The organism is Sulfurimonas sp., from assembly GCF_041583195.1.
Taxonomy (GTDB): domain Bacteria; phylum Campylobacterota; class Campylobacteria; order Campylobacterales; family Sulfurimonadaceae; genus Sulfurimonas.
In genome coordinates this window covers 288,358-345,355 of record NZ_JBFHGL010000001.1, presented here as the reverse complement: position 1 = coordinate 345,355, position 56,998 = coordinate 288,358, and the positions used below count along the sequence as shown (strand labels likewise).

Annotated in this window: 67 protein-coding genes, 1 pseudogene and 1 riboswitch (1 of these 69 cut by a window edge); of the genes and pseudogenes, 44 read left to right on the top strand and 24 right to left on the bottom strand. The window is 34.4% G+C overall.

What is annotated here, in order from left to right; all coding sequences use genetic code 11:
- Positions 1-54: 54 nt before the first annotated feature.
- The 5 genes from rplJ (at position 55) to ABZA65_RS01745 (ending at position 10,159) form a co-directional block, all read left to right on the top strand.
- Complete coding sequence (gene rplJ / locus ABZA65_RS01765; protein ID WP_373069954.1) at positions 55-540, top strand: 50S ribosomal protein L10; 486 nt, start codon at positions 55-57, stop codon at positions 538-540.
- A gap of 46 nt (positions 541-586) precedes the next feature.
- Positions 587-958: a 50S ribosomal protein L7/L12 gene (gene rplL, locus ABZA65_RS01760; RefSeq protein WP_373069952.1), complete on the top strand. Its 372-nt coding sequence runs from the start codon at positions 587-589 to the stop codon at positions 956-958.
- A gap of 191 nt (positions 959-1,149) precedes the next feature.
- Positions 1,150-5,295, top strand: coding sequence for a DNA-directed RNA polymerase subunit beta (gene rpoB / locus ABZA65_RS01755; RefSeq protein ID WP_373069950.1), 4,146 nt, complete (start codon positions 1,150-1,152; stop codon positions 5,293-5,295).
- Positions 5,288-9,805, top strand: a complete 4,518-nt coding sequence (gene rpoC, locus ABZA65_RS01750; RefSeq protein ID WP_373069948.1) for a DNA-directed RNA polymerase subunit beta' — start codon at positions 5,288-5,290, stop codon at positions 9,803-9,805. The genes rpoB and rpoC overlap by 8 nt, the downstream gene beginning before the upstream one ends.
- Positions 9,806-9,889: 84 nt before the next feature.
- Positions 9,890-10,159 (top strand): acylphosphatase, encoded by a 270-nt coding sequence (locus tag ABZA65_RS01745; protein ID WP_373069946.1) that lies wholly within the window; start codon positions 9,890-9,892, stop codon positions 10,157-10,159.
- Here ABZA65_RS01745 and ABZA65_RS01740 read toward each other — a convergent pair.
- Together ABZA65_RS01740 and ABZA65_RS01735 are read right to left on the bottom strand one after the other, a co-directional pair.
- Positions 10,156-10,899, bottom strand: a complete 744-nt coding sequence (locus tag ABZA65_RS01740) for an exonuclease domain-containing protein (RefSeq protein WP_373069944.1) — start codon at positions 10,897-10,899, stop codon at positions 10,156-10,158. The two genes, ABZA65_RS01745 and ABZA65_RS01740, sit on opposite strands and share 4 nt — an antisense overlap.
- A 26-nt stretch (positions 10,900-10,925) precedes the next feature.
- Entirely contained in the window at positions 10,926-11,300 is a 375-nt protein-coding gene (locus ABZA65_RS01735; protein WP_373069942.1) for a hypothetical protein, read from the bottom strand.
- A gap of 62 nt (positions 11,301-11,362) precedes the next feature.
- Between ABZA65_RS01735 and ABZA65_RS01730 the strand changes: the two genes are divergently transcribed.
- From ABZA65_RS01730 to ABZA65_RS01720, 3 genes are read left to right on the top strand one after another with little or no spacing between them, the layout of a single operon-like run.
- Positions 11,363-12,013 (top strand): N-acetylmuramoyl-L-alanine amidase, encoded by a 651-nt coding sequence (locus ABZA65_RS01730; protein WP_373069940.1) that lies wholly within the window; start codon positions 11,363-11,365, stop codon positions 12,011-12,013.
- Positions 12,003-13,133 (top strand): DUF819 domain-containing protein, encoded by a 1,131-nt coding sequence (locus tag ABZA65_RS01725; protein WP_373069938.1) that lies wholly within the window; start codon positions 12,003-12,005, stop codon positions 13,131-13,133. Before ABZA65_RS01730 ends, ABZA65_RS01725 begins: the two co-directional genes overlap by 11 nt.
- Positions 13,130-14,074 (top strand): dipeptide epimerase, encoded by a 945-nt coding sequence (locus ABZA65_RS01720; protein WP_373069936.1) that lies wholly within the window; start codon positions 13,130-13,132, stop codon positions 14,072-14,074. Before ABZA65_RS01725 ends, ABZA65_RS01720 begins: the two co-directional genes overlap by 4 nt.
- Here ABZA65_RS01720 and ABZA65_RS01715 read toward each other — a convergent pair.
- The 6 genes and pseudogenes from ABZA65_RS01715 to nhaA form a co-directional block, all read right to left on the bottom strand.
- Positions 14,071-14,664: a hypothetical protein gene (locus ABZA65_RS01715; protein WP_373069934.1), complete on the bottom strand. Its 594-nt coding sequence runs from the start codon at positions 14,662-14,664 to the stop codon at positions 14,071-14,073. The two genes, ABZA65_RS01720 and ABZA65_RS01715, sit on opposite strands and share 4 nt — an antisense overlap.
- A gap of 78 nt (positions 14,665-14,742) precedes the next feature.
- Positions 14,743-14,824: riboswitch (cyclic di-GMP riboswitch) on the bottom strand.
- Positions 14,825-14,904: 80 nt separating this feature from the next.
- Positions 14,905-15,981: a multiheme c-type cytochrome gene (locus ABZA65_RS01710; RefSeq protein ID WP_373069932.1), complete on the bottom strand. Its 1,077-nt coding sequence runs from the start codon at positions 15,979-15,981 to the stop codon at positions 14,905-14,907.
- Positions 15,982-16,054: 73 nt separating this feature from the next.
- A complete protein-coding gene (locus tag ABZA65_RS01705) occupies positions 16,055-16,420 on the bottom strand; it encodes a CZB domain-containing protein (RefSeq protein ID WP_373069962.1) in 366 nt (121 codons plus the stop codon).
- A gap of 102 nt (positions 16,421-16,522) precedes the next feature.
- Positions 16,523-16,840, bottom strand: a pseudogene (locus ABZA65_RS01700) (methyl-accepting chemotaxis protein); the annotation flags it as partial.
- A 619-nt stretch (positions 16,841-17,459) separates the two neighbouring features.
- Positions 17,460-17,957: a PAS domain-containing protein gene (locus tag ABZA65_RS01695; protein ID WP_373069930.1), complete on the bottom strand. Its 498-nt coding sequence runs from the start codon at positions 17,955-17,957 to the stop codon at positions 17,460-17,462.
- 65 nt (positions 17,958-18,022) lie between these two features.
- On the bottom strand, positions 18,023-19,351 hold the full coding sequence (nhaA, locus tag ABZA65_RS01690; RefSeq protein ID WP_373069928.1) for a Na+/H+ antiporter NhaA: 1,329 nt from the start codon (positions 19,349-19,351) through the stop codon (positions 18,023-18,025).
- A gap of 154 nt (positions 19,352-19,505) precedes the next feature.
- Here nhaA and ABZA65_RS01685 point away from each other — a divergent pair, with 154 nt between their 5' ends.
- The gene (locus ABZA65_RS01685) at positions 19,506-20,762 is read left to right on the top strand and encodes an ATP-dependent RecD-like DNA helicase (protein ID WP_373069926.1); all 1,257 of its coding nucleotides are present in this window, start codon (positions 19,506-19,508) and stop codon (positions 20,760-20,762) included.
- Positions 20,763-20,816: 54 nt separating this feature from the next.
- Here the strand turns inward: ABZA65_RS01685 and ABZA65_RS01680 are convergent, their stop codons facing one another.
- Entirely contained in the window at positions 20,817-21,413 is a 597-nt protein-coding gene (locus tag ABZA65_RS01680; RefSeq protein ID WP_373069924.1) for a peroxiredoxin, read from the bottom strand.
- 215 nt (positions 21,414-21,628) lie between these two features.
- On the opposite strand from ABZA65_RS01680, the gene ABZA65_RS01675 reads away from it, so the two are divergent.
- The 12 genes from ABZA65_RS01675 (at position 21,629) to ABZA65_RS01620 (ending at position 32,213) form a co-directional block, all read left to right on the top strand.
- The gene (locus ABZA65_RS01675) at positions 21,629-22,447 is read left to right on the top strand and encodes an HAD-IIB family hydrolase (protein ID WP_373069922.1); all 819 of its coding nucleotides are present in this window, start codon (positions 21,629-21,631) and stop codon (positions 22,445-22,447) included.
- Positions 22,437-23,717, top strand: coding sequence for a glycerate kinase (locus tag ABZA65_RS01670; protein ID WP_373069920.1), 1,281 nt, complete (start codon positions 22,437-22,439; stop codon positions 23,715-23,717). Before ABZA65_RS01675 ends, ABZA65_RS01670 begins: the two co-directional genes overlap by 11 nt.
- Positions 23,710-24,927, top strand: a complete 1,218-nt coding sequence (locus ABZA65_RS01665) for a glycosyl transferase (RefSeq protein ID WP_373069918.1) — start codon at positions 23,710-23,712, stop codon at positions 24,925-24,927. Before ABZA65_RS01670 ends, ABZA65_RS01665 begins: the two co-directional genes overlap by 8 nt.
- Entirely contained in the window at positions 24,927-26,636 is a 1,710-nt protein-coding gene (locus tag ABZA65_RS01660) for a sugar phosphorylase (RefSeq protein ID WP_373069916.1), read from the top strand. The genes ABZA65_RS01665 and ABZA65_RS01660 overlap by 1 nt, the downstream gene beginning before the upstream one ends.
- 12 nt (positions 26,637-26,648) lie before the next feature.
- Positions 26,649-27,485, top strand: coding sequence for a UTP--glucose-1-phosphate uridylyltransferase GalU (galU, locus tag ABZA65_RS01655; RefSeq protein ID WP_373069914.1), 837 nt, complete (start codon positions 26,649-26,651; stop codon positions 27,483-27,485).
- Between the two features lie 81 nt (positions 27,486-27,566).
- Positions 27,567-28,721: a methionine adenosyltransferase gene (metK, locus tag ABZA65_RS01650; RefSeq protein ID WP_373069912.1), complete on the top strand. Its 1,155-nt coding sequence runs from the start codon at positions 27,567-27,569 to the stop codon at positions 28,719-28,721.
- 119 nt (positions 28,722-28,840) lie between these two features.
- Complete coding sequence (locus tag ABZA65_RS01645) at positions 28,841-29,125, top strand: 4Fe-4S dicluster domain-containing protein (protein ID WP_373069910.1); 285 nt, start codon at positions 28,841-28,843, stop codon at positions 29,123-29,125.
- A 128-nt stretch (positions 29,126-29,253) separates the two neighbouring features.
- Entirely contained in the window at positions 29,254-29,667 is a 414-nt protein-coding gene (ndk, locus tag ABZA65_RS01640) for a nucleoside-diphosphate kinase (RefSeq protein WP_373069908.1), read from the top strand.
- An 8-nt stretch (positions 29,668-29,675) separates the two neighbouring features.
- Positions 29,676-30,026, top strand: coding sequence for a hypothetical protein (locus ABZA65_RS01635; protein WP_373069906.1), 351 nt, complete (start codon positions 29,676-29,678; stop codon positions 30,024-30,026).
- Between the two features lie 22 nt (positions 30,027-30,048).
- A complete protein-coding gene (gene rpmF, locus ABZA65_RS01630) occupies positions 30,049-30,198 on the top strand; it encodes a 50S ribosomal protein L32 (RefSeq protein WP_152307975.1) in 150 nt (49 codons plus the stop codon).
- A 3-nt stretch (positions 30,199-30,201) separates the two neighbouring features.
- A complete protein-coding gene (plsX, locus tag ABZA65_RS01625; RefSeq protein ID WP_373069903.1) occupies positions 30,202-31,203 on the top strand; it encodes a phosphate acyltransferase PlsX in 1,002 nt (333 codons plus the stop codon).
- A gap of 11 nt (positions 31,204-31,214) precedes the next feature.
- Positions 31,215-32,213: a beta-ketoacyl-ACP synthase III gene (locus tag ABZA65_RS01620; RefSeq protein ID WP_373069901.1), complete on the top strand. Its 999-nt coding sequence runs from the start codon at positions 31,215-31,217 to the stop codon at positions 32,211-32,213.
- A 19-nt stretch (positions 32,214-32,232) separates the two neighbouring features.
- Here ABZA65_RS01620 and ABZA65_RS01615 read toward each other — a convergent pair whose 3' ends face one another.
- Positions 32,233-32,655, bottom strand: a complete 423-nt coding sequence (locus tag ABZA65_RS01615) for an HIT domain-containing protein (RefSeq protein WP_373069899.1) — start codon at positions 32,653-32,655, stop codon at positions 32,233-32,235.
- Positions 32,656-32,769: 114 nt separating this feature from the next.
- On the bottom strand, positions 32,770-34,317 hold the full coding sequence (locus tag ABZA65_RS01610; protein ID WP_373069897.1) for a DEAD/DEAH box helicase: 1,548 nt from the start codon (positions 34,315-34,317) through the stop codon (positions 32,770-32,772).
- A gap of 233 nt (positions 34,318-34,550) precedes the next feature.
- Here ABZA65_RS01610 and ABZA65_RS01605 point away from each other — a divergent pair, with 233 nt between their 5' ends.
- Positions 34,551-35,741 (top strand): DNA recombination protein RmuC, encoded by a 1,191-nt coding sequence (locus ABZA65_RS01605; RefSeq protein ID WP_373069895.1) that lies wholly within the window; start codon positions 34,551-34,553, stop codon positions 35,739-35,741.
- On the top strand, positions 35,734-37,608 hold the full coding sequence (locus tag ABZA65_RS01600) for a cache domain-containing protein (RefSeq protein WP_373069893.1): 1,875 nt from the start codon (positions 35,734-35,736) through the stop codon (positions 37,606-37,608). Before ABZA65_RS01605 ends, ABZA65_RS01600 begins: the two co-directional genes overlap by 8 nt.
- On the opposite strand, the gene ABZA65_RS01595 is transcribed toward ABZA65_RS01600, so the two are convergent.
- From ABZA65_RS01595 to ABZA65_RS01545, 11 genes are read right to left on the bottom strand one after another with little or no spacing between them, the layout of a single operon-like run.
- The gene (locus tag ABZA65_RS01595) at positions 37,605-38,291 is read right to left on the bottom strand and encodes a response regulator transcription factor (protein WP_373069891.1); all 687 of its coding nucleotides are present in this window, start codon (positions 38,289-38,291) and stop codon (positions 37,605-37,607) included. The genes ABZA65_RS01600 and ABZA65_RS01595 overlap by 4 nt on opposite strands.
- Positions 38,292-38,333: 42 nt before the next feature.
- Positions 38,334-39,410 (bottom strand): tyrosine-type recombinase/integrase, encoded by a 1,077-nt coding sequence (locus ABZA65_RS01590; protein WP_373069889.1) that lies wholly within the window; start codon positions 39,408-39,410, stop codon positions 38,334-38,336.
- Complete coding sequence (locus ABZA65_RS01585) at positions 39,391-39,687, bottom strand: hypothetical protein (protein WP_373069887.1); 297 nt, start codon at positions 39,685-39,687, stop codon at positions 39,391-39,393. The genes ABZA65_RS01590 and ABZA65_RS01585 overlap by 20 nt, the downstream gene beginning before the upstream one ends.
- A 15-nt stretch (positions 39,688-39,702) precedes the next feature.
- A complete protein-coding gene (locus ABZA65_RS01580; RefSeq protein WP_373069885.1) occupies positions 39,703-39,972 on the bottom strand; it encodes a hypothetical protein in 270 nt (89 codons plus the stop codon).
- A gap of 29 nt (positions 39,973-40,001) precedes the next feature.
- Positions 40,002-40,403, bottom strand: coding sequence for a hypothetical protein (locus tag ABZA65_RS01575; protein WP_373069883.1), 402 nt, complete (start codon positions 40,401-40,403; stop codon positions 40,002-40,004).
- Complete coding sequence (locus ABZA65_RS01570; RefSeq protein ID WP_373069881.1) at positions 40,400-41,092, bottom strand: hypothetical protein; 693 nt, start codon at positions 41,090-41,092, stop codon at positions 40,400-40,402. Before ABZA65_RS01570 ends, ABZA65_RS01575 begins: the two co-directional genes overlap by 4 nt.
- The gene (locus tag ABZA65_RS01565; protein ID WP_373069879.1) at positions 41,089-41,217 is read right to left on the bottom strand and encodes a hypothetical protein; all 129 of its coding nucleotides are present in this window, start codon (positions 41,215-41,217) and stop codon (positions 41,089-41,091) included. Before ABZA65_RS01565 ends, ABZA65_RS01570 begins: the two co-directional genes overlap by 4 nt.
- The gene (locus ABZA65_RS01560) at positions 41,217-41,570 is read right to left on the bottom strand and encodes a hypothetical protein (RefSeq protein ID WP_373069877.1); all 354 of its coding nucleotides are present in this window, start codon (positions 41,568-41,570) and stop codon (positions 41,217-41,219) included. The genes ABZA65_RS01565 and ABZA65_RS01560 overlap by 1 nt, the downstream gene beginning before the upstream one ends.
- A 37-nt stretch (positions 41,571-41,607) precedes the next feature.
- A complete protein-coding gene (locus ABZA65_RS01555) occupies positions 41,608-42,477 on the bottom strand; it encodes a recombinase RecT (protein WP_373069875.1) in 870 nt (289 codons plus the stop codon).
- Positions 42,477-43,283: a PD-(D/E)XK nuclease-like domain-containing protein gene (locus tag ABZA65_RS01550; protein WP_373069873.1), complete on the bottom strand. Its 807-nt coding sequence runs from the start codon at positions 43,281-43,283 to the stop codon at positions 42,477-42,479. The genes ABZA65_RS01555 and ABZA65_RS01550 overlap by 1 nt, the downstream gene beginning before the upstream one ends.
- Complete coding sequence (locus ABZA65_RS01545; protein WP_373069871.1) at positions 43,280-43,447, bottom strand: hypothetical protein; 168 nt, start codon at positions 43,445-43,447, stop codon at positions 43,280-43,282. The genes ABZA65_RS01550 and ABZA65_RS01545 overlap by 4 nt, the downstream gene beginning before the upstream one ends.
- 450 nt (positions 43,448-43,897) lie before the next feature.
- On the opposite strand from ABZA65_RS01545, the gene ABZA65_RS01540 reads away from it, so the two are divergent.
- Entirely contained in the window at positions 43,898-44,221 is a 324-nt protein-coding gene (locus ABZA65_RS01540) for a hypothetical protein (protein ID WP_373069869.1), read from the top strand.
- Position 44,222: 1 nt separating this feature from the next.
- On the opposite strand, the gene ABZA65_RS01535 is transcribed toward ABZA65_RS01540, so the two are convergent.
- Together ABZA65_RS01535 and ABZA65_RS01530 are read right to left on the bottom strand one after the other, a co-directional pair.
- Positions 44,223-44,492, bottom strand: a complete 270-nt coding sequence (locus ABZA65_RS01535; RefSeq protein ID WP_373069867.1) for a hypothetical protein — start codon at positions 44,490-44,492, stop codon at positions 44,223-44,225.
- A 1-nt stretch (position 44,493) separates the two neighbouring features.
- Positions 44,494-45,141 (bottom strand): LexA family protein, encoded by a 648-nt coding sequence (locus ABZA65_RS01530; RefSeq protein WP_373069866.1) that lies wholly within the window; start codon positions 45,139-45,141, stop codon positions 44,494-44,496.
- 98 nt (positions 45,142-45,239) lie between these two features.
- Between ABZA65_RS01530 and ABZA65_RS01525 the strand changes: the two genes are divergently transcribed.
- From ABZA65_RS01525 to ABZA65_RS01430, 20 genes are all read left to right on the top strand, one after another.
- Positions 45,240-45,467 carry a hypothetical protein gene (locus tag ABZA65_RS01525; RefSeq protein ID WP_373069864.1) on the top strand — a complete coding sequence of 76 codons (228 nt, stop codon included), beginning with the start codon at positions 45,240-45,242 and terminating at the stop codon, positions 45,465-45,467.
- A 3-nt stretch (positions 45,468-45,470) separates the two neighbouring features.
- The gene (locus ABZA65_RS01520) at positions 45,471-45,695 is read left to right on the top strand and encodes a hypothetical protein (protein ID WP_373069862.1); all 225 of its coding nucleotides are present in this window, start codon (positions 45,471-45,473) and stop codon (positions 45,693-45,695) included.
- Positions 45,696-45,877: 182 nt separating this feature from the next.
- Positions 45,878-46,147, top strand: a complete 270-nt coding sequence (locus tag ABZA65_RS01515) for a winged helix-turn-helix transcriptional regulator (protein ID WP_373069860.1) — start codon at positions 45,878-45,880, stop codon at positions 46,145-46,147.
- On the top strand, positions 46,147-46,569 hold the full coding sequence (locus tag ABZA65_RS01510) for a hypothetical protein (protein WP_373069858.1): 423 nt from the start codon (positions 46,147-46,149) through the stop codon (positions 46,567-46,569). The genes ABZA65_RS01515 and ABZA65_RS01510 overlap by 1 nt, the downstream gene beginning before the upstream one ends.
- A gap of 3 nt (positions 46,570-46,572) precedes the next feature.
- On the top strand, positions 46,573-47,460 hold the full coding sequence (locus ABZA65_RS01505; protein WP_373069856.1) for a hypothetical protein: 888 nt from the start codon (positions 46,573-46,575) through the stop codon (positions 47,458-47,460).
- A complete protein-coding gene (locus ABZA65_RS01500) occupies positions 47,457-47,960 on the top strand; it encodes a hypothetical protein (RefSeq protein ID WP_373069854.1) in 504 nt (167 codons plus the stop codon). Before ABZA65_RS01505 ends, ABZA65_RS01500 begins: the two co-directional genes overlap by 4 nt.
- The gene (locus ABZA65_RS01495) at positions 47,957-48,757 is read left to right on the top strand and encodes a site-specific DNA-methyltransferase (protein WP_373069852.1); all 801 of its coding nucleotides are present in this window, start codon (positions 47,957-47,959) and stop codon (positions 48,755-48,757) included. Before ABZA65_RS01500 ends, ABZA65_RS01495 begins: the two co-directional genes overlap by 4 nt.
- A 203-nt stretch (positions 48,758-48,960) precedes the next feature.
- A complete protein-coding gene (locus ABZA65_RS01490) occupies positions 48,961-49,149 on the top strand; it encodes a hypothetical protein (RefSeq protein WP_373069850.1) in 189 nt (62 codons plus the stop codon).
- Positions 49,146-49,301, top strand: coding sequence for a hypothetical protein (locus ABZA65_RS01485; protein ID WP_373069848.1), 156 nt, complete (start codon positions 49,146-49,148; stop codon positions 49,299-49,301). Before ABZA65_RS01490 ends, ABZA65_RS01485 begins: the two co-directional genes overlap by 4 nt.
- 11 nt (positions 49,302-49,312) lie before the next feature.
- Positions 49,313-49,471: a hypothetical protein gene (locus ABZA65_RS01480; protein ID WP_373069846.1), complete on the top strand. Its 159-nt coding sequence runs from the start codon at positions 49,313-49,315 to the stop codon at positions 49,469-49,471.
- Positions 49,449-49,622 carry a hypothetical protein gene (locus ABZA65_RS01475; protein ID WP_373069844.1) on the top strand — a complete coding sequence of 58 codons (174 nt, stop codon included), beginning with the start codon at positions 49,449-49,451 and terminating at the stop codon, positions 49,620-49,622. The genes ABZA65_RS01480 and ABZA65_RS01475 overlap by 23 nt, the downstream gene beginning before the upstream one ends.
- Before the next feature lie 49 nt (positions 49,623-49,671).
- Entirely contained in the window at positions 49,672-50,184 is a 513-nt protein-coding gene (locus ABZA65_RS01470) for a terminase small subunit (RefSeq protein WP_373069842.1), read from the top strand.
- Complete coding sequence (locus ABZA65_RS01465; RefSeq protein WP_373069840.1) at positions 50,177-51,547, top strand: hypothetical protein; 1,371 nt, start codon at positions 50,177-50,179, stop codon at positions 51,545-51,547. The genes ABZA65_RS01470 and ABZA65_RS01465 overlap by 8 nt, the downstream gene beginning before the upstream one ends.
- 9 nt (positions 51,548-51,556) lie before the next feature.
- Positions 51,557-53,377 (top strand): hypothetical protein, encoded by a 1,821-nt coding sequence (locus ABZA65_RS01460; protein ID WP_373069838.1) that lies wholly within the window; start codon positions 51,557-51,559, stop codon positions 53,375-53,377.
- Between the two features lie 13 nt (positions 53,378-53,390).
- Positions 53,391-53,753: a hypothetical protein gene (locus ABZA65_RS01455; protein WP_373069836.1), complete on the top strand. Its 363-nt coding sequence runs from the start codon at positions 53,391-53,393 to the stop codon at positions 53,751-53,753.
- Positions 53,746-54,846, top strand: a complete 1,101-nt coding sequence (locus ABZA65_RS01450; RefSeq protein WP_373069834.1) for a hypothetical protein — start codon at positions 53,746-53,748, stop codon at positions 54,844-54,846. The genes ABZA65_RS01455 and ABZA65_RS01450 overlap by 8 nt, the downstream gene beginning before the upstream one ends.
- Before the next feature lie 15 nt (positions 54,847-54,861).
- Complete coding sequence (locus ABZA65_RS01445; protein WP_373069832.1) at positions 54,862-55,824, top strand: N4-gp56 family major capsid protein; 963 nt, start codon at positions 54,862-54,864, stop codon at positions 55,822-55,824.
- 85 nt (positions 55,825-55,909) lie between these two features.
- A complete protein-coding gene (locus tag ABZA65_RS01440) occupies positions 55,910-56,281 on the top strand; it encodes a hypothetical protein (RefSeq protein WP_373069830.1) in 372 nt (123 codons plus the stop codon).
- 10 nt (positions 56,282-56,291) lie between these two features.
- Positions 56,292-56,819 carry a DUF6682 family protein gene (locus ABZA65_RS01435; RefSeq protein ID WP_373069828.1) on the top strand — a complete coding sequence of 176 codons (528 nt, stop codon included), beginning with the start codon at positions 56,292-56,294 and terminating at the stop codon, positions 56,817-56,819.
- Positions 56,820-56,829: 10 nt separating this feature from the next.
- Positions 56,830-56,998, top strand: the 5' portion of a protein-coding gene (locus ABZA65_RS01430) for a hypothetical protein (protein ID WP_373069826.1). 2,744 nt of this gene lie beyond the right edge of the window; the window shows 169 of its 2,913 coding nt (coding positions 1-169); the start codon lies at positions 56,830-56,832; its stop codon lies beyond the right edge, outside the window.

Sequence of the window (56,998 nt, the reverse complement as noted above, 5' to 3'; positions counted from 1 at the left end):
CTATTGAAGTGAAGTGAATTTATTCACTTAGATGTCTGGAAAGGAGAAAATTCTATGACAAAAACACAAAAAGCTGAAATTATTGAAGTACTTTCAAATGAATTCAAAGATGCTCAGTCTGTAATCTTCTGTGATTACAAAGGTCTAAGCGTTGGTGAACTTGAAGGTTTAAGAAAACTTGCTCGCGAAAAAGAAGCAAAAGTTCAAGTTGTTAAAAATACACTTGCATCAATTGCTCTTAAAAACGCTGAGTTAGAAGGTATTGAATTACAAGATACAAATATTCTTGTATGGGGTGAAGATTCAGTTGCAACTTCTAAAGTTGTTTCTAACTTTGCTAAAGATAATGAAAAATTTGTAATTAAGTCTGCTTACATTGACCGTGAAGCTGCAGATGCTGCTAAAGTTGAAGCATTCGCTAAACTTCCTGGACGTGAAGAACTTCTTGGTATGCTTGCTGCTACTTGGATGGCTCCACTTACATGTATTGGATTTGGTCTTAACGCTCTTAAAGAGAAAAAAGAACAAGAAGCTGCATAATTAGCAGTTAAATTTAAATAAAAAAATAAAATAAAAGGAGCCTAAAATGGCTGTAACTAAAGAAGACGTATTAGAGTTTATCTCAGGACTTTCTGTATTAGAACTTTCTGAGCTTGTAAAAGAGTTTGAAGAAAAATTTGGTGTATCTGCACAACCTGTTGCTGTAGCTGGTGGAGCTGCTGCTGGTGGTGAAGCTGCTGAAGAAAAAACTGAGTTTGATGTTGTATTAACTGACGCTGGTGCTAAGAAAATCGGTGTTATTAAAGTAGTTCGTGGTCTTACTGGTCTTGGACTAAAAGAAGCTAAAGAAGCATGTGAAGCTACTCCATCTGTAATCAAAGAAGGTGTAGATAAAGAAACTGCTGAAGCTGCTAAAGCTGAGCTTGAAGAAGCTGGTGCTACAGTAGAAGTTAAATAATTATTTAACAATTTATTATGAGGGCTTTTTGCCCTCAACTTTCGGGCGCTTTAGCTAAGAGATAAGAGTCTCCTAGCTAAAGTGCCCTTATGTCGTTTATAAGCACTATACTTGTTTTATCTAAGGACGCTTAGATAAATTTCGCTTAAGCCATGAGCTTGAGTTCCAATTACAACTTACAGAGGTAGCCTATGTTAAACACTTTATATTCTGGAAATCGTCTTCGTGTAGACTTTGCCAAAACTCCTCAACAGATTGAAGTTCCAAACTTACTTCAACTTCAACAAAGTTCTTATGATAACTTTTTAATGATCGATGCTAAAGATAGAAGCACATCAGGAATTGAAAAAGTTTTCCAATCAGTATTCCCTATTCATGATGCTCAAAACAGATTAACTATTGAGTATATCGGTAGTGAAGTTGCTAAACCTAAATACACTGTTCGTGAGTGTATGGAGCGTGGACTTACTTATTCAGTATCATTAAGAATGAAAACTCGTCTTGTATTATGGGACAGAGATGAAAACACTAAAGAAAAACTTGGTGTTAAAGATATTAAAGAGCAATCTATATTTGTTCGTGATATTCCACTAATGACTGACAGAACTTCTTTCATCATCAATGGTGTTGAAAGAGTTGTTGTTAATCAACTTCACCGTTCACCTGGTGTTATCTTCAAAGAAGAAGAAGCTACTACTGTTGGAAATAAACTAATATATACTGGTCAAATTATTCCGGATCGTGGTTCATGGTTATATTTTGAATATGATCCAAAAGATATTCTTTATATGAGAATCAATAAACGTCGTAAAGTTCCTGTAACTATTATGTTCCGTGCACTTGGTTACTCTAAACAAGATATTTTAAAACTTTTCTATCCTATTCAGACTGTTAACATGGCTGATAATAAATTCTCTGTAGAATTTAATCCGTCTGATTATAATGGCCGTTTAGGTTATGACTTAGTTGATACTAATGATAAAGTTTTAGTTGCAGCTGGTAAAAGACTGTCAGTTAAAAAAGCTCAAAAGTTTGTAGAAGACGGTTTAAAAGAAGTTCAGTATCCACTAGAAGTTTTACTTGATCGTTATTTAGCTGAGGCTATAATTGATCCTGAAACAGGTGAAGTTCTTTTTGATACTATGACTCACATAGATGAGACTAAACTAAAAAAATTAGCTGAAATCGGTGTAACTGAATTTAAAATTGCTAACGATTTAGCTGAGGGTGTTGATAGCTCAATTATCAATGCATTCAACGCTGATGCAGATTCACTAAAACTTCTTAAACAAACTGAAGATATTGAAGATGAAAATGATTTAGCTGCTATCCGTATCTACAAAGTTATGCGTCCTGGTGAGCCAGTTACTAAAGAAGCTGCTCATGCTTTTGTTAATCAGCTTTTCTTCGATCCTGAAAGATATGATTTAACTGAAGTTGGTCGTATGAAAATGAACCATAAACTAGATATGGACATTCCATCTTACATGACTGTATTAACTCACGAAGATATTATCAAGTCAGTTAAATACGTTATTAAAGTTAAAAACGGTCAAGGTCACATAGATGATAGAGATCACTTAGGTAACAGACGTATCCGTTCTATCGGTGAGCTTTTAGTAAACGAACTGCACAACGGTTTAGTGAAAATGCAAAAAGCTATCCGTGACAAGTTATCTACTATGAGTGGTGCTATGGAAGAGTTAATGCCACACGATCTAATCAATTCAAAAATGATTACATCAACTGTTATGGAGTTCTTCTCTGGTGGTCAACTATCTCAATTTATGGATCAAACTAATCCATTATCTGAGGTTACTCACAAGCGTCGTTTATCGGCATTAGGTGAGGGTGGTCTTGTTAAAGAGCGTGCCGGATTTGAGGTGCGTGACGTTCACCCTACTCACTATGGTCGTATCTGTCCGATTGAGACTCCAGAGGGTCAAAATATTGGTCTTATCAATACTTTAGCAACTTATTCTAAAGTTAATGATCACGGTTTTATCGAAGCTCCATACAAAGTTATGAAAGACGGTAAAGTTACTAATGAAGTTGTATACTTAACTGCTACTCAAGAAGAGGGTGTTAAGATTGCTGCTGCATCTAACCCTTTAGATGAAAACGGTCAATTTACTACTGAGCTTATATCAGTTCGTGAAGATGGTGAGATCCTACTTAAGAAACCTGAAGAGTGTGACTATGCGGATCTTAGTTCATCAATGGTTGTTGGTGTAGCTGCTTCACTTATTCCTTTCCTTGAGCACGATGATGCCAACCGTGCACTTATGGGTTCAAACATGCAACGTCAAGCGGTGCCTTTAATCAAGCCGGATGCTCCGATGGTTGGTACTGGTGTTGAAAAACTAGTAGCTCGTGATTCGTGGGAATGTGTAAAAGCTAAGCGTGCAGGTACTGTAGAAAAAGTTGATGGTAAACACATCTACGTTATGGGTGATGAAGATGGTGAAATCTATATAGATTACTATCCATTACAAAAAAACCTACGTACAAATAACAACACTTCTTTTGCTCAAAAACCAATTGTTAAAGTTGGTCAAAAAGTAGAAAAAGGTCAAGTTATCGCTGATGGTCCAAATATGGATCAAGGTGAACTTGCTCTTGGTGTTAATGCAATGGTTGCTTTCATGCCTTGGAACGGTTATAACTTCGAGGATGCGATTGTTATCTCTGAGCGTATGATTCGTAAAGATGCATTTACTTCAGTTCATATCTATGAGAAAGAAGTTGAAGCTCGTGAATTAAAACACGGTGTAGAAGAGATTACTCGTGATATTCCAAATGTACGTGATGATGAACTTGCTCACCTAGACGAGTCTGGTATCGTTAAGATCGGTACAAACGTTAGCGGTGGTATGATCTTAGTTGGTAAGGTTTCTCCAAAAGGTGAAGTTAAACCAACTCCGGAAGAAAGATTACTTCGTGCAATCTTTGGTGAAAAAGCTGGTCATGTTGTAAACAAATCACTTTATTGTCCACCATCTATGGAAGGTGTAGTAGTTGACGTTAAAATCTTTACTAAAAAAGGTTATGACAAAGATGAGCGTACACTTTCATTAGAGAAAGAAGAGCGTGACTTTTTAGAGCGTGAACACTATGACAGACTTCTTATGATCGATAAAGAAGAGATGTTACGTGTAGCAAAACTTCTAACTCGTGAGCCTTTAAGTGCAGATATTACTATAGGTGATACTGACTATAAAACTGGTGACACAATAAATCCAAAAGATTTAGAAAACGTAAACCGTTTTGCTATGAATGCAATTGTAAAAAGTTTTAGTGAAGATATTCAAAATGAATACAACAAAACTAAAAACTATTTCCAAAAGCAAAAAAGAATCTTCCGTGATGAGCACGAAGAGAAACTAACTATTTTAGAAAAAGATGACATCCTTCCAAACGGTGTTGTTAAATACGTTAAAGTTTATATAGCTACTAAACGTAAACTAAAAGTTGGTGATAAAATGGCAGGTCGTCACGGTAATAAAGGTATCGTTTCAACAATCGTTCCTGAAGTTGATATGCCTTATATGGAAGACGGACGTTCAGTTGACGTATGTCTTAACCCACTAGGGGTACCTTCACGTATGAATATCGGGCAGATTTTAGAGATGCACCTTGGTATGGCTGGACGTGAGCTTGGTAATCAAATTCAAGCTGAATTTGATAGCAAACAAGCTGACTTTATCAAAAACTTACGTGAGAAGATGATCTCTATCGCGGACGTTGCTGGTATGATGAACGCTAAAAAAGTTATCGGTGATATGAGTGATGATGAATTCTTACATTATGCACGCGACTGGGCGAAAGGTGTTCGCTTCGCAACTCCAATTTTTGAGGGTGTGAATGCTGCAGAGTTTGAAAAAATCTTTGAACTTGCAAAAATGGATACTGATGGTAAAACAGTTCTTTACGATGGTAAGACAGGTGATAAAATAAAAGAGCGTGTTAATGTAGGTTATATGTATATCCTTAAACTACACCACTTAGTTGATGAGAAAATTCACGCTCGTTCAACTGGACCATACTCTCTTGTTACTCAACAACCTGTTGGTGGTAAAGCACTATTTGGTGGTCAGAGATTTGGTGAGATGGAGGTATGGGCTCTAGAGGCTTATGGTGCATCTGCTGTTCTTAAAGAGATGTTAACTATCAAATCTGATGATGTTGATGGTCGTGTTCGTGCTTATAAAGCAATCACAAAAGGTGAATTAGTACCAGCTTCAGGTATCCCTGAAACACTGTTCGTACTTACTAAAGAGTTGCAATCACTTGCACTAGACGTAGAAATTTTTGACGAGGTTGAAGACGATGAGTAAATTAGTACCTATTGAAGTAACTGAAAATGACAGACCAAAAGATATAAAGCAGCTGCAATTCCGTTTAGCTGCGCCTGAAAAGGTAATGTCATGGTCAAATGGTGAGGTTAAAAAACCTGAAACTATTAACTATCGTACATTAAAACCTGAGCGTGACGGTCTGTTTTGTGCAAAAATATTCGGTCCTGTTCGTGATTATGAGTGTCTTTGTGGAAAATATAAAAAGATGCGTTACAAGGGTGTTGTATGTGAGAAATGTGGTGTTGAAGTTACATCTACTAAAGTTCGTCGTACTCGTATGGGTCACATCGAACTTGTAACTCCTGTTGCACATATCTGGTATGTAAGTTCTCTGCCAAGCCGTATTGGTACTCTTTTAGGTATCAAAATGAAAGATTTAGAGCGTGTACTTTATTATGAAGCATACATCGTTGAACAAGGTGGAGAGGCATATTACGATGCTGATGGAAAAACACCTGTACTTAAATATGATGTATTAAATGAAGAGCAATACCGTACATTAGTTCAAAGATTCGGTGAATTAGGCTTTAAAGCTCGTATGGGTGGTGAAGTTGTTCGTGACCTATTAGAAGATATCGATCTAGTTGATGCATTTACACAACTTAAAGAAGATATTGAGCAGACAAAATCTGAAGCTAAGAAAAAAACTATTGCTAAGCGTTTAAAAGTAATTGAGTCGTTCTTAAACTCTGGAAACAATCCTGCATGGATGATGTTAACAGTATTACCTGTTCTTCCACCGGATTTACGTCCACTTGTATCACTAGATGGTGGTAAGTTTGCAGTATCTGATGTTAATGATTTATATCGTCGTGTTATCAATAGAAATCAACGTCTTAAGCGTCTAGTTGAGCTTGAAGCTCCAGAGATTATTGTTAGAAATGAGAAGCGTATGCTTCAAGAGTCTGTTGATGCACTATTTGACAACGGTCGTCGTGCAAATGCAGTAAAAGGTGCTAATAAGCGTCCACTTAAATCATTATCTGAGATCATTAAAGGTAAGCAAGGACGTTTCCGTCAAAACTTACTTGGTAAACGTGTTGACTTCTCTGGTCGTTCTGTAATCGTTGTTGGTCCAAGCTTACAAATGCACGAATGTGGTTTACCTAAGAAAATGGCTCTTGAGCTGTTCAAACCACACTTGATTGCTAAGTTAGAAGACAAAGGTCATGCGACTACTGTTAAAGCTGCTAAGAAGATGATTGAAGACCAAACAAATGAAGTTTGGGAATGTTTAGCTGAGATCGTTGATGGTTATCCTGTAATGCTTAACCGTGCACCAACACTTCACAAACTTTCAATTCAAGCGTTCCACCCGAAACTAATTGATGGTAAAGCTATCCAGCTTCACCCATTAGTTTGTTCGGCATTCAATGCCGACTTCGATGGTGACCAGATGGCAGTTCACGTACCTTTATCTTCAGCTGCAATTGCTGAGGCAAAAGTACTTATGATGGCTTCTATGAACATCCTTCACCCGGCAAGTGGTAAAGCGATTGCAACGCCTTCACAGGATATGGTACTTGGTATCTACTATATGACTTTAGAGAAAAACGGTGTTAAAGGTTCTAACAAACTTTTTGGAAACGTTGATGAAGTTAATATTGCATTTGAGCATGATGCACTTGATCTTCATGCAAAAGTTCGTACACGTGTTGATGGTCGTATAATCTATACAACTGCTGGTCGTTTACTACTTAAAGATATTTTACCTGACTTTGTTCCGGCAGAATTATGGAATAAAGTTATGAATAAACGTGCTATCGGTGAGCTTGTTGATTATGTTCAAAAACACGGTGGTATCGGTGTAACTGCAGGTTTCCTTGACAGACTTAAAGATTTAGGTTTCAAACAAGCTACTAAAGCTGGTGTATCTATCTCTATTGATGATGTTAAGATTCCAGATGCTAAAGAAGCAAAAATTGAAGAATCTAAAAACAAAGTTATTGAGATTCAAAAACAATTTGAAGCAGGTTTACTAACTGAACAAGAACGTTACAATAAAATTATTGACGTTTGGACTGATACAAACAACACTGTTGCATCTCAAATGATGGAACTAGTTGAGAGTGATAAAGACGGTTTCAACTCTATTCACATGATGGCTGACTCTGGTGCTCGTGGTTCTGCTGCTCAGATTCGTCAGTTAGCTGGTATGCGTGGTCTTATGGCTAAACCAAGCGGTGATATTATTGAGACTCCGATTATCTCGAACTTTAAAGAGGGTCTAAACGTTGTTGAGTACTTTATTTCTACTCACGGTGCTCGTAAAGGTCTTGCCGATACAGCACTTAAAACAGCGAATGCTGGTTACTTAACTCGTAAACTTGTTGACGTTGCGCAAAATGTTAAAGTAGTTGAACATGACTGTCATACTCACGAAGGTATTGAGATCTCTGATATCTCTGATCAAAATACTCTAATTGAGTCTTTAGAAGACAGACTAAATGGACGTGTACTTGCTGATGATATTATTGATCCAATCTCTAATGAGATCCTTTTTGCAGAGGGTACTTTAATTGATGAGATAAGTGCAAAAACAATTTCGGAAGCTGGAATCAAAACAGCTCACATTAGAACTCCGACTACTTGTAAAAGTGAAGACGGTATCTGTGCGCTTTGTTATGGTGTTAACCTTGCAACTGGTCACATCGTTCGTAAAGGTGAGGCTGTTGGTATTACTGCTGCTCAGTCAATTGGTGAGCCTGGTACTCAGCTTACACTACGTACGTTCCACGTTGGTGGTACTGCGAGTTCAACTGCACAAGAGCGTCAAGTTGTAGCTAGTAAAGAAGGTTTTATCCGTTACTATAACTTAAATACTTACCAATCAAAAGATGGTAAAAATATCGTTGCAAACAGACGTAATGCAGCTGTACTTTTAGTTGAGCCTAAAATAAAAGCTCCGTTCGCAGGTAAAGTTAAAATTGAGACTATTCACGATGAAGTATTAATCTCTGTAGAGGGTGCAAAAGATACTCAACGTTACTCTTTACGTAAAAACGAAATTGCTAAGCCAAACGAGCTTGCAGGTGTTTCTGGTCAAATTGAGGGTAAATATTACTTCCCGTATGAGAGTGGAAGTGAAGTAGCTGAAGATGAGTCAATCGTTGAAACTATTAAAGACGGTTGGAACGTACCTTCACGTATCCCTTACGCATCTGAATTACTAGTTGATAACGGTGCACCAGTTACTCAAAAAATATACGCTAAAGAGGAAGGTAATGTTAAATACTTCCTTCTAAAAGGTGACTATTTAGAGAGATTTGAAGGTCTTAAAGAGGGTTACGAAGTAAAAGAGAAAGGTCTTTTTGCAGCTGTAATTGATAGCAATAACCGTGAAGCTGTTCGTCACTATATTGCACGTGGTTCTGTAATTGTTGCAGAAGATGATGCAGCAGTTGATGGAAGTACACTTCTTGCAAAACCTGCATCTGATGAGTCTGTTGTAATTGCTGAATGGGATCCATACTCTAACCCAATTATATCTGAGGCTAACGGTGTAGTTAAATTTGAAGATATTATTGTTGGTACTACTGCTACTGAGCAGTTAGATGAGTTAACTGGTAAAACTCGTTTAATGATCAACGATCACATCTCAAGCGAATTTAAACCGACTGTTGTTTTAGCTACAGAAGACGGTGAGCTTTTACGTTACGCTATTGAAGCTAAATCTTCTATCTATGTAGAAGACGGTGCTACTGTTAAAGTTGCTGATATTATTGCTAAAACTCCAAAAGCACTTCAAAAATCAAGCGATATTACGGGTGGTCTTCCACGTGTATCTGAGCTATTTGAGGGTCGTCGTCCTAAAGCTACAGCATTAATCTCTGAGATTGACGGTGTGGTAAGCTTTGGTAAAATGTTACGTGGTAAAGTTCGTATTGTTATTACAAGTGATGCTGGTATTGTAAAAGAGTACTTTGTAGATAAATCACACTCACCGGTTGTAAACGCAGGTGACTTTGTTCACGCAGGTGAACGTTTAACTACTGGTATCATCTCTTCTCATGAGATTTTACGTATTAGCGGTGTTAAAGCACTTTATAACTACTTAGTATCTGAAGTTCAGCAAGTTTACCGTTCTCAAGGGGTTAACATTGCCGATAAACACATCGAGGTAATCTTTACTCAGATGTTACGTCAGGTTAAAATTATCAAATCTGGTGATACTAAATTTATTGAAGGTGATCTAATCTCTAAAAATAAATTTAAAGCTGAGAATGAGAAGATTACTCGTCTTGGCGGTCGTCCTGCGATTGCAGAGCCATTCTTAGTAGGTATTACGCGTGCGGCTGTTGCAGCAGATTCTATTATCTCAGCAGCATCGTTCCAAGATACTACTAAAGTTCTTACTGAAGCTGCAGTTTCAGCTAAGATCGATGATCTTAACGATCTTAAAGAGAACGTTATTATTGGTCGTACGATTCCAGTTGGTACTGGTATCTATAAAGATCAAGAAGTTGTTCTTGAAAGTGAAGCGGAATAGTAATTCCCTTTCATAATAGCTAGGGAATATCTCCCTAGCAATCTTCAAACCTACACATTTTTCTTTTTAGAGTAAAATACTCTTATGAAATCATATAAGTTTATATCTGTCGGACGCGTTCAAGGTGTCTACTATCGTGCAAATGTTCAAAAAAATGCTTCAAAATCGGGCTTTAATGGTTATGTTAAAAATCTAAATGATGGAACTGTTGAGTCATGTGTTACTTGTGCAGAATCAAAACTGGATGAGTTTGAAAATATTTTGAAAAAAGGCTCGCCTGCAAGCAGAGTAGATGAACTTCATATACAAGAGTGTAATGAAGTTTTTCAAGAGGGGTTTATAGTTCGTTATTAACCCTCTAGCACACTTTGCAGTGAGTATTTCATATCATCGTCTAAGTTATCCATAGAACTTAGCATCCAACGTAGATATCCTGCATCTTCATGTGCTACCTCACGAAGAGTTTTACCTTTATACTTTCCAAATCTAAACTTGTCTATAAGTATAGGTGTATTAGTAAGATCAACCATCTTATCTACAGGGTTTTCATCTGGAAAGATTTTTTGAACGCTTTGACGAAGTTTTGAAAGAAAAAGTTTTAATACCAAAACATCACCTATAGCATCATGTGCTTTAACTTCTATACCCAGCTCGTTAGCCTCTTTTTGTTCATCTTTATACAGACCCATTTTGTATCTAAAGTATTGAAGACGGTGTGCTTCTTCATCTTTATATATGTGTTTAGCTACACGAAGTGTGTCTATCACTTTCATCTTTGTGTTAAAACCATCTTTTGCAAGCATTCCAAGATCAAAGGGTGCATTGTGAATGATCATATAGTTTTCATTGGTATTTAATTCTTGCAATCTTTTGAATGCTTGGCTATTTTGTATTATAGGTTTTCCCTCTATCATCTCTTGTGTTATGCCATGAACTTCCATAGCCCCGTATTTTATTGGAATATCGCTACTAAAGAACTCATTATGAACCTCTATATCTTTTGTACCAAGTACCATGTATCCAAGTTGGATTATTCTGTCTTCTTCATTTGTACCTGTAGTTTCTGTGTCTAGTATTATGTAGCGTTTTGCCAAGTTTGTCCTTTTGCAGTATTGATTAGTTATGTTAAAAATCTATCGATCATATAGTTTTTTTCTACCTCCAAGAACTCTTCACTAAGTTCTATATCAACGAAGTCATCCCCGAATGTATACAAGCAAAATGTTACTATTCTAATAGGATAAACATCATTCCAAAATTTAAAATTTTTTACTATTATAGGTTCTGTTAATTCTATAAAGATACTTTTTATATATGATAATGATTCATTTGAAGCAGGCAGTTTAAATAATTTAAATAGTTTAGATAGCTCAATATGCATATCTAATTCACCATTGTCTAAAAAAGTATTGTATAGCGCACGACCGAGTTTTACAGCATCTTCACTCAGCGGTTCGTGTAACAATTGTTGCTTTATTATCTTATGTATTGCCATAAAATATATTAGCACTTTTGAAATTAAAGTTGCATAAATATAAACAGAGTAAAATACATCCTATGAAACACATATATTTGATAATACTTACAATATCTTTTTTAAATGCCCAACAAATAATACAGACACCGATTGACTTTTCGCAACATAGAATAGAGCTTACAAAATCATATATAAAAGCACACTACGGCATCAATGCCAAAGATATAAAAATTACTCCAAAAATTATATTGATCCATCATACGGCAATAAACTCTTACGAAGAATCACTAAGTCGTTTTATAGATGAAGAACTTCCATCACTGCGTGCAGATATAAGCAGTGCAGGAGCTGTAAATGTAAGTACCCATTTTATGATTGAGCGTGATGGTACTATCCATCAGTTAATGCCTCTTGATTTCATGGCACGTCACGTTATAGGCTTAAACTACAGCTCTATAGGGATCGAAAATGTCGGTGGAGAAAATGGTGAGGATAACCTTACAGATGATCAGCTTGAAGCAAATATATTTTTAATAAACTATATAAAAAAGAAGTTTGATTCTATAGAGTATTTAGTAGGGCATTATGAATACAGATGCTTTGAAAACCATAAACTATGGCTGGAAAAAGATGATGGGTACAGAACTAAAAAGAATGATCCACATCCAAATTTTATGGAAAAATTATTTAATAAAATTGACTATTTAAAGCGTGCACCTTGTGATAACTAATCCCCTCACATATCTACTAGTTTTAGCTCTAATAGCTACATTTCTAAGCGGATTAGAACAAAAGACAAAGTGGAATATTTTTAAGTATATTCCTGCAGTAGTTATTATATATGCAACTACGATGATCTTTGCTTCTTTAGGCATTTGGGAATTAAATGAAGATATAAACGGCACATATAAGCTTTTAAAAACAAATCTCTTGCCTGCTATGATATTTTTGATGCTTTTGCAAGTTGATATAAGACAGTTTTTTAAACTGGGTAAAAAGTTGATTATCGCATATTCATTGGCTGTATTTTCAATCGGTTTTGGTTTTATTATTATGTCATTGGTTTTGAATTTTGATAAAGAGATGCTTGGAGCTTTTGGAGCCTTGGCTGGAAGCTGGATGGGTGGTACTGCGAATATGGTAGCAGTCGGATCGGCTCTTGGCGTGAGTGATGAAGCTTTTGGTTATGCGCTTATAGTAGATAGTTTTAACTATACATTTTGGGTAGCTATACTCCTGTTTTTAGTAGGGTTTGCAAATATATTTAATAAATTTTTCGGTGCAACTCCAAGTGAAGAAGTTATAAGTGGTATTGGCTGCGCATGTAATTTAGGTGCTAAAAGGTATTGGTTTTTAATTATATTGTCACTGTTAGTATCGTTTTTTTCCCAAGTTATAGCACAAAATATTTCTATAATAAATTCTACAACTACAATGGTTATAACGGCTACTTTGGTTGGAATTATAGCTTCATTTACAAAGCTTAGTGAGTTAAATGGCTCGAGTGAAGTAGCAACGTCTATGCTCTATATGCTTATAGCTCTTATTGGATCACGTGCTATATTTGAGAGTTTTACAGGTGTAGGATATTATGTATTTGCAGGCTTTATGATACTTGTTATGCATGCTATAGTTATGGTTATAGGTGCAAAAATCTTTAAACTGGATCTCTTTAGTATAAGTGTAGCATCACTAAGCAATATCGGGGGAGTAGCTTCAGCTCCAATATTAGCTGCAACATATAACAAATCACTTGTGGGAGTTGGAGTACTTATGGCTATAATGGGTTATATTATTGGAACTTTCGGCGGACTTTTTGTCGGAAATATTCTGCTTGGAGTTGCGAAATGATTATTAAAAACATAACTACCTCAGTAGAAAAAATTCCACTTAAAACTCCTTTTATAACATCTCTAAGACGTGTTGAGAATGTAGAATTTGTAAGGGTAAAAATAGAATGTGAAAACGGTAGTATATCTTTTGGCGAAGCACCTGCTACAAAAGCTATAACTGGTGAAGATCTAATCAGTATTGAGAGCTCAATAAATAAGCATAAATCAAAATTTATAGGTTTACAAGTACATGAATGTTTTGAAGAGCTACACTCTTTAGATATTGGCTCATCTGCAAAAGCATCACTTGATATGGCATTTTATAATTTTATAAACCCTATGAAAAACCAAACAGATAAACAGAGTGCTATAACTATCTCTTTAGGAGAAGTGTCAAAAATGCTTGTTGATGCAAATATAGCCTGTACTAATCAAAATAATATACTGAAACTAAAATTTGGAAGTGATATTGAACATGCAATAGATGTAACGAAAAAAATTAGAAATCAAAATCCAGAAGCCAAACTTTTGATCGATGCAAATCAGGCATGGGATTATAACCAGAGTGTAAAATATATAGAGGCTATTAAAGACCTAGAAATTGAACTAATAGAACAGCCTGTAAAAAAAGATGAACTTGATGATTTAAAAAATATAACCAATTATTCAGATATTAAAATCGTTGCAGATGAGAGTTGTTTTACAATCGATGAGGTAAAAGAAATCATTCAAAACAAAAGAGCAGACATAATAAATATAAAACTTATGAAATGCGGTGGTGTAACAAAAGCTATAGAAATACTGGAATGTTGTAAATCTAAAAACGTACCTGTAATGATGGGTAGTATGTTAGAGGGTCCAACATCTATAGAGTATGCATCAAGCCTTGCCGATACATATAAAGATGTTGTAAAGTATGTGGACTTAGACAGTCCGCTTTTATATGACCTTAAAAGCTAAAATATCTTTTTAAGTTTTTTATCTAGAACTTGTCTTTGTAATTCATTTGATTGTTTTTTTCTCTCGACTAATTCAATTTTATTATAAACAACTTTAAGCCTATTTCTTTTTTTTGATATTTGAGGCTCAATACTATTTATTTTATCCTCTAGTTTTTCTAATTTTTCGTTATAGTGTTCTATAGTGGCTTTGTTTTTTAACTGCATCTCTTTGGATATATTTCTTTTTGCACTCTGAATTTTTTCAAAAAGAATCTTTCTTTTTTCAACTAAGCTTTCTTGTTTACTCAGACTGTTTTTTAACGAAGTTTCAAGTTTGCTTTTTATAGTTATCAATTCATTCAATTGTGCTTTTAGATTCTGATGTTTTTCAATATTTTCTAGTTTTTCATCAATAGTTAATTGATTTGGTCTTAAATTTAGATTTAAAACAAACATAAGAAAGAAAAATAGTACAAATGAAATATTAGTAACATCTTTATCCCATAGATCAAAGTTTAAGCGTCCACGATCAAAAATTGAAACTGATATATATAAAGATGTTAATAAAAATGCCAATATGGCATTATTAAGTCGATGTAATAAACTCATCATGGTTTCCTATAGTTATTTATATAACAGGCCTGAATAGATGATTGTAAAAGGGAGCATTTTAATATTGAAAGTAATATGTGCAACCTGGCAATCTTTATCTAATTAAAGACCCATAGCTTTCCGTCCTTGCTTCACAACAAGTTTGGCTAAAATAAAATTTTATAAATATAATGCTTTAAAAGATATAATAACACTTAATTATTATATTAATAAAGAATTCTATAAAAATAGTAGACTTTAAAAGTTAAAACTTTGCTTTTTAAACTCTACAAATTTTGTAGCTACCTCTTCATTTTGAAGTTTTAACATTTTAACAGCTTTTGGATTTACTAAAAACCAACCTAGTGTCACATCTACTTTATCGCCTTTTTTGATTTTAAAGTCATAATTAACACTTCTTTTCTCATTAGCTTTGATCATAGTATCTTTAAGTGTAGTTGTAGCTGCCCAAGGCATAGCAGGTTTTCCATCATGTCCGATAACTCTTACAAAAACTTCATTTTTTAGTTTTGTAGTTTTATCATCTCTTGTTACACTTACTTTTAAAACAGCTACACGAAGAGGATGAAGTAGAAGTGCATGGCTTGAACGGTTGTCAATGTTTACTTTAAAGCTGTCTATTTCGCGTAGTATCGATATATCTACATATTTGCTCAACATATCTTGGTGCATATGGCTTCCTGCGAAGCCGTGAAATGTATGCTGTTTACGTTCATTAAGGTTAGATACACTGCCTTTAACTTTTGGCATGTGGCAGCTTACACAGTTAGCACCGTTAAGTTCATTGTCTATATTTGTAGAACATACGTTTAGTTTGTGTTTATTCATTTTATGTGAATGACAACCTATACACACGTTACCGTTTTTCATATGCTCATTGCCATCACTTACAATACCGTGATATGGTGATTCTATATGATCTTCTAGAGTTCCGAAATAGTTTTTCTCAGTAGAAGTAGTTATGTTTATATTTGATTTTGGATGGATTTTTATATCTTTAATTCTATGGCAATAAGCACAGCTGATCCCTTGTTGGTGCTTGGCACTTTCGTTCGTTGGAATAGAGTTCTTTTCAGCTGTTGGTGTATGACATTTTCCACAGCCGTACTTTTTCAATTTTAAATTTTGCGGATGTTTTGCCCAAACAGAGTTATGGATTGGATCTTTTTGAGGTGTAGAGTTTGCGTGCATCGACTCAGAGAACTCTTTGTAAATAATAGGATGACAAGTTTTACAATCTTCATTTGGTGCAAAGTTTGCAGAGGCATTTAGATATAAAGTAGAGACAAGTGTAACAACTAATATTTTAAACATGGAAAAAACTCCTTATCATTTTTTACAATTATAACTAAAATAACTTAGTATTATGTTAGTTATAACCTTTACTTTATTTTATCTGAGCTTGTTCATGTAGCATTTGATCCATCAAATTAAATAGTACGAGAGTATTCTTTTCTACATCAATGAAGTTTTCTTTGATTTTAGTTTTATGTTTTAGTATGTCGTCATGTTCTAGTAATTTTATGGAGTCAATAACTTTATCATGAACCTCTTTGTGTGGTATTAAAATCTCATCATACGATTTAGCATGGCTGAACTGAGATTTACCATCAATATCATACCATTTACCAAATCTACAGTTATGATGATCATTAAACTCTTTATATTCCTCTTTTGCTATATGATCAAGAGCTTCTGCTTTAAATAGTATGTGGTCTATTTTTGCAAGAACTATAAAGTTTTTATTTTTCATATATGTACTTGAACTTAAAACAGATTCGCTAGCTACATTAAATTTCTGAAGTGATTCATAAAGTGTATTTACACTCTCTTGAGATATCTCAGAGATATTATTTAACTCAACTGAACTCTCTTGCATACCACTAGCCTCTTGTTGAAGAGTAGAGATAGAGATAGAGATCTCGCTTGTCGCTTTTTGAGTTCTCTCTGCCAGTTGTCTTACCTCGTCTGCAACTACGGCAAATCCACGACCATGTTCACCTGCACGTGCAGCTTCAATAGCAGCATTTAGTGCAAGCAGGTTTGTTTGCTCTGCAATATCTTTAATAAGGTCAACTACTGTATTGATCTCTTGAGTTTTAGTACTTAGTGATTCAACTATATCATCGTTTTGTGCAATGATCTCTGATAGTTTTTCAAAGTTAGTATTCATCTTTTCAACTACTATATTGTTTTCCCTTGAAAGAGAAGCAGTCTGTTCAGCTTCATTGGCAAGCTCTGTTAATGTATCATTTGTCTGGGCAATTTGCGTTTGGATACTTGAAAAGTTAGAAACCAGACCTTCACCTGTTTTGTCAAGCTCAACTAGGAAGTTTTTCTTGTTTTGACTTATATACTCTTGTTCCATAGCATCTATACTTCTATTAATAAGTTCAGCAGTTCTATGAAAAGACGGATTTAGACCGGTATGACATACACGTCTAAAATATTTGTTTTCTGATGCGTATTGGATTGATGTGTTGATCTCACGCGTAAAACTTTCAAGTTGATCAAAAAGGTCGTTTATTCCATAGCTAAGTTCAGCTAGTTCCCCACCTGCTTCTATGTAAAGCTCTCTTTGCTCAAAGTTTCCTACGGTACTACCTTTAACTACATTTAATGATTCTGCTATAGTATGTCTTGTCACTTCTACTTGTTTGTATGCATAAATTGCAATAGCAATATTTAAAAGATTGAATATAAAAGTAGTGAGATTAAATTCAAAAAAAACTACAGATACTATAAGGCCTATAGAAACAACTGCTAAATGGGCATAGTTTGCATAATGTATTTTAGATAGAGAGGATAAATTCATCATATTCCATCCCTTTTTCTTTTAAAATTTCGTTTATTTTTTTCATACTTGCTTCCATTCCACCGCTTTTTTCTAAATCAATAAGAGTTTTGTAAAGTGGTTTTATAATATTTAGTGCTCTGTCAGCAGGTTTCTTTCTAGCAGAGTGATAACCTACTACTTTATCTTCAAAATAAGACGGTGTTACGTTTGCAAAAACCCAGTAATAAGATCCGTCTTTACAAAGATTTTTTACATAAGCATTGATCTCTTTGCCGCTAGATAGGTACTCCCATAAAAGTTTAAATATAACTCTTGGCATGTCTGGATGGCGAATTATATTATGAGGTTTACCTATAAGTTCTGATTCATCCATTTTAACAATATCTATAAAAGCTCTGTTTGCATAAGTTATATTGCCCTTTTTATCAGTCTTTGAAACAAGTAAAGTATCTTTGTCAAAGCTGACTTCATTATTTGTAGCTGTTATTTTCATTTTCCCTCTATATATTTACAATATGGCTGATTTTACATCTTGTTAGGTAAAAAAATAGTTAAGTCTTAGGTTGTTTTGATGTTTTTTAGCATATAGTAACCAATTAGACCAGAAATAAGTGATGCTATAAGTATTCCTATTTTTGCTTCAAAGATAAATTCACTGAGTCCTAAAAATGCTAGATCTGCAACAAATATACTCATTGTAAAACCTATTCCGCCCAAAAAAGATACAGCAAAAATTTGTGTCATTGTTGTATTCTCAGGTAGTTTTGCAATTTTGAGTTTTATAACTATATATGAAATACCGAAAATACCTATAACTTTTCCAAAAATCAGACCAAATATAACCCCTAAAGAGACATTTGAAAAAATAGCATAATTTATCGATGAAAAGTCTATATTTATACCTGCATTTGCCAAAGCAAAAATAGGAAGGACAACTAGTCCTACAGGTAGGTGAAGTGCTTGTTCAAGTCTTTGAGCAGGAGATCCTACTTCGTGAATACGTCGTTTTATTGTATTTAAAATAGCTTTTTGTTTATCATGGGTCGTATGATCGGTAGCTACTGGATAACTGTCATATTCATCAAGAAGATCTCTTAGTTTCCTAGTAAAGTTTACAGGTGCAAATTTTGGTCTTGATGGTATAGTAAAAGCTGCTAAAACACCTGCAACAGTGGCATGTACACCAGATTCAAGCATAAAAAACCACATAAACATACTTACTAAAAAATACGGTAGAATCATATGTATTCCCATTCTGTTGAATACCAATAGCAATGCAAAACAAGCAAAAGCAAGAAATAGAGGTAAAAATATTATATGTTTTGTATAAAAAATAGCTATTACCAAAACGGCACCTAGATCGTCTACTATAGCTAATGCTACCAAGAATGTTATAAGTGCAGGAGATACACGGTTACCTAGAAGAACAAGTATACTAATAGCAAAAGCGATATCTGTAGCCATCGGTATACCCCAGCCGTGAAAGCTAGCTTCATCGTAGTTAAAAAAAGTATATATTAATGCTGGAAATACCATTCCACCTATAGCTGCAACAATAGGTAAAATTGCATTTTGAAAAATTGAAAGCTCTCCTACAGATATTTCACGTTTGATCTCAAGACCTACCATAAAGAAAAAGATAGCCATAAGGCCATCGTTTATCCAGTGATGAATAGAGTGTGAAAGATACCATGTGGCAACTTCAAACGTAATTTTTGTATGTATTATATGTTGGTAAATATCAGCAATAGGTGAATTTGCAACTATTAAAGCTATAAGTGTAGCTGCAATTAATATGAATCCTGAAGTGCTTTGTGAATGTAGAAAATGTTCAAACGGAGTGTATATTCTCTCAAAAGCCTCTTCCCAGGGTGAATATATCTTCAAGTTTAATCCTTTAAATTCATATTAGTTAAGAAGTAACTTTATTATACACAGATCAAGACAAAAATTAAAAAAATATTTGTTTAGCGTTATATTTTTCTTACCTAGATGGAACATTTCAAACAGATGGTCTAAATTATGAAGTATAATACCGCCTATGGAAGTAGTAGAAAAAGTTTTTGAAAAGTTAAAGAGCAAAAAAAATATTTTTTTAACAGGCGGTGCAGGTGTTGGTAAAACAACAATGACCCGTCAAATAATTGATCTGTTTTCTCAAGATGCAAAAAAAGTTGCACGTCTTGCATCTACTGGTATGGCAGCTACTTTGATAGATGGACAAACTCTTCACAGTTTTTTAGATCTTGGAATATCAAATAATGTTGAAGACCTTCAAAACAGTGGAAAGTTTGAGATTAAAAAGAAGATTAAAAAACTGATCTCATCGATGGATTTGATTGTTATAGATGAGATCTCAATGGTTAGTGACACACTGTTTGAGATGATTGAACTGCGTTTAAAACAGGCTGAATTTAGAGGTTCCCTTTTGGTAGTTGGAGATTTTTTACAACTACCGCCTGTTGTAAGAGGAAGTGATGAAGTGTGTTTTGCTTTTGAATCTACTTCTTGGTTGAATTTTGATTTTGAAGTTTTAGAGCTTACCCATATATACAGGACTGATGATAAGCATTTTATTGAACTACTTAGAGACGTAAGACGTGGATTTGTTGATGAGAATGTTCATAACCGTTTAAACGAATATATAAGACCGCTTCTTGAAGATTACAGTCAGTTTACTTTTTTGTTTGGAAAAAATATATCTGCATCTGCCCATAACAAGGCACAGTTAGATTATGTAGATGGAGATCTGCTGACTAAAGATGCTCAAATTATTAAACACAATCAAAGTACAAAAGATAATGAGATAGAAAACTTTATACGTGATGCAAGAATTGAGAGAAGTTTAGAGTTAAAGATAGGTGTGCCGGTTTTATTTACAAGAAATTCATGGAACTACTTTAACGGTCAAAAGGGTAGGGTAGTAAATATAGATGAGCAATATATATATGTTCAAAAAGCTGATGGAAAAATTGTAAAACTTGAGCCTGTTAGGATGAGTAAATCAAAATGGGTTGAAAAAGTAAAGAATGGTAAAAAAGAGATGATAGAGGAAGATGTTTTTAGCATCTATCAGTATCCTATTAAACTTGCATATGCCATTACTATTCACAAATCTCAAGGTATGAGTATAGAAGATCTAATTATTGCTACAGATGAAATCTTTGCGCCTAGTCAGTTTTATGTAGCACTTTCACGTTGTTCTAATCCTAAAAGATTAAATCTTATAGCTCCAAACAGACAATGGTATGAATTAATATATGTAGATCAAAAAGCTTTGCAGTGGTATAAAAATTAATTAAATGAAGAAGGAGCAACGCAAAAAATGCGCTGCTAATTAAACACGTTTAGATTATAGATCGTTTTCGTGTTTAGCAAGATACTCAGCAACACCTTCAGTAGAAGCTTTCATACCTTCATCACCTTTTTGCCAACCAGCAGGACAAACTTCACCGTGCTCGTCAGTAAATTGCATAGTATCAACCATACGGATCATCTCATCGATGTTACGACCAAGTGGTAAGTCGTTTACAACAGCGTGACGAACAATACCTTTACCGTCAATTAGGAATGAACCACGAAGTGCTACTGCTTCACCGAATAATACATCGTAATCTTTAGAAATTTGTTTGCTTAAATCCGCAACTAATGGAAATTTAACACGTCCAATACCACCTTTTTCAACTGGAGTTTCTCTCCATGCGAAGTGTGAGAATTGTGAATCTACAGATACACCGATTACGTTAACACCACGAGATTTGAACTCTTCAATTCTGTGTGAGAATGCAATAATTTCAGATGGACAAACGAAAGTAAAGTCTAGTGGGTAGAAGAATAAAACTGTACCTTTTTCACCAAAGTTTTCACTTAATTTAAAATCATCAACGATTGAACCGTCTGCTAAAACTGTAGTTGCTGTAAAATCCGGAGCTGGGTTTGTTACTAACATATAATTTCCTTTTATTTAGTGTAAAAATTACACTTGTTGTATTTTTTGTGCGGTAAGTTTATCGCAATTAAATTAATATTTCCAAAAAATTTCCAAGTTAAAAAGGATACTTAAGGAAAATTTTTATCTTTTAGACTTTCTGCACATATATTAAACAGTTATTTTATATATATGTAATGTTTTTTGGTTATTATTGTTGCATAAAAAGGTTTTTAATGCTTGAGTATTTAGTATTTACAGATTTAGACGGTACATTACTAAACCATAATGATTATAGTTTTGATGATGCCAAAGAAGCGATTAGCTATTTAAAAAACAATTCAATCCCTCTGATAATAGTTACAAGTAAGACTTTCAGCGAAGTTAGAAAACTTCAAGATGAGATTGGAATAGAGTGCCCGTTTATAGTTGAAAATGGTGCGGGTATATATATTCCGCCTGATGCAATCTTAACCAAAGGTGTTATGCCACACCAAAACAGACATATTCAAATAAGCCGTGCTCAAAGTTATCTAGAGGTCAGACTCTTTTTTAAAGTACTTCAAAAAGAGCACAATATTCGTGGTTTTGGAGATATGGATAAAAAAGAGGTTGCAGAACTTACAGGACTTCATGAAGACAGTGTTATTCATGCTATGAGAAGAGACTTTACAGAACCTTTTATTGCAGGAGATGATGTAGATATACACAAGATAAAAGTATCTGCAAATAATGCAGGACTTGATATAGTTCAAGGCGGCAGGTTTTATCATCTAATTTCACACGGACAAGATAAAGCTCAAGCAATGAAATATCTTACATATTTATATGAAGAGCGTCTAAATAAAGAGCTTAAAATGATTGCTTTGGGTGATAGTGCAAATGATTTTACAATGCTTGAAGCTGCAGATGTTGGAGTTTTGATTCAGCTTCATAATGGAAAGTATGCAGATATTGAATGTACCGGTATAGAGTGTAAAAATATACAAAAAAGTGAATACCCTGGTCCAAAAGGTTGGAATAAGGCTTTACTGGAGATATTTGATGTCGGCTAAAACAGCTCGTAAAATTTTTGAAACAGCACTTGAGTCAGTACTTCCTCAAAACTTTATGAAACAGAGCTGCTCTCTTAACGGGGATATCTTTAGTATTAATGGTCAAGACTACGATCTTAAAAAATATAAAAAACTTTATATATTTGGTTCAGGTAAAGCTTCTTATGCAATGGCTAAAGAGATAGAAAAACTACTTCAAAATAAAATATATAAAGGTAGAGTAATCAGTCCCTATGATAACTTTGAACTAAAAAAAATAGATGTAAAAATAGGTTCACACCCAATCCCTGATCAAAATACGTTAGATTCTACAAAAGCACTTATTGATATGATGCAAGAGTGTAGTGAAGATGATCTCTATATCTATTTACTTTCAGGAGGCTCTTCAGCACTTTTAGAGTTGCCTTTAGATGAGGTAAATCTGAGTGAGCTTCAAGATGCAACAAAGCTGATGTTATCAAACAATATAAAAATTCAATACATAAATATGTTAAGAAAGCATATCTCATCAGTTAAAGGTGGACGCTTAGCACAAAAATGTTTAGCACAAGGTGTAGTCTTGGTTGCATCTGATGTTATAGATAATCCATTAGATGCAATAGGCTCAGCTCCTTTATATGCAGATGAGAGTAGTTTTGAAGATGTGAAAAGCATATTAGAAGAAAAAGATCTTTTTGACAAGATGCCTTTATCTATACAAATAATTATAAAAAAAGGCATAGATGGAGTTATAGAGGATACGCCTAAAGCACCTCTAAATAGAGTTACACACCATATTGTTGCATCAAATATGCATGCGCAGCATAGTGCAAAAGAGTGTGCAAAAGAGCTTGGTTTAAGCGTCGAACTTGTAAAAAAACAGATGCATGGTGAAGTAAATCAGATGGTTGAGAAGATACTTAAGATCTCACATGAGTCAAAGCATGAGTGTATAATACTCGGTGGAGAGTGCACAGTAGATCTAAATGGTAACGGAAAAGGCGGGCGAAATCAACATGCAGTGCTTTTGATGTTGAAAAAATTAAAAGAATATGGACTTGATTATACTTTTTTATCCGCATCTACAGATGGGGTTGATGGAAATTCTGATGCTGCAGGTGCAGTTGTAGATGCAAAGTGTGATTATTCAAAGTTAGATATAGATAAATATATTCAAAACTTTGATAGTTACAATTTTTTTAAGCAAACCGGTGATCTGATTGTAACAGGACCAACCGGTACAAACGTAATAGACTTGGCAATAATTTTAAAAGGAGATATTGATGGCTGATTTTTTTCAAAACGGAGTTATAACAACTCTTCAAAACGTTGGTGGTAGATCGTTAGAGGATATGGAAGTAGAACTTGAGGAATTTGCAAAAAGAAGAAATATGGTACTTCTTTTACCTGCACTGTATTCAGAGTTTGAGACACCTGCAATGGAGACGATTATAAATGAGCTAAAAGATGTAAAGTATCTGCATAAAATTATCCTTGGGTTGGATCGTGCTACTAAAGAGCAGTTTGAAGATGTTAAAAAAAGAATGAGCGTATTAAACTGTAAAGTAGACGTACTTTGGAATGACGGACCTAGAATTAAAGAGATCTATAAAGAACTTACTGATGAACACTTTCCCGGACTTGATACACCTGGAAAAGGTAGAAATGTTTGGACTATGATAGGTTATGGCTTGACCGAACAAGATAACTATGCGTTCGCTCTGCATGATTGTGATATTGTAAATTATAAAAGAGATATAGTTGCAAAACTGTTTTATCCCATAGTGCACCCAGGACTTGATTTTGAGTTTAACAAGGGGTATTATTCTCGTGTAACAAGTAAACTTCATGGTCGTGTTACAAGGTTGTTTTACACACCTCTTATTAAATCTTTAGAGATCACTTTTGGTAAAAACAGATATTTGGATTATATGGAGAGTTTTCGTTATGCACTTTCTGGCGAGTTTTCATTTATAAGATCACTTGGTCGTGGTATTGGTATATCTCCAACATGGGGATTAGAAGTATCAACCCTTTCAGAAGTTTATAAAAATACATCAAATAAGCGTATATGTCAGACTGAGATTATGGAGACATATGAGCACAAACACCAGGAACTTGGTTCAAAAGATGATGGTGGTGGTGTGTATAAAATGGCAAATGATATTGCCAAAACACTTTTTAGAATTCTTTCTCAAGAAGGTGTGATCTTCTCAAAAGCATCGTTTCAAACTCTTCTTTCATCTTATTACCAAGAGTCGAGATTTGAGATTTCAAAGTTTAATGCACTGAGTAAGTTAAACGGATTAGAGTATAATAGACAATCTGAAATACTAGCGGTTGAAGCATTCCAAGATGCTATCAAAGAAGCTGCGAATGAGTTTTATAAAGATCCTATGGGTATACCTCCAATGTCACCTTGGATCACTGTAAGATCGGTTTTACCAAAATTTTCAGATAAATTTTATGAAGCGGTAAAAGCTGATAATATGGAGAGTTAATGTCGGTTGACGAACATGAGATAGAAACTATTGATGATAGTTTGAAATTTCTATATGGTGAAGAAGATGCAAAAAAAGCATCATTACTTATAGATGAACTTATAGAAAAATATAAAGATTTAATAGTATCTAAACCATATACCATGAGCCATAAAGACACTATACTGATCACATACGGAGATCAAGTTCAGTGCCCGGAGGAATCTCCGCTTGAAACATTAAAACGCTTTTTAGATAAACATCTAAAAGGTGTGCTTAACTCTGTACATATTTTGCCGTTTTATCCATACTCTTCAGATGATGGTTTTTCCGTAATTGACTATAGTGAGGTTGATCCAAAACTAGGTTCATGGAAAGAGATAGAGGACATAAGTAGTGATTACAGACTTATGGTAGATGGAGTGATTAACCATATGTCGCAGTATTCTAAATGGTTCAAAGCTTATCTTAATAGAGATGAAGACTATAAAGAGTATTTTATAGATTTGGATCCATCAACAGATCTCAGTAAAGTTGTAAGGCCTCGTACCTCAGAACTTTTATCTGAATTTACAGATGTAGACGGGAAGGTTCATAATATTTGGACAACTTTTTCAAAAGATCAGGTAGATCTTAATTACGCTTCTTATAAGGTATTACTAGCTGTTTTAGATGCGCTTTTTTACTATATACAAAAAGGTGCTACTCTTATCCGCTTTGATGCTATTGCGTTTATTTGGAAAGAGATTGGAACAGAGTGTGTTCATCTAGAACAAACTCATGAGTTGATTCAATTAATGCGCGATGTCCTTCACCAGGTTGCCCCTGAAGTTATAATTATTACAGAGACAAATGTACCACATAGTGAGAATATATCTTATTTCGGTACTGGGGAAGATGAAGCTCAAATGGTTTATAATTTTGCTATGCCTCCACTATTGGTTCACTCTATACTTACTGGAGATACTTCTAAGCTTACAAGCTGGGCACAAACTTTAGAATTGCCAAATGACAAGGTTTGTTTTTTTAATTTTACTGCTTCGCACGATGGTGTAGGAGTCAGACCAGTCAGCGATATATTAGATGATAAAGAGATAGAGTTTTTGGTTAAAAAAACAGAGGAACACGGAGGTTTAGTGTCATATAGAGGTACAGAAGAGGGTCATAAACCTTATGAGCTTAACTGTTCTTACATTGATATACTTTCCCACCCTGATGATCCTGATGCACTAAGAACAAAAAGGATGATGGTAACTCAAGCTGTCACCCTGTCAATGCCTGGTGTAGCCGGTGTATATTTTCACTCTCTAGTAGGTTCTAAAAACTATCACGAGGGTGTTGAGTTTACAGGAATTAATAGAAGTATAAATCGTGAAAAATTTAACTATAGTTCCTTAGAGGATAAATTAAATCGCGATGGTACTATAGAGAATATGATCTTTTCATCATATAAAAAATTGATATCGATAAGAACGGATGAGAAATCTTTTAACCCTTTTGGGGAGTTTGAGTTTTTGGATCTGCACAAAAGCGTATTCTCTATTTTACAGCACTCTTTAGACAAAACAGAGTCTATTTTGGCACTTCATAATTTTTCTGATGATGTTGTTGAATTTGAATTGCCAAAAAAATGTACTAAACCTCTAAGTGATCTGTTGTCCATCCAAACTTTAGAGCCTGGTGATAAAGTTGTTTTAGAGAGATACCAAGTTATGTGGTTAAAATATTAGAAGGAGAAAATAATGATAAGAAAATGTTTATTCCCAGCTGCTGGGTACGGTACAAGGTTTTTACCTGCAACTAAGGCTATGCCAAAGGAGATGTTACCGATACTTACTAAGCCGTTAATTCAATATGGTGTTGAAGAGGCTATGGAAGCAGGATGTGAAGTTATGGCTGTTATTACAGGTCGTGGTAAGCGTGCCATAACAGATCACTTTGATATCTCTTATGAGTTAGAACATCAGATACAAGGTTCATCAAAAGAGAAGATGCTTGATGGTATAAGGGAAATTATTGATAAATGTACATTTACATATACAAGACAAAATGAGATGAAAGGTCTTGGAGATGCTATATATAAAGGAAATGTACTTGTTGGATTTAATAATCCTTTTGCAGTAATTCTTGCAGATGATTTGTGTGTAAATCCTAATGGTGATGGTATATTGAAGCAAATGGTAGATGTGTATAACAAATATAAGTGTTGTGTTATAGCTACTATGGAAGTACCAAATGAAGAGATCCATAAATACGGTGTAATAGAAGGTAACGAGATCGAAGACGGTATATTCATGGTATCAAACATGATTGAAAAACCAGATAATGATAAAGCACCTACTAACCAAGCAGTAATTGGTCGATATATATTAACTCCTGATATATTTGAGATGATCAAAAATACAAAACCTGGAAAAAACGGTGAATTACAAATTACGGATGCACTGTGTGAACAAGCTAAAAAAGGTATGGTTATAGCATACAAATTTAAAGGTAAAAGATTTGACTGTGGAAGTGTAGAAGGGTTTGTTGAAGCAACAAATTATTTTTATGAATTAGAGAAAAATCAATTAGATTAAAATTAATACATAGTGTGATATACTTCGCTCGATTTATGGCTTAGCCATACTTCAATATAAAATCGATGACGGGAGTTAAAAATGTCACAAAAAGAGTACATATTTACTTCAGAGTCTGTAACAGAAGGGCATCCTGATAAGATGGCTGATCAAATCAGTGATGCAATTTTGGATTATATTATTGAAAATGATAAAAATGCCAGAGTAGCTTGTGAGACTCTGGTATCTAATGGTTTTTGTGTAATAGCAGGCGAACTGAAGACAACGGCATATGCGCCGATGCAAGAGATTGCAAGAGAAGTTGTTCAGGAGATAGGCTATACAGATGCTACCTATGGATTTGACCATAGATCTGCAGCTGTATTAAATGGTATCGGTGAGCAGTCACCTGATATTAATCAAGGTGTTGACCAAGAGAGTGGTGAGATCGGCGCAGGTGACCAAGGACTTATGTTTGGTTATGCTTGTCGTGAAACAGATGTACTTATGCCGCTTCCAATTTATTTGGCACACCGTTTAACACAAAGACTAGCTGAAGTTAGAAAAGAAGGAATAGTTCCTTATCTTCGCCCAGATGGTAAAGCTCAAATCTCTGTGAAATATGTTGATGGAAATCCTGTTTCAGTTGAAACTGTTGTAATATCTACTCAACATTCACCAGAGACTAGCCAAGAGCAGATCCACAAAGATGTGATTGAAGAGGTTATTAAACACGTAATCCCTGCAGATATGATGCATGATAATACAGTGTACCATATCAACCCGACAGGAAAATTTGTAATCGGTGGACCACAAGGTGATGCCGGTTTAACTGGACGTAAGATTATAGTTGATACTTATGGTGGAAGTTGTCCTCACGGCGGTGGAGCATTCTCAGGAAAAGATCCAACTAAAGTTGATAGAAGTGCCGCTTATGCAGCTAGATGGGTTGCTAAAAACTTGGTAGCCTCAGGTGCTTGTGATAAAGCAACACTTCAAGTAGCTTATGCAATTGGAGTAGTTAAACCTGTATCTATTATGGTTGATACTCAAGGGACTGCAAAAGTAGATGAATCTAAAATTGAAGAGTGTGTAAAAGAGTTATTTGATCTTTCACCAAAAGGTATTATAGATTCACTTGATCTTCTTCGTCCTATCTATAGAAAAACTGCAGCTTACGGGCATTTTGGACGTGAAGAATTCCCTTGGGAACAAACAAATAAAGTTGAAGAGATTAAAAACTTTTTAAATCTTTAATAATAATCATTATCATATCCCCCACTCAGGGGGATTTCTTCATTTAAAACTAATTATTTTAGCTATCTTTAAAAAATATGTGATAAACTTGCTTTTGAAATTATTTAATGGAGAAAATTATGGCAGTATATATTAATGATACATGTATTAACTGTGGTGCTTGTATTGACGAGTGTCCAGTAGAAGCAATCGTTGATGAGGATGATAATCCGACAGGTGAAGAGATTTATTACGTTTACGGTGATAAATGTGTAGAATGTGTAGATCATCACGATGAGCCTGCATGTGCTACTGCATGTCCTACTGAAGGATGTATTACATGGGATGCAATCGGTGATTCACCAGCACACCGTGATGATATTACAGATGAGCAACGTTCTAACAAAGAACCTATTGTAGAATAAGTAGTAAAATTATTACTAAAACTTCAATTTCCAAGCATCCTGCTTGGAAAAATTTCTAAATTTAATCAAAAAAATACAAAAATTTCGGTATAATTCCATCCTATTTTTAAAATTAATTAGGAGTTTTGATGGAACGTACACTATCAATTATTAAACCAGATGCCGTTGCAAAGGGTGTTATTGGTAAAATATTAGACCGTTTTGAGAGTAATGGACTTAAAATTGCAGCAACAAAAAAAATTCAGTTAACTCGTTCAGATGCTGAAGCTTTTTACGCAATCCATGCTGAAAGACCTTTCTTTAACGACTTAGTTGACTTCATGATCTCTGGTCCAGTTGTAGTTTCAGTACTTGAAGGTGAAAATGCAATGGCTAAAAACCGTGAGTTAATGGGAGCTACTAATCCTAAAGAAGCTGAAGCTGGAACTATCCGTGCTGATTTTGCTGAAAATATCGATGCAAATGCAGTTCATGGAAGTGATTCAGTTGAAAATGCTGCAGTTGAGATTGCATTTTTCTTCTCAGCGAGAGAAATTTCATAATCTAATTTATGAAAATCAAACTAATAAAAGTTTCAAAAACTCCATCAGACTTTGAAATAAAGTCTGATAAAATAACTTTTAAAGGTTTTATACAGTATGATAGCGATAAATTATTTCGCCTAAATGCTGAAATAAAGGGTTCTCTACCCGTAATTTGTGATATTTGTGCTGAAGAGTATGAGATGAATGTTAACGAAAAAGTTGACTTTTTCGTATCAAACGGATTATATGAAAGCTCAAACGAAAGCTTGATCGATGTCGTGGAAGCGATGGATGGTGAAGCTGATCTAGATGAAATTTTAGCTTCAGAGTTAGAACTTATCAAAAGCGATTATAACACTTGTGAAAAGTGTAAATAAAATTAAATAAAAGGAAAAAAAGATGGCAGTACCTAAGAGAAGAGTATCTCATTCACGTTCAGCGAAAAGAAGAACTCACTATAAAATCAAACTAGCTCGTCCGGTAAAAGATAAAGATGGAACTTACAAGTTACCACACCATATCAATCCAACTACTGGTGAGTATAAATAATCAATGGTAAAAATTGCTATTGATGCAATGGGTGGGGACTTCGGTCCTGAACCAATTGTTAAAGGTTGTGTGCAAGCACTAAAACAAAAAAGATTTATACCAATTCTTGTGGGTAAAAAAGACGAAATTTTACCTCTGTTACCAAGAAGTTATAGAGATAAGATTTCTATAGTAGATACAGATGATGTAATATCTATGAGTGATGCTGCTACAGATGCAGTAAAACGTAAAGAGAGTACTATCTACGTTGCTATGGAACTTGTAAGAAACGGTGAGGCTGATGGTGTAGTTTCAGCTGGTCACAGCGGTGCAACAATGACACTAGCTACGCTTAGACTTGGTCGTCTTACTGGTGTACTACGTCCAGCATTAGCATCCTTGATGCCGACTAAATCAAAAAGAAGATCTATTCTAATGGATGTTGGTGCAAATGTTGATTCAAAACCTGAACACTTAGCACAATTTGCAATTATGGGTGGATGTTATGCAGAAGATCTATTTAAAATAGACACACCTAGTATTGGTTTACTTGCAAACGGTGAAGAAGACTCTAAAGGAAATGAAGTTACAAAAGCTACTTTTAAAATTCTTCAAGGATATAAAGGTTTTAAAGGTAACGTAGAGGGTGGAGACATATTCAACGCTTCTACAGACGTTATCGTATGTGATGGATTTGTTGGAAATCTTGTACTGAAATCTAGTGAGGGTGTAGCTTCAACTGTTAGTGGACTTATAAAAGAATACATTCGTAAATCTCCAATATCGATCACCGGCGCACTTCTAATGAGAAAAGTTTTTAAACTTCTTAAAAAGCAGATCGATTATGAAGAGGTAGGTGGAGCACCACTTATCGGAATTAAAGGTTGTGCAATCGTTAGCCATGGAAAAAGTGGTCCAAAAGCTATAAAAAATGCAATCTTTCAAGCTATTAACTATACTGAGACAGGTGTTAATGAACACATAATTAGTCGTATAGCTGCTTTAAATGAAAAACAATCTAGTTAAAGGTTAATTGAATGGCTTATGCTGCTTTTCGCTCTATAGGGGCTTATGTACCAAAAAAGATTTTAACAAATGAAGATCTTGCAAAAATGGTAGACACTTCAGACGAGTGGATAACAAAACGTACCGGTATAAAAGAGCGTCATATTGCTGCAGAGAATGAATATACTTCTGATATGGGTGCTAAAGCCGCAGAACTTGCAATACAGAGAAGCGGTGTTGCCAAAGAAGATATAGACTTAGTTGTATGTGCAACGATATCACCTGATTATTTTTGTATGCCATCAACTGCAACAATTATCTCAACAAAACTGGGACTACCAAATGTACAAGCTTTTGATATATCAGCTGCATGTACGGGTTTTGTGTATATCCTTTCAATCGCAAAGGCTTTTATCGAGTCAGGCATGAAAAAAAATGTTCTTATTATCGGAGCTGAAAAATTATCAGCTATTACAGACTATGAAGATCGCGGGACATGTATTTTATTTGGTGATGGTGCAGGAGCTGCAGTTATCAGTGCAACCGATAACAAAGATGAAGCTATAATCGATATTCATACAGGTGCTGATGGTGAGTTTGCAGATCTTCTAATGACTCCAAACGGTGGAAGCGGATCAGCTCACGATTCACTTGACCAAGAAGCAAATAGCTGTTTTATGCAGATGAAAGGTAACGAGACTTTCAAAGTTGCTGTTCGTACACTTACTAAAGATGTTGTTGATATTTTAGAGACAAACAATATAAAAAGTGAAGATATAAAACACTTTGTTCCACACCAAGCCAACTATAGAATTATAAAAGCTGTAGGCGATGCTCTAAAGTTAAAAGAGGAGCAAGTAGTATTAACTGTTGCAAAATACGGTAATACATCAGGAGCTTCAATACCAATGGCAATAAATGATGTTTATGAAGCAGGTAATTTAAAAGCAGGTGAGTTGATGCTTCTTGATGCTTTTGGCGGTGGTCTTACTTGGGGATCTGCACTAGTGCCGTTTTCCCCTAAAAAGTAGTAGTATAGTTCTTATACTGCTACCTTCTTCTATCTGTACTTCTTCTATCGTGTGTAACAAGATTTTTTGCCTGATCAGTTAGAGCAATGTGAAGCTCTTTAAAAAATTTATCTTCATCTGGAAGATTTAGATTTGATTCTCTTACTTTTTCTTCCCAAACAGTATTTGGAAACCAGCTGTCTGATTCAAATCTTGCTATTACATGTATATGTACACGCGGTAGTTTATTTGCAAACGAAGCCATGTTGATTTTATCTGGTTTATAATAAAATTTCATATGAAACTCAACTATATCATATACGTTCCACAAGCGAGTTCTTAGTTTTTTTGGCATATCCCCTAATTCTTTATAAGGTTCTTGTGTGAATATTTTTACCCATGGAAGTTCAGATTCATGCTTCTCAATGTATATTTCTTTATCTTCATAAATAATAGTGTGCACTATATTGCCCCTTTTATAGGTGTTTTAAAAAATTATATCATAAAGTTTAAAATGTTGAAAGTAAAAGTAAGTTGTAAGGGAGTGTGACTTAGCTCAAATAGAGCTAAGTGTTATTTAATCTTTAGTGTTTTTATATTTATTACGTCCGCCGTTATTGTTTCCGCGGCGTGCACGGCTAGAGTTTCTATCTCCACCGCCACTGCGACTACTACGACCACCACGGAAGTTACCACGTCCGCGTGAACGACCACGGCTATTTCCACCTCTGTCACCTTGCTTTTCAAGTCTTTCTAGTATTTTAGTAAGTTTCTCAGCAGGTATACCAATATCTGCAGGACCTTTAACACTTTGTTTGTCTAGTAGCATAGACACAAGTTTATACATGATAGTTTCTTCGTCTATGTCATTTTTTAACATATCTAAAACTCTATGAGCTTCATCATATATCTTATGATCTTCTATATTAGCAACAAGTGATTTAAGTGAACTCTCTCTTAAGTCGTTTTTACTTGGAACAAATGCATGTTCCATTGTAGTTCCGACTTTTTTCTTAATCTTTTGAAGCTCTTTAAATTCATGAGGAGTTAAAAGTGTAATAGCTTTACCCTTAGTCCCTGCACGGCCTGTTCTACCTATACGGTGTACATAAGACTCTGGATCAAACGGAATATGGTAGTTAAATACGTGAGTAATATTGTTTACATGAATACCACGTGCTGCAACGTCAGTTGCAACCAGTACTTTTACAGAATTTTTCTTAAATCCGCTGATCACAGTTTCACGTTGGCGTTGCTCCATATCTCCATGAAGACCGTTTGCCAAGTAACCTGCATTGCTTAAAACATTACTTAGTCTATCAACTTCACTTTTTGTACGGCAAAATACTACACTTTTACCAGTCTCTTCTGCATCCATTAAACGGATAATAGCATCATCACGCTCACTCTCATCAATTACATAATATTGTTGAGTAATATCTGCGTTTGTAGTCTCACCTTTTGTGATTGATATAAATTCAGGATTTTCTAAAATGCGCTCAGCTAAAAGTTTAATAGGTTTTGGCATAGTAGCTGAGAATAAAAGAGTTTGACGATCTGTTGGAAGGTATGAGAAAATCTCATTAATATCATCCAAAAATCCCATATCAAGCATCTCATCAGCTTCATCAAGAATAACCATGCTAGGTGCAAAGTCTTCTAACATGTCACGCTTTAAGATATCTAACAAGCGACCAGGTGTAGCTACTACGATACCAGCTCCACGTTTAATGAGATCTATCTGGCGCTTATAAGAGCTACCACCATAAATAGTTGTAGTTTTAACACCTAAGTCTTTACCATATTTGAACAGTTCGTCACTTACCTGAGTAGCAAGTTCACGTGTTGGTGTGATAACTAGTACTTCAACACCTGATTCTCTTTTCATGTTGTTAAGTGCAGGAAGTCCAAACGCTGCTGTTTTACCAGTACCGGTATGAGCTTGGCCTACCATATCACGACCACTTAGAACAACAGGAATTGCTTGAGCTTGGATAGGGCTTGGAGCAGTAAAACCTGCTTTTTTAATAGAGTTTAAGATCTGTTTTTTAAGACCAAGGTCTTGGAACGTTAGTGTTGGTTGAGCTTCTTGCTCAGTTGTTTCGTTTTGTGCATTCTCTTGCATCATTTACCTTTATATTGAGGGGATGACGCAAGTGAGCTTAATTTATATATTTTGTATATGTTGGCTTCTTATCATAGGACTGACACCGTCCCCTAAAATTTGTTCGGAATTGTATCTAAGTTAAGCAAAGTTAGAGTTGAAGTCATAACAGATATGAAACCGCTTAAGAATTGGTGTTTCAAATCTAATATCATTATTGTATAATTGTTATATTTTAATCTAAAGGTTTTAATTTGGAACTGTATCCTATGCTCTTTATAATTTCTGTTGTTATTGCGATTATTTTTGTTATTTTATTTTTAAAACAGAACAACTCTTTTAAAGAGCTAGAGTTAAATTATGCAGTATTACAAACAAAATATGATCATGAGATAAAATCCTCAAAAGAGAAGTTAAGCGTGCTACAAAGTGCTAAAGATGAACTTTCAAACGAATTTAAAATTTTGGCAAATAAGATATTTGAAGATAAAACAAAAAGCTTTGACTTAGCACATGAAAAACAGTTTGAAATGATGTTGAAACCTTTTCGTGAACAGATAAGCAACTTCTCAAAACTCTCCCAAGAACAGTTTCAAGAGGAATTAAAAGACAGACATCTGTTAAAAGATGAGTTAAAACGATTAAAACAGATGAATGAGCAGTTAAGCCAAGATGCACTTAATCTTACAAATGCACTAAAGGGTGAGAGTAAAACACAGGGTAACTGGGGTGAGATAGTACTTGAGAGAATTCTTGAAGAATCAGGACTTCGCAAAGGTGAAGAGTATGAACTTCAAATGCATCTCAAAGATGAGAATGGAAAAAGATACCTTCCAGATGTTGTGATTCATATGCCGCAAAATAGAGATATTATAGTTGACTCAAAAGTTTCTTTAACTGCGTATGAGCGTTTTATAGCTATAGATGATAATGAGCAAAAAGATAAGGCATTAAAAGAGCATATAAACTCAATAATCAAACATATAGATGAGCTAAGCACAAAGCAGTATGAAAAACTTGAAAATATAAATACACTGGATTATGTACTTATGTTTATGCCGATAGAGGGTGCTTTTTTGTTAGCACTCGAATATGACGGTGAGTTTTTCAAACGTGCATACGAGAGTAATATTCTTGTAGTATCACCATCTACTCTTATGGTAACACTTCGTACAATTGAGCATATCTGGCGTACTCAAAGACAAGAAGAAAATGCAAAAAAAATTGCAAGTGAAGCTGAGGCAATGTATGATAAACTTGTGGGTTTTGTAGATGAGATGAAAAAAATCGGGACTCAGATCGATAAAACAAAAGAGAGTTACGACATAGCAATGAACAGACTAAAATCAGGTCGTGGTAATGTTATTAAACGTGCTCAAAACCTTGTAGGTTTAGGGTTGAAACCTAAAAAAAGTTTGAGTATAAGAAGTGAAGAAGATGCGTAATAAAAACAGTTTTTTTGACAAAACAAAACTACTGCCAAAACTGATCATCGTTATTCCATCGTTGTTAGTATTGGTAGTCGGAATATTTATGAGTACGTTTTATATAGACAAGCTTGAACAACATTTTGAACAGGCGAGAAAGAACTCTATTAACGAATATATTATAAACAAGAAAAAAGAGAGCGAGATATGGGTTAATCAACTACGCTCTTTAATTCAGTATAAAAGCTCTTCAATAGATGAGTCGATAAAACATGAATTGAAAGTAAGAGTTGAACTTGCATATGAGAGCGCTAAATATATATACGATAAATATAAAAATACACATTCAAAAGAGGATATAAAGAACCGTATCAAAGATGCACTTTTAAAGATGTCTTTTAACGATAAGAAAAATTATATTTTTATAAGCTCGTTTGATGGAAACAGTATACTCAGCGGTTCGCGTGAATCTCAAAATAAAAATATACTTGATTATACGGATGCTGATGGCAGATCTGTTGTATTAGAAGAGATCACAAAGGTGAGAAAATATAAAGAAGGTTTTATAAAAAGCAAGCATTATAAAGGCGGAGGCATAAAAACCATATATGTTAAAGACCTTGGCTTTTACGATTGGTATATAGGCTCAAGTATATTTGATATACAACAGCTGGAATTTATAAAAAACGATTCTTTAGAGATCATAAGATCAAGCCCTATACAGCAAGATGATTTTATGATCATATACGAAGATAAAAAACCGATATATTTCTCTCCAAAGATCAGAGAACTTTTTAGCAAAGAATCACTTGATGACATACAAGGCAGATTGAGTATGGAGTCAAACTGGTATGAAGAGAGCATATCCGGGCATCTTTACTATGACAGATATATTCCTGATTTCAACTGGCATATAGTTTATGCTTTCAACATCTCCAAAATGAGTGAAAGTGAGCTCAAAAAACAGCAGCAGATTCAAAGTCTTGTTAATAAAGAACTTGAGTTTATAAGAAACATATCTATAATCATTGTTGTGTTGGTTTTAATTTTATCGGTTCTTCTCTCACGTGCAATTAACCATATGTTTTTATCGTATCAGCAAAATGTAAAATCGCGTCAACAACAACTTGAGTTTTTAAATGCATCGCTAGAGCAAAGAGTAGCACGTGAGCTTCATAACTTAAGACAAAAAGATAAGATGCTGATACAAAAGGCAAAGATGGCTGATATGGGTGATATGATCAGTATGATTGCACATCAGTGGAGACAACCGCTTAACCAGCTTAGTTATGTACTTATGAACATAGATTCTGCATATGAGTATAAAGAGCTTGATAAAAAGTATATGGATGAAAAGATCAAAGAAGCAAATAACCTTTTAGAGTTTATGAGTGTAACTATCGATGATTTTAGAGATTATTTTAAACCTGATCAGAAAAAAGAGATGGTAAATATCGGTAATGTAGTTAAACGCGGTTTGGAGTTGATGAAAAAACCGTTAGAAAATTCCGAGGTAGAGATAGTACATATAGATAGATGTGATAATGATGTAGATATATATGTCAATGAATTTGTTCAAGTGATATTAAACCTTGTCAAAAATTCAAAAGATGCTCTGTTTCAAAACAAGGTTAAAAATCCAAAAATTGAGATAATAACTCAGTGCGATAAAGATGTGACTTTTGTTGAGGTTAGAGATAATGGTGGTGGTATTGATCCAAAAATTATAGATAAAATATTTGAACCATATTTCACTACTAAAGATGCACAACATGGAACAGGACTTGGACTATATATGTCTAAGATGATTGTTGAAGAGCATCTAGGTGGAAAAATAGTTGTTGAAAATATAGATGGCGGAGTTAGTTTTAAAATTATTCTCTAATTTGTATAGATATTTAACTTGTATCCGCTTCCGCTTATGTTCTCTATAACACCTTCTGGTATCTTCTTACGAATACCTCTTACAAGTGAACGTACGGCATCTTGACTCATCCCCTCAATCGGCCATATAGCATCTTCAATCTCTTCATATGTGACTACACGTGTGTGATGATGTGCGAGAAGATCTAAAAAAAGTGTTTCGTTTTTTGTAAGTTTGATCTGCTTATCATCTTCCAAAATAATTTTTTCAAATCCATTGTAGAAAGTATTCTCAGATAGTTTTAGATTGAATTTACTTTTGTCTTCTATTAAGTCCATAGATCTGTTTAGTGCGTCTATAAGTTTCTCTTTTGTCACAGGCTTGATTATATATTTTACAAGTTGCAATTCAACTGCCTGCATCAAATACTCGGTATCAGAATGAGCGGTAGCTACAATAATCTGAACTTTTTTATCTATTGAGCGTATATAGCTTGCCATGTCCAAACCATTTAGTTTTGGCATAGATATATCCGTAATTATAATATCAGGCTTCTCATCTTTCCATATTTGTATTGCTTCTTTGCCGTCTTGTGCTTCAAGGACTTTTTTGGAAATTCTGCTTAGATATTCGACGGCATTTTTTCTAACCATCTCATCGTCTTCTACATAAAGCAGAGTAAAGTTTTTAAGTAAATCTATCATGGTTTAATTTCCTTTTAGATATATTGCTCCTAATATAGGGCTTTATAAGGATAGTGTACCTGTTTTGTACCTCTTTTCTAAAAAAGGTAACTTCATTTTTTCTTTTTTAGGCATATAGTGAGTATAGATCTTTAATGTGATCTGTAAGTTACTATGTCCTAGTGTGTTTGATACCCAAAGAGGATCAATTCCGTTATTTAACATAATACTTGCAAAAGTATGTCTTGTATTATGTAAACTTCTTTTTTCAAGTTTTAATTTTTTCAATAAATCTTGATATTTGCTATACATAGTCATATTGTTTCCATAATGATTATTTCTAGCATTTAGAAAAACATAGCTACCATTTAAAAAAGTCACAAGCTGCTGTGCTTTAAAAAACTCTATAACTTGTGGTATCATTTCTATGTCACGCTCACTCGATTTTGTTTTAGCAGAATTTATCGCACCATCAGCAATAGTTTTATTGATAGTGATAGTTTCTGTTTCAAAATCTACATCTTCCCATTTTAAAGCTAACAGTTCACCTGATCTCATACCTGTAAAAAAAGATATTCCTAAAAAGTTTCTAAGAGGACCGGCAGCAGAAGATAAAATCAAATCAATCTCATCTAGTGTAAAGGGCTTTGGTTTTTGCTCTTTTTTCTTTATCTTTGGAACACCTACCATTACAATAGGATTAGAGATTATATGCTCACTAAGTATAGCTAAGTTAAATGCTTCTTTTAGAATTACTCTTGGAAACCTTATCGAAGATGAGTTTAATCCTTTAGCTACTAAATCATCTTGAAAGTTTTTAATGTCAATCGGTTTTATATCCGTTACCATTTTATCGCCAAAATACGGTAAAATATGCTTGTCTTTAGCAGTAGCATAAGCCTTTAAAGTTTTTCGTTTAAGATGTTTACTTTTGTCTATAAAAACCTCTTTAACTAAATCTTTAATCAAAGGCGATTTATGCTCATTTATACTTAGATCACTATTTAGCTCACCTCTAAGGAACTTACCTTTTATAATGTTCCTGTTTACATTTGTATCTTTTAATTTAGATGATTTAAACTTACCATCAAAACCAAAATACAAAACACCGTTACGATTTTTAAACCGCAATTTTTTCATTGATAATACCTCTGTTTAGTTGATCCCTAAATTCTAAGATTTTATCCTCTATAAACACTAGAAGTTTATCACTTTTTCGGTCAAAATGATAGCCCTCTTTAAGAAAGCCCTCCGCTATATACCTATTTATAGTTCTTTCGGAACGATTTAAAAATTTAGCGACCTCTTTTTTTGTAGTAACTGCAGGTGTAAATTTTTTCAATCTTTCTTCCATAGATTCTATTTTTTGCAGAAGCTGCGGAATAAGCTCTAAATTTTCAAATGCTTTTGTGTCCATATTACCACCCCATCTCTAATTTAAAAGTTTTAACAAACTTTCTTTGTTTTTTTCTTTTTTCTCTAACTCTTTGTTTCCGATGATCAGATAATAGTTTTTTACTTCTTTTTTTTGCTCTCTATGATACACCAAACTATCATCCCACTCATCAGAAGTAAAAGGAACTTTGTCTCCATACTTTATAAAGTCCTGTTTGACTTTTGCAAGAACATCAAGATATGCTTGATATTTAAACTCTTTATTTTGAGATATGTATTTCTCTTTTCTTTTAAGAGCTATTTGCAAGGCATCATCTATATCAAAATGAATAGATTTTAAATTAATCCAAGTTTATTTTCTTGGATAGTGTCTATGATTTTAAATCTTTGACCAATAGCTCTATTCCATTCTATATTTTTTTCTTTTCTTGGATAATTATCAACAACTAAAGACATAAACTTATATCTTAATTTTTCGCAACTCCAATAAAAATACCCTTTTACAGAAACAACACTTTTAGTTCCGTACATTTTAAACTCAAGAATAGAACAATCAGCATAAATCTTTTTGTTGTTTATGTCTGTTTTGCCTATGTACGAAAATGGTTTCCATTGTTCAACAAAACCATTGCCACCATTTATACCTTTTAGTAAACCATCTTTTGTAGTCATTACTATTTCACGACTAGGCTGTATAAACTTTTTTTGTTTTTCATCCCACACTATAAACTCATTCATCTCTCTACCCTTTCAAATTCATATACGAATACATAAGGATTATCTTCCCACTTGTAACCGTCTTTAGCTGTTGAGTTCCAAAGGTTTATCCACCAATGTTCTATTGGATTTATAGATAGCCCATTTGCTATTTTGTTGTTGTAGTGTTCTTTCGGTATGTCTATATGTAAAGGTAATCCTTCTTTCTTTACATCTGCATAAGTTATATCATGCAACCTCTCAACTCTTACATCCGTGACTTTTAAGAAGATGCGAGCATACTCTTTAGGCATATGGATAGATGGTTTCCATGGTACATTTACATTTTCTCCATCTTCATCTACCCATTCTATAAGTTCATCATCTGCACGATAGTAAGTTCTCCATATCCAATCGCTACCGTCCTCTGTAGTTAAAGGACAATCATTTTCATCATGTTCAACACCTCTTACAAAAGTTTCACGAACATAAAGAATATCGCCTATTTTATATTTAGAATATTTATCTGAAAAATATCTCATCAATAATTTTTTAGTTGAAAAAATACCGACATTCTCAATTCTACATTTGTAATCGTGAATTAAGTTAAATCCACTTTCATGTTCTTCAATATCAAACTCTTTACAGTCTAACAATACTCTCCTAGTCTGTGTTTTCCTACCCTCTAAGATAGCTTTAGTCATTTCAGTATTCATAAGTATGTTTTTCATCTCAACATCTCCTCAATCTCTTTTTTAGCTTTAGCCAAACTTGCTTTGTTTTGCAAGTTAGCTAGTGCATGACCGTTTTGTGGTTTACCTTGTATTGCTTCAAGGACTTTGTTAAAGGCACTCATTACTGATAACGTGGCTGACCATTTGCATCAAGAAGTAAATTACCTTGCGGATCAGTAAGTTGTCCTGCAGCATTTTTATATACTTGAACAGGTGTTTGATGTTGTGGCTGTTGATAACCTTGCTGTGGCTGCTGTTGCTGTCCTGCATTTTGTTCATCTTCAAACATACCTACCATAACCATATCCTTACCCTGTTCTCTTGGGAAAGCTGCAAAGTTAATAGTAGGATCGATAAGCATATAATCTTTACCATTAGCTGCTATACCTATCACACCAACATTTACCCATCTTGTTTTAGTCTCACCGACACTATTTTGATATGTTCCGTTTGCTACCGCTAGTCTTTTTTTCATTAGTTATTTTCCTTTGATTTTTATTTGAAGAAGAAGCCTAAACAGCTTCCTCCATCTCTTTATCTGTACAATCAGCATTAACACCATCAAGTAGTGACATATCAGGCTTTTGAGTAACAGGTCTTTCAATATCTTTATCTTGATATACTTCTCCTGTGAGTTCATCATGTTCAGGAGTAGCAGGGCTAGTAATCATAGAGTTTATATCTACAGTCTCTTTTTCATCAGCTATGATCTCCGCTTCAATAGGTTTATCATCTTTAGCTACTGCAGTCATTATTTCCTCACCAAGTGGAAGTTGCTTAACAAGCTTTTTGATAACAGTCTTTTTTGCCATCTCATTAAACCAATCAGCCCATACACCTGTAGGTTTGCTACCTTTTTGGTTTGAGCTAACTAAACGATGTTTATCAATTTGTTTAGCGTTCATTACTTCAATGTAAAGAGTACCATCCGGAGATTGAGCTAATGCTACTGCATATCTAAACTTCTCATCCATATCATCAATGTTTTTAACAAATCTGATAGTTTCTTCAAAGCCATCTATCACATACTCAAAATCATCAGCTTCATTTACTATGTAGCTCTTTAGCTTCCAACCGTTACGAGCAAGTAAAGCTGTGTAACCTCTTGCAGAAACAATTAACTGCACCGATTGTTTAAACGGAACTATGTAAGCATGAGATAGTGCCGGACTAAGATCAAGGTTTAATTGAGCTACAGTTACACAAGCATCTATAATACTGTTTACATTACAGTTAGCTAACTTATAATCTGTTGCCACCTTTGCAGCAGTTGCTAAGAACTTATCTGCTTTTGCTTTGTCTCCAAAGAGACTTTTTACCATTTTTTGTTGAGCTACAAGACCTTGTTTAATTTGATCTTCTCTTACTTGTAAATTATTCATTACGCACCTCTCCTTTGTTCTAAATACCATTCCGGATAGCCTGTAGTTTTAACAACATTAACTACACCATCATTTTTGTAGTTTTTCCAAGTTTGAAGAAGCTCACTATAAATAGCTCTACCCTCCTCAATACTCTCTAAACTCATTTCCTGCACACTTACCATGTAAGGAGCAGAAGTTTCAACCAAGATAAATATGAATCTATCTGCTTTATAACCTGCTTTATTGATTACATCTAAGTAAAATGCCGATTGTGTACCGTAGCCATATTCCAGGATAGACTTTTTAAAGTCTTTAATGCTCTTAGTAGTCTTTAAATCAATAACTACACCTGCATCTTGTCTATAGTAATCAGCTTTACATTTAACCGGCATACCATCAAACTCTGATATAAAAGCATTTTCAGCTATACCACCTTGAAGCAGTCCACCGGCAATAGCTTTTACATTTTTAGCCATTAAAGTAACTTGCTCAAAAAGGTCTTTAGATAGAATTTTTCTACCTTTAACACCATCTTCCCATGCAGCTTTTGCTTCTTTGTACGCTTTAGAGTTTTTGTTTAGTTCCGCACCCTTAAAATCTTCGATTACAAAATCTTCATTAAATGTGTCCGGCTCTAATACCAACTTATGAACTGCACTACCTAACTCTAAAGATGATCCGCTTAATTGGAATAAATCTTTATTTTCATAGTGTAAAACACTCTCTTTTAATAGTCTAAAGTCACTATTTGAAAGTGCAGGGATTTTAAAGTATTCTTCATCAGATACTTTCATGCACCCTTTGTATTTTTCTATCTTACTCATCTTAACTCCCTTAACAGTAGTTTTATTCTTACCATTTGAAAGAAGCTTTTTATCTTCCAAGCGGTCACTATTGCTTCCGTCTTATCTTCTATAAGAGCATAAAACAAAGCTCCTAGACATAAAGAAAGAATCACTATGATCGCTTTTGTTCCATCATCAACCATATCTTTCTCCTTATGGTATAATTTCGTGTTTTTATTTTTAAAGACTAAGAGAGTGTTGCTGCACTCTCAACTAAAACCGCTATTAGCTTTGCTGCATCTACTTCTCTGAACAGCATCATTTTTTCTGACCTTTATCGTATCGCCTTTACTAATAGCTTATAGAGCAAGTAGAAAGGCTAAAGCCCTACCCAAAGACATACCTAATAAGGTTATGTATCTAAAATTGCTTAGTAGTTAAATTTCTTTTTTAAGGAGAAAGTTGCCGTTTTGCTTGACTTTATCTACTTGCTTTATAAACTATTATTTTGACAGTTGTAATTTATTGAACACATCAAATAAATCTGATAGGAAAATGTTACCAAATTGGAAATAAAAGGAAACTTAAATTATTACCAAATTGGAAATAAAGTTAAGCTAGAATAATTTTAATTTTCTAAAAAAGAGTAATTGATGAAATTTATTTATATAGTATTGCTGATATACATTTGTGCGAATGCTAGTTCTTTATCATCAGATGGTGGCAGGTATGTGTTCGGAAATGTTAATGGAAAAGTAAGAGCAGATACATATATGTTAGATACAAAGACAGGGGAACTATGGCAAATCATTCAAACGAAAGATGGCTATAATCAGATGCAAAAGATCATGTATGAATGTTATTTTTTTAACAATATAGAAAAAAAGCAAGATATGTTTTTATCTGAAAGTCCAGGAAACTGCGAAAAAGAAAGATCTATGATAATGAGTTCACAAAAAAAGAACAAAACTCAATAAGTTATTTGCACTCTATAGACATATTATATGTAGTTACATTTAAAACTGAATATTGAGTTTTCAATGTTTGCATTTGAGAAGTAGTATCTAACACCTTATACTCTCCTTTACATATTTTAGGAGCTATCTTGTAGCAATTAACAACTGTTTTTCCACAATATAAAGAATATCCTTGTTTCCCCTCAGGAGATGTAAATGGAATAGGCTCAATAGTGCGACTACAGCCACTAAAAAATAAAGATAAACCCATAATTACTAATATATATTTCATACTATCTTCCTATCATTCTTAATCTTGCAGCTCTATTGTTGTACTTTAATTTATTTACTGCTACTACTTTAGCTATTTTCAGATTAGCTGTATATTCATCATCTAATCTAAAAGTTCTTGTTTTAAAATTTTCGTTGGCATTATATGGAATAAATTGGATAATATAAGCATCTTCATCTTTAACAAATACCTTTACAGCACTTTCATTTTCGATTGTATAATGCACCATATCACCATTTTCAGGTACTACATCAGGATCACAAATTATTTCATCTCCATCTTCGATCTCCGGAGCCATGCTATCCCCATTAGCAACAACACAATAGAGACTATCTTTATAGTAAGCACCATTATAATAACAAACAGCACCAATTTCTACATGATTACTCAACTCTGTTCCTCCACAACTTGTAGTACCTATAATGGGAATTGTTTTAACTTGTGACTTTATAATATCATTTCCTAGTAAATAATCCGTTGAAACATTAAAAAATTCTGCAATCTTGGGAATTATCTCTACAGGAATATCTCTACTCCCTTTTATATATCTGTTTACATTGACCGGAGTTTCACCTATAAAATCAGCTAATTTCTTTTGTGTACCCCTACCTTTTATTTCGAGAAGATCATTAATTTTTTGTAACAACATGTTGAATCCTTAATATAATTGAATTTTACCACATAGGAAATTTCCAAAAAGGAAAGTATTTAAGAAATATTTTATTTCCAATTTGGTAATATTTTCTTATGAAAATTATTGACATAGAAAAAAAGACAAACCATTCATCCGTAAATATTGTTAGATGGCTTAGTCATGCAAGACCGATTAAGCTATCTGTTGCTAGAGAAATTGCAAATACAATGAAATTTCCTATCACAATATTTGAAAAAGCAGAAGTACAGATTAAATATCTCGGTAAATCTTACTTACAAGAGAACAATAACACACCTCAAAATAGTGTTCAAGGGAATTAACAAATGAATGAAAATGTTTCAGGATGTTCAGAAATGGAAGAAAACGCAGCAAAGCACTCTGAGAAAGTAACGATCAATCTCACATTAGAAGATTATGAAAGACTGTTAGAGATGCAAAAGGTAAGTGGTGTTTCAATGGCATCAATCGCTAGAAAGCTTCTACTTGAAGCATTAGACGATTTTCAAAACCCTATGAAAAAAGCATTAGACAAGATGAGAGATAAGTAGCTTCTTAGAGCATTTACACCTGTAAGTGTTCTATAGAGGCTATGCGGTTAGTTACTTTGGCGAGGAACTCCGCATAACCTCAAATCTAAATTCGACTTAGAAAAGCCGAACACGAATTATATCAAAGTTGGTCCTTTGGTGTATCGGCTTGTTGGTTTTTCTAAGTGCAAAAGGACCACAAAATGATCAGAGATACATCACTAGAAGCTTACAGAGGTGTAAACTTCACAGGCAAAGCAGGAACACAAAAAGTTTTAATCATTGACTTTTTAAAAAACCATAATGGTAAAGCTACACGTAGAGAGATAGCTAAAGAACTAGAACTTGAAACATCTACAGTATCTGCAAGAGTAAACGACCTTAAAAAGATTCACTATGTTGTGGATGATGAAAAGGTTACTTGTCCTATCAGTCACAAAACGGTTACTTTAGTTGAATTGGCGGTAGCGTGATGAATACAGCATTTAGATTTTATGGAAAACAACCATCCATAGAGATAGAAAAAGAAGCTCTCATAGCTCAATCAAAATATAATCTTAATGATCTGCAGTTAGCAGGGCTTCTACAGATACACGACTTCTTTTGTAGAATAGTTATGTTTGATGCTCCGGTAACTAGACTTAGAATAGCAGAACATAAATCTACTGAAAAGCAGATGCTTCCACAAAAAACTGTAGAGTTCTTCAAAGATCAAAAGAGTTGTAGTGATTTAGCTAAACACTTCAATCCGCATGAAGCTCACAAAACTTTTCAGAGATTTGCAGATAAAGTATTATCTAATATATCCCATTTATCTGATTATTTAGCAGGTGGATTAATAGAGAAGCTTCCAGAGCCTACAGTAGTTCATACCTCTTATGAGTTTAGGGGGTAGGGAGTGAAATATACTTTAACTATAAATCAAAAACAAGCACTAGAACTAGGATTAACTAATGTTAATCAAGCAGTAATATTAGGGCTTATTGCTGATGCTCATAGTTGGGCTACTCATGAGGTTATAGATACAGAGGTTTATTATTGGACCGCTAGACAAAAAATAGCAGAAGAATTACCTCTCCTGGACCTTAAAGCAGATAGTGTATATAGACACTTAAAAGCACTATCAGAAATAGGATTAATAGACTATGTAAAACATGGGAAAAAAGACTGTGTAAAACTTACTGAAAAAGGTAAAAGTTACTATGTCGGAAATAAATCCGAATTTGATGAAAACTCGGAAATAAATCCGAAAAAACTCGGAAATAAATCCGAAAAAAACTCGGAAATAAATCCGACATATAAGAATACTAATCCTATTAGAGCTACAAAGGATAAGAGTAAAAAAAATATAAAAAAAGATTTTACTTTTTCACTTACTAAAACTTCACAGTTTGAAAATATAAGCAAAGAGTATCAAGAGAAACTAAAAGCATACGCTGTTACAAAAGATGGTGCATATAACTTTGAGAAGTTTTTGGATCATCACATAGCTAAAGGCAGCACTTTTAAAGATTGGAGTAGAGCTTACAATACCTGGATAAGTAACTCTATTAAGTTTGATAAGTTTGTACCTGCTAGATACATCATAGAACATCACCATCCGGTAACAAATGACTTAATGTTGCAAGAGTATGGAACAAATAATATCTACTGTCCTAACGAATTAAAGTTTTTAGGAACTTGTAAATCAGATACTAGACCACAAGCTGCACCTGCAGCACAAACACTCAAAAATGATGAGAACATTGATCAAGGTGTTCTTGATATGTTAAGGAGAGAAGCATGAGTAGCACAAATAGAGGTGCAGTTAGAAATGCACATGACTTTTACGCAACTCCACAAGAGCCGATTGAATTGCTTTTAAATGAACTAGACCTAAGCAAAGTATCTTCATTTTGTGAGCCATGCAGAGGTGATAACGCAATATTAAAGCATTTTGCAGGTGTTGATCGCCTTGATTATGCAGAGATTCGTGAGGGTATTAACTACCTTGAAAAAGATTATGAAGCAGACCTGATTGTAACTAATCCACCTTTTAGCGAAGCACTTGAATTTTTAGAGAAGTCACTTAATGAAGCAAAGACAGTTGTATATCTTCTTAGACTTAATTTTTTAGGCTCACAAAAGCGTAAGCAGTTTTGGAATGACAATCCACCATCACATATTTTTGTACTTAGTAAAAGACCATCATTTACAGGTAAGGGTACAGACAGCACAGAGTACGCATGGTTTTGTTGGGATAAGTCAGAAGTGATTAAAAGAGATAGTGGGGTGTATGTGTTATGAAAGAAACAAATTACATCAACAAAATATTTAATATGGATTGCTTATTAGGAATGCAGATGATAAAAGACAAGTCAATAGACTTAATTTTATGTGATCTTCCTTATGGAACAACTAAAAATAAATGGGATTCAGTCATAGATCTTGAAAAACTATGGGAACAGTATGAAAGAATAATAAAAGATGATGGTGCAATTCTATTATTTGCTCAATCCCCTTTTGATAAAGTACTCGCCTGTTCTAATATGAAACTCTTTAGACATGAATGGATTTGGGAAAAACCAGAAGCTACAGGCTTTTTAAATGCTGAAAAAATGCCTATGAAAGCACATGAGAATATTTTAGTGTTTTATAAAAGCTTACCAACATACAATCCCATAAAAACAAAAGGGCATAAAAAAGAAAGTAAAAAAGAAAGCAAAGCTAAGTGTAAAATGAGTACTTCTTATGGAAAGCAACTTTATACTAAAGATTACTGCAGTACTGAAAGATACCCAAGAAGTGTTATTAAATTTTCTAAAGATAAACAAATTGAGCATTTACATCCAACACAAAAACCATTAGCACTAATCGAGTACTTCATAAAGACCTATTCAAACGAAGGTGAAATTGTTTTAGATAATTGTGTGGGAAGTGGTACTACTCCTGTAGGTTGTGTAAGACAAAAAAGAGATTTTATAGGGTTTGATAATGGAATATGTGAATTTACAAAAAAACCTTTTGCTGAAATAGCTACTGAAAGAGTAAGAAGAGCTTTAGGTCAAGTTGGATTATTTGAGAAATTGGAGGTATCAGTATGAAAGCATCAGAATTTAGAGAACTTGCAGAAAAGAAAAATAAGATAGCAAAGATTAGACAACTCCAAAGAAGAACTTGCAGTATGGGCGAAAATCACAGCCATGAAATACAGATTGAGAATAGCCAACAAAGATGCTGTTGAAAAAGAAGCAACAAAGATAAAAGACTATGAAAGATATTATCAGTATTTGATAAAGGCATAGAGATGATGACTATACACAACAAAGCACTTAAAGAACTAACAGCACTTCAAAAGCAAGAGAATAGTAAAGCAGATTTTGTAATAGAGATTATAGCTCTCTGTATTTTAATATCTGCTATCTCTTTCATGGCAGGTGTAACTATTCAAAAAGACAGAATGATCAAACAATATGATTTAAAGGTGGTGGTGTGATGAAACTAACTACTAAACAAAAAGTAGATCTTGCTCAATTAGGACTTGCAGAAGTAGATCAACATAAAGTGGATTCTATAGCTAAGAAAGCTAAACAAAGCAGACAATCAAGGCTATCTTATCTTACAAGGGAAATAGCAAAACAAATCTAAAGGAATTACAGATGGTGGACTATAATAAAAAGAAAATGAATATGCCGGTAACAAGAGCAGAAGAAGAAACCATTAACGAGATTATAGCTTTAGCTAAATCCAGGAGGGTAAAACCATCTGTAATAATTCAAGAAGCATTGGACCGCTATGTCAAAAAAGAAGAAGTATAAAAAAACTCCACGTTGGGTAGCAGAGATGCAAACTATCTCTAAAGTACAAGAGATAGCTGATAAAAAAAATAAAACATACGCTTACTGTTTCAGAGAAGCTTTGAAAGATTATCTGAATGATATTAAAAGTGATACTACAAAAGCACCTTAATAAATAAATAAAATACAGTCAAAATAAGCAACCATCAAAGGACTTAGTTTTGGCAACTCCTAAACTCACAGCTAAACAAAAGAAATTTTGTGAAGAATATCTTATTGACCTCAATGCTACACAAGCTGCTATAAGAGCAGGTTACTCAAAAAAGACTGCAGCAGTAACAGCAAGTGAAAACCTTAATAAACCTAATATCAAAGACTACATAGCTGAAAAACAATCAGAGCGTTCAAAAAGAACAGAAGTAACAGCAGATATGGTAGTGGAAGAACTTGCAAAAATAGCATTTGGAGATGTAAGAAAACTATACAACGAAGATGGGAGATTATTACAGCCACACGAACTAGATGCTAAAACAGCAGCAAGTATTTCATCTTTCAAAGCTTCATCTATCCAGATAGGTGGTGTTGATGATCCTATGGAAAAAACCGTAGATGAATATAAGAGATATGACAAAACAAAAACCTTAGAGCTTTTAGGCAGACACCTAGGAATGTTTAAAGACAAAGTAGAACACAGTTTATCAGATGATTTAATGGAGTGGCTACAACGTGACTAAAAAAGAATTTGCTATTAACTGCTCAAAATCATTTGATTACTTTGTTAGAAAAGCTCTTAAAGCTGATCCTAATGATGAGCAGCAAGAGTTCATAGATGCTGTTCAAGATGCAATAGATGGTAATGGAAATCCTAATATCTCTATTAGGTCCGGACATGGTACAGGTAAAACAGCAGGTTTGGCATGGCTTATTCTTTGGATAGGACATTGTTTTAAAGATGTAAAGATGCCAACAACTGCACCTGTTTCTGCACAATTAACAAATATCCTACTTCCAGAGGTAAGTAAATGGAATAAAAGATCTTTCCCACCTATGGCTGCTTTAGTAGAAGTACAAAGCCTAGATGTAAAGTTTGCAAATGGGAATCATTGTTTCGCTAGAACAGCTAGAAAAGAGAATACAGAAGCACTAGCAGGTGTTCATGCTTCTTTAGTTGTTTATATAGTGGATGAAGCAAGTGGTATTGATCAGGCAGTATTTGATGTAATAGAGGGAGCATTAACAGGAGATAATTATCTCTTTATTATGACTTCTAATCCTACAAGAACTACAGGTACTTTCTTTGATAGCCACAATAAAAAGAGAAAAAACTACAAGTGTCTGCATTTTGATTCATCTAAATCTAAAAACGTAAACAAAAAATGGGTAGCTCAAATGGCTGAAAAGTACGGAGAGGATTCTGATGTTTTTAGAGTGCGTGTTAAAGGTAAGTTTCCTAAGACAAATAACTCCGGATTATTTAGTACAGATATTGTTGAAAGAGCTATGAATAGAATTGGAGATAAATCCGGTCCTCATGTTTTAGCAGTTGATGTAGCTAGATATGGTGATGATAAATCTGCTCATTGTAGGAGAGAGGGATTATATACACACCCTTTTGAAATGAGGGCTAAACAAAGCACTACAGAAACTACAGGATGGACCATTAACGCTATTAACAAGCATAAGATAGATGGAACTGTTGTAGATACTATCGGAATAGGTGCAGGAGTATATGACCAAATAACCAATCAAGGTTATTACTGCATAGATGGTAACTTTGGATTAAGTGCTGATGAAGATACATATCTAAACAAGAGGGCTGAATGCTTCTTTAGGTTAAGAGAATCATTAGATAAAGGATTATCACTTCCAGATGATGATGAACTACTAGAAGAATTAGTATGTATCACATACAGTTTTACTGAAAAGGGAAAAATCAAGATTAAACCAAAAGAAGAAATTAAAGATGAGTTAGGACGATCACCGGATAAAGCAGATGCACTAGCACTTACTTTTTTTACGCAAATTCACAAAGAGGAATCTTCATCTGAACTAGGCAACTACTATGATGATGATATAGACATACCAAATCTAGTATAGGAAACAGACATGGAAAGAAAAAAACTAACAGAAGATGAAATACTGCAGATAGTCAAAACAGACTTAGAGAATGCAAGAACAGCCAAAGCAGCTATTGAAACCAAGATGGTAGCTTGGAGAGAAGCATACGAGGGTAAACCGGATAAAGAGATACCAGGAAGAAGCAACTTTGTAAGTAAAGATGTTAAAAAAGCTATTCATTGGTTTATTCCTAATGCGATCAAGCCTTTTGTAAGCACAGAGAACATTGTAGAAGCTACTCCCCGTTCCGGAGATGCTACGAGTAGAGCAAAATCGCAATCTGCTTTACTTAATTATCAGTTTGGAAATAAGTTTAACCGCTTTAACTACATACATCAAGCTATGTTCATCGGTGCTACTGAGGGTACAGTAGTAGCAAGACAAGGATGGTTGCAAGATGTAGAAACTATTAGTGAGAATTTTGAAGCACTTACTCAAGAACAGCTTATAGCTCTAAGCCAAGAAGTAGATAGTATTGAAGTTGAAGAAGAAATACCTACTGAAAATGGAATGGTTTATAAAGGCATCTATAAAAAAGAAACTATCAGAGATCAAAGACCTACTGCAGAGATACTTAAAAATGAGGACTTCTTTATACTAGGTGATTCTATTGATAGTGCAGATGCCTGTATTCAAAAGATAGACACTACTCTAAGTGAGCTAAGAAAGCAAGATAAAGCTTACAATGAAAATGGTATCTATACAAACGTAGATAATCTTATCAATACTGATGGTAACGAGGAACAATCCTCTTTGGAATCAGACAGATATACACAGAAGCAAGAACAAGGGCAGGATTCAACTCTTAAAACAGAGGACCAATCAAGACAAAAAGTAACCATATACGAATATTATGGAAATATAGATATAGATGGTACAGGTATAGCAGAGCCTATTGTGTGTGTATTTAGTGGTAATACTGTTCTAAAAATAGGTAAAAATCCTTTCCCTGATAAAGAGCCACCTTTTGTAGCTGCACCATTTAGTAAAAAAGCATTTATGTTTTGGGGTGATGCTCTTACTGAGTTCTTAGTAGATGTTCAAAATGTTAAAACTGCAATCATGCGTACTTTTGTGGATCTTATGGCAAATAGCACTAATGGGATGAAGCACGTTCAAAAAGGTAGCATAGATGCATTAAACATCAGAAGATTAAGAGCAGCCAAGATAGGTAGTGTAGTAGAGTGGAAAAATCTGGATGGTTTCTATAAAGACACTAAAAATGAAATACCATCGGACCTGCTAAAAATGTTTGAACTCTTTACTGCAGAGGGTGAGAATGAAAGCGGTGTTACAAGATACAATCAAGGACTTGATGCGAAGTCACTTAATAAGACAGCTACCGGTATCAACATGATCATGTCTCAATCTCAAATGCGTATGTGGGAAAGCTCTACACTATTTGCAGAGAATTTCCTAAAACCACAAATGCGTAAATGGATAGCTTATAACCAAGAGTGGCTATCTGAATCTGTAGCTTTTAGAGTAGCAGGTGATAAGTTTGAACAACTAAATCCAGATGATATTGGAGGTAATTATGATCTGAAAATCAATGTAACTTTAGCAGGAGGTAAAGAACAAAAAGCACAAAACATCATACAGTTAATACAACAAGCAGCACCGCTTGTTCAAGCAGGAGCTTTAAAACCTGTATATATCGCAAAACTGTTTATCAAATTAGTTGAGATATGGGATTTTAAAGATATGGCATCTGAACTACAGGCAGAGTTAGAGCACATGGAAGCTCAACAACCGCAACCGCAAGATGGAGTACCGCCAGGTATGACACAACAACCACAACAAATGTAAGGATAAATACAAGATGGAAGAAAAAGAAGTAACTATCGAACAATTAGTAGCACTAAAAGAAGAAGCTCAACAGAGCATCAATTTAGGCGAACTATTAGAGAGACTTGAAAAGAAAAAAGAGTTCAAAGAGATATATAAGCTGTTTGTAGAAGATGGCAAAACTCTCCTATGGGAAAACATCAAAGCTTATAAAGAAGCTGATATGTTGGAAAAAGGTACTGCAAGAGTAGAAAACATAGAGAGATTTGAAACAGAAGTACAAGCAAGATTAATCTTTGAAAGATTCATCAACCGCATTAAATCAGATGCTGCAGAAGCAAGAGAAGCAGTCAAAGAAATAGACCAAGCTATAAAAGAGGAGCAGGAAAATGAGTAAAGAAAAAACATACGAAGAAGAATACGAAGAAGTGTTCTTTGGTGGAAAAGATAGCACAAACGATCAGGAGGTGTTAGATGAGCAAGGTGATGATGTTGAAGAAACAGAACAAAATGATGAGATTACCGGTAATGAGAATCAAGAAGCAGAAGAATCAGCACTTGATGATACTGCCGGTGAAGATGCTGCAGAAAACACAGAAGCTGATCAAGATGGTGCTGATGATGTGGATAGCGAACAGGCAGACAGTCAAGAGGAGAGTGATCCAAGCAATACACCTGATGAAGTAGAAGCCAAAAAAACTACTATCAAGTGGAAAGGTAAAGAGGTCGAGGTATCAGAGGAAGAACTTAGAAACCTGGCACAAATGGGTTTTGATTATACGTTCAAATCTCAAACTCTATCTAAATACAAAAAACGCTTTGAAAAAATGGATGAAGCCGGTATATCTGATGAAGATATAGAGTTACTCTCTAAAGTAAAAGCAGGTGACAAAGAAGCTATGGCTTACATGATGAAGCAAACAGGGCTTGATGCTTATGATGTAGCGGAAGTAGAAAATCCTAAACCGATACTACAAAATGAAGATACGAACATAGTAATATCTGAAAATGTAAAACCTTTAATCGAACAGATAGAGAGAAATCCGGAACTGCATAATCGTATGCAGCAAGTCGAAGAATATCTCCCAAATGCTGTGATTAATACAATGGCACAAGATGCAAATGTTCTATATGGTGTAGTAAGTGAAGTGGAATCTGGCAGCTTTGATCAAGTAATGCCGAGATTACAAATGAAGTTATCATCAATGAGTGAGCTTGATAGAGCTTTCGTAGAACAAAACCAAGATGCTTATGTGAATTTATATATTCAAACAAAAAACGAGCTTTTTGGAAATCAGCAAGTGCAACCACAAGCACCTGCACAGGAACAAGAGGTAAATGCTTCTAAACCTAAAAAAGAGAAGCCAAATCTTGCAGATGTTGGTATTAAGAAGTCTAAGACTGCTGACCGCCAAGTGCAAGTTATTAAAGATGCTTTTTCAGATGATGATGAGTATCACAGAATCTTACAGAGAGTAAGAAGCCAATAAAAGAGGTAAAAAACTATGGCAGCAACAACTACAACTCAAATACCTGCAGGTGTTCAAGCGTTTTACGATAGAAACCTATTAGAACGTGCTACACCTGAATTGGTACATGACAAATACGGACAGATGAGAAACATCCCTAAAGGTGGATCTGATTCTATTAAGTTTAGACGTTATAACGGTCTTACTGCAGCTACAACACCATTAACAGAGGGTGTAACACCAAGTGGCTCTCAATTAAGCATTACGGATGTTACAGCAACTGTAGCACAATATGGTGACTTTGTAACTATTACTGACACAGTTAATTTAACTGTAGAAGATAATGTGATCACTGAAGCTACAGACGTACTAGGTGAACAAGCAGGTGATACGGTGGACCAGGTTTATCGTGATGTGCTAAATGCAGGTACGAATGTGTTCTACGCAGGATCAATAGATACAACTACTATTGATACTCGTGTAGAGGTTGCATCTGCTCCATTAGCTAAAGATTTAGATGCTTGTATTACAGCACTTAAAGGTCAAAAAGCTAAGAAGTTCACTAGCATGATTCAAGGCTCTAACAAAATCAACACATACCCTATTCGCCCTGCGTTTATGGCTATTACTCATACTGATAAAGTTGAAGAACTTGAAGCTTTAACAGGGTGGAAATCTGTTGAAGAATACGCATCTCAAAGTGAAGTAGATTTATGTGAAGCAGGTGCTTACAAATCTATCCGTTTTGTTGAAACTACAAATGCAAAAGTATTCACAGGTGCAGGTGCTGCAGGTGTAGATGTTTACTCTACTCTTATCTTAGGTAAAAACGCTTATGGTGTAGTTGGTATCAAAGGAAACCGCAACATCCAAACAATCGTTAAGCCATTAGGTAGCGGTGATGATCCACTTAACCAACGTGCAACTGTAGGTTGGAAAGTATGGGCTACTGCGAAAATCTTAAACGATGCATTTATGATTCGTTACGAATCAGCATAAGTGTAGCTTTGTAGCATACTCTCTTTGAGAGTGTGTTATCAAGGCTATACAGCCTACAAAATAAACCTATCCAAAGGATATAGAAATGTCACTATCAAGAGACGAAATGATCGCAGCTCTAAAAGAAGCAGGGCAGACAGTAGCAGGTAACATTGGTGATGATACATTAAAGAACAAATACAATGATTTTATTGCATCACAAAAGCCAAAAGAGCCAAAAAAGGTAAAGGTGATTATTCACTCAAAAGATGAAAAAGAAACGGAAGTTTTTGTTGGTGTGAATGGTAAAGGCTACCAAATCAAACTTGGTGAAGAAGTGGAAGTTCCACAAGGTGTTATCAATAATCTGAAAAATGCAACTGAAGTAGTGCATATTGCAGAGAAAGATAAAAAAGGTGAGCCTACCGGCAAAATCACTCGAAAGAAAAAAGCAAGATACATCGTAGAAAAAGTATAGGGAGTAAGCCATGACAGTCCAGGATTTTAACACTTCAATTCGTTACAAACTTCAAGATGAAGCTAAAAATAGATGGACTGATGTGGAGCTGCTAGACTATACTAATGAGGGTTTGAGAGATATTGCAGTAAGAACTTTCTACAATAAGATAGATGAGGATATTAGTGTTCTATCTACTCAAACTACTTACACTCTAACAAAAGAGCCTATCAAGGTGTATAGTGTAAATTCATATCAGCAATTTACACAACCTACCAAAGATACTCTACTTTTCACTAATCCAAGAGATGAAGATATAACTGTTACTTACTATGCCTATCCAGATGCAGTAACAACAGATATAGATGAGGATATAGATATTATAGATGCCCTTAAATACTTTGTATTAAGTAAAGCATACGAAAAAGAAGATATAGCTGAAAACTTCAATAAAGCTATTTATTTCCAAGATAAATACATCTCTTACATTAGTGAAAATATGACTAGATGGCATGGTGACGAAGATGTTATGCCGGATAAAAGCGACTTTTTTAAATAAGGAATAGAATATGGCTTATGTTGCAGGTGATTTAATAATAGCTAGTTGGACCTCACCGGTTACTATTACAGAAAGTGATTTAATTAGCGGTTTAGATGATGCAGTAAATGATTTAGTTACGAACAATGCTAACTCTTTAAAAAATCATGTAAATACAGAATTAGGAAAAATACCTACAT

Coding starts and splice junctions, on each gene's coding strand:
- ABZA65_RS01565 (WP_373069879.1), bottom strand. CDS start 41,217: ATGAGTGCCTTTAACAAAGTCCTTGAAGCAATACAAGGTAAACCACAA.
- rpmF (WP_152307975.1), top strand. CDS start 30,049: ATGGCAGTACCTAAGAGAAGAGTATCTCATTCACGTTCAGCGAAAAGA.
- ABZA65_RS01715 (WP_373069934.1), bottom strand. CDS start 14,664: ATGAGTTTATTACATCGACTTAATAATGCCATATTGGCATTTTTATTA.
- ABZA65_RS01545 (WP_373069871.1), bottom strand. CDS start 43,447: ATGGTTGATGATGGAACAAAAGCGATCATAGTGATTCTTTCTTTATGT.
- ABZA65_RS01685 (WP_373069926.1), top strand. CDS start 19,506: ATGGAAGTAGTAGAAAAAGTTTTTGAAAAGTTAAAGAGCAAAAAAAAT.
- rplJ (WP_373069954.1), top strand. CDS start 55: ATGACAAAAACACAAAAAGCTGAAATTATTGAAGTACTTTCAAATGAA.
- galU (WP_373069914.1), top strand. CDS start 26,649: ATGATAAGAAAATGTTTATTCCCAGCTGCTGGGTACGGTACAAGGTTT.
- ABZA65_RS01450 (WP_373069834.1), top strand. CDS start 53,746: ATGAGTAAAGAAAAAACATACGAAGAAGAATACGAAGAAGTGTTCTTT.
- ABZA65_RS01475 (WP_373069844.1), top strand. CDS start 49,449: ATGTCAAAAAAGAAGAAGTATAAAAAAACTCCACGTTGGGTAGCAGAG.
- ABZA65_RS01540 (WP_373069869.1), top strand. CDS start 43,898: ATGAAATTTATTTATATAGTATTGCTGATATACATTTGTGCGAATGCT.
- ABZA65_RS01665 (WP_373069918.1), top strand. CDS start 23,710: ATGGCTGATTTTTTTCAAAACGGAGTTATAACAACTCTTCAAAACGTT.
- ABZA65_RS01745 (WP_373069946.1), top strand. CDS start 9,890: ATGAAATCATATAAGTTTATATCTGTCGGACGCGTTCAAGGTGTCTAC.
- plsX (WP_373069903.1), top strand. CDS start 30,202: ATGGTAAAAATTGCTATTGATGCAATGGGTGGGGACTTCGGTCCTGAA.
- ABZA65_RS01595 (WP_373069891.1), bottom strand. CDS start 38,291: ATGATAGATTTACTTAAAAACTTTACTCTGCTTTATGTAGAAGACGAT.
- ABZA65_RS01675 (WP_373069922.1), top strand. CDS start 21,629: ATGCTTGAGTATTTAGTATTTACAGATTTAGACGGTACATTACTAAAC.
- ABZA65_RS01495 (WP_373069852.1), top strand. CDS start 47,957: ATGAAAGAAACAAATTACATCAACAAAATATTTAATATGGATTGCTTA.
- ABZA65_RS01695 (WP_373069930.1), bottom strand. CDS start 17,957: ATGAAAATAACAGCTACAAATAATGAAGTCAGCTTTGACAAAGATACT.
- ABZA65_RS01445 (WP_373069832.1), top strand. CDS start 54,862: ATGGCAGCAACAACTACAACTCAAATACCTGCAGGTGTTCAAGCGTTT.
- ABZA65_RS01705 (WP_373069962.1), bottom strand. CDS start 16,420: ATGAAAAATAAAAACTTTATAGTTCTTGCAAAAATAGACCACATACTA.
- ABZA65_RS01570 (WP_373069881.1), bottom strand. CDS start 41,092: ATGAAAAACATACTTATGAATACTGAAATGACTAAAGCTATCTTAGAG.
- ndk (WP_373069908.1), top strand. CDS start 29,254: ATGGAACGTACACTATCAATTATTAAACCAGATGCCGTTGCAAAGGGT.
- ABZA65_RS01440 (WP_373069830.1), top strand. CDS start 55,910: ATGTCACTATCAAGAGACGAAATGATCGCAGCTCTAAAAGAAGCAGGG.
- ABZA65_RS01680 (WP_373069924.1), bottom strand. CDS start 21,413: ATGTTAGTAACAAACCCAGCTCCGGATTTTACAGCAACTACAGTTTTA.
- ABZA65_RS01550 (WP_373069873.1), bottom strand. CDS start 43,283: ATGAGTAAGATAGAAAAATACAAAGGGTGCATGAAAGTATCTGATGAA.
- ABZA65_RS01620 (WP_373069901.1), top strand. CDS start 31,215: ATGGCTTATGCTGCTTTTCGCTCTATAGGGGCTTATGTACCAAAAAAG.
- ABZA65_RS01535 (WP_373069867.1), bottom strand. CDS start 44,492: ATGAAATATATATTAGTAATTATGGGTTTATCTTTATTTTTTAGTGGC.
- ABZA65_RS01720 (WP_373069936.1), top strand. CDS start 13,130: ATGATTATTAAAAACATAACTACCTCAGTAGAAAAAATTCCACTTAAA.
- ABZA65_RS01600 (WP_373069893.1), top strand. CDS start 35,734: ATGCGTAATAAAAACAGTTTTTTTGACAAAACAAAACTACTGCCAAAA.
- ABZA65_RS01730 (WP_373069940.1), top strand. CDS start 11,363: ATGAAACACATATATTTGATAATACTTACAATATCTTTTTTAAATGCC.
- rpoC (WP_373069948.1), top strand. CDS start 5,288: ATGAGTAAATTAGTACCTATTGAAGTAACTGAAAATGACAGACCAAAA.
- ABZA65_RS01530 (WP_373069866.1), bottom strand. CDS start 45,141: ATGTTGTTACAAAAAATTAATGATCTTCTCGAAATAAAAGGTAGGGGT.
- ABZA65_RS01590 (WP_373069889.1), bottom strand. CDS start 39,410: ATGAAAAAATTGCGGTTTAAAAATCGTAACGGTGTTTTGTATTTTGGT.
- ABZA65_RS01510 (WP_373069858.1), top strand. CDS start 46,147: ATGAATACAGCATTTAGATTTTATGGAAAACAACCATCCATAGAGATA.
- ABZA65_RS01480 (WP_373069846.1), top strand. CDS start 49,313: ATGGTGGACTATAATAAAAAGAAAATGAATATGCCGGTAACAAGAGCA.
- rpoB (WP_373069950.1), top strand. CDS start 1,150: ATGTTAAACACTTTATATTCTGGAAATCGTCTTCGTGTAGACTTTGCC.
- ABZA65_RS01525 (WP_373069864.1), top strand. CDS start 45,240: ATGAAAATTATTGACATAGAAAAAAAGACAAACCATTCATCCGTAAAT.
- ABZA65_RS01520 (WP_373069862.1), top strand. CDS start 45,471: ATGAATGAAAATGTTTCAGGATGTTCAGAAATGGAAGAAAACGCAGCA.
- ABZA65_RS01670 (WP_373069920.1), top strand. CDS start 22,437: ATGTCGGCTAAAACAGCTCGTAAAATTTTTGAAACAGCACTTGAGTCA.
- ABZA65_RS01645 (WP_373069910.1), top strand. CDS start 28,841: ATGGCAGTATATATTAATGATACATGTATTAACTGTGGTGCTTGTATT.
- ABZA65_RS01575 (WP_373069883.1), bottom strand. CDS start 40,403: ATGAATGAGTTTATAGTGTGGGATGAAAAACAAAAAAAGTTTATACAG.
- ABZA65_RS01455 (WP_373069836.1), top strand. CDS start 53,391: ATGGAAGAAAAAGAAGTAACTATCGAACAATTAGTAGCACTAAAAGAA.
- ABZA65_RS01735 (WP_373069942.1), bottom strand. CDS start 11,300: ATGGCAATACATAAGATAATAAAGCAACAATTGTTACACGAACCGCTG.
- ABZA65_RS01585 (WP_373069887.1), bottom strand. CDS start 39,687: ATGGACACAAAAGCATTTGAAAATTTAGAGCTTATTCCGCAGCTTCTG.
- ABZA65_RS01490 (WP_373069850.1), top strand. CDS start 48,961: ATGATGACTATACACAACAAAGCACTTAAAGAACTAACAGCACTTCAA.
- metK (WP_373069912.1), top strand. CDS start 27,567: ATGTCACAAAAAGAGTACATATTTACTTCAGAGTCTGTAACAGAAGGG.
- ABZA65_RS01710 (WP_373069932.1), bottom strand. CDS start 15,981: ATGTTTAAAATATTAGTTGTTACACTTGTCTCTACTTTATATCTAAAT.
- ABZA65_RS01635 (WP_373069906.1), top strand. CDS start 29,676: ATGAAAATCAAACTAATAAAAGTTTCAAAAACTCCATCAGACTTTGAA.
- ABZA65_RS01435 (WP_373069828.1), top strand. CDS start 56,292: ATGACAGTCCAGGATTTTAACACTTCAATTCGTTACAAACTTCAAGAT.
- ABZA65_RS01515 (WP_373069860.1), top strand. CDS start 45,878: ATGATCAGAGATACATCACTAGAAGCTTACAGAGGTGTAAACTTCACA.
- ABZA65_RS01555 (WP_373069875.1), bottom strand. CDS start 42,477: ATGAATAATTTACAAGTAAGAGAAGATCAAATTAAACAAGGTCTTGTA.
- ABZA65_RS01460 (WP_373069838.1), top strand. CDS start 51,557: ATGGAAAGAAAAAAACTAACAGAAGATGAAATACTGCAGATAGTCAAA.
- ABZA65_RS01610 (WP_373069897.1), bottom strand. CDS start 34,317: ATGCAAGAGAATGCACAAAACGAAACAACTGAGCAAGAAGCTCAACCA.
- ABZA65_RS01560 (WP_373069877.1), bottom strand. CDS start 41,570: ATGAAAAAAAGACTAGCGGTAGCAAACGGAACATATCAAAATAGTGTC.
- rplL (WP_373069952.1), top strand. CDS start 587: ATGGCTGTAACTAAAGAAGACGTATTAGAGTTTATCTCAGGACTTTCT.
- ABZA65_RS01500 (WP_373069854.1), top strand. CDS start 47,457: ATGAGTAGCACAAATAGAGGTGCAGTTAGAAATGCACATGACTTTTAC.
- ABZA65_RS01660 (WP_373069916.1), top strand. CDS start 24,927: ATGTCGGTTGACGAACATGAGATAGAAACTATTGATGATAGTTTGAAA.